The following is a 57,671-nucleotide window of genomic DNA, read 5'->3' as shown; positions in this document are numbered from 1 at the left end:
TATTCATCAGCCCAGTAGCAAACTGAATCCACAATATATTTGCGAACCATGGACCTCTCAGAAGCAGTATCATTGCCACAGCCTGAGCCATTAGAGTATGTTCCGTCCGCATTTATCCTTGAAAAATACCCCGGAACTAACTTGTTAATGCAGAAATCTTTTCCATCATAAACATGGTTGTAGACCACATCCATTATCACTGAAAGTCCATTATCATGAAAAGCCTTTACCATTTGTTTTGCTTCTTTTACTCTGACCTGTCCGTCATAGGGATCTGTCGCATATGAGCCTTCAGGAACATTGTAATTAACAGGATCATAGCCCCAGTTAAATCGCTCTGATGTCGAAGAATTTTCATCCACAGATCCGAAATCATAAAACGGAAGAAGGTGTACGTGAGTTACGCCCAGCTCCCTGATATAGTCAATTCCTGTAGCATTTCCACCGGCAGTATGTGTTCCTGTCTGTGCAAAAGCAATATATTTTCCCGGGTTATCTATTCCGCCTGCCTCATTTGATGAAAAGTCTCTGATATGAAGCTCATAAATAATAGCATCATTTATCTTCTCTTCTGCATGAGGATTAACATCCCTTTCCCATCCCTCGGGATTAGTGGATTCAAGATCTATAACCATAGCTCTTTGTCCGTTAACTCCGGTAGTTCTGGCATATGGATCACAGGCTTCCACACTAAGTCCATCAATAACCGCCGTGAATGTATAATATGTCCCCACAATGTCACCCGGAACCTTCACTACAAAAGTACCCTTAACATCCTTTGTCATCTGAAGCTTCCTGCAAAGATCATCCTCCCAGGGATTCCCTGATTTGTACAGATTAAGATAAACCTCCTCAGCAGTAGGTGCCCATACACGAAACGTGGTGCCTTCCTTGCTGTAAACAAATCCCAGATCATCACCTTCATAGGTGTATTTATCCTCGAACTCTTTTGTTGAATATATTATTGAATTACTCGTTGGATTCTTGATGTTAATAATGTCTTCTACATTTTCTGTGTTAAATGCTTCATTTTTCAACTGATTCTCTGCCACTATATCTACTCCCTATTTTCCATTATTGTATTTGTCATTCGCCTGCCGTTTAGTCTATCCGCGTACTTGTGTCTTTTTTGGAAAACGTTTTCTCAAGAGATTGTACTACGTTTCACATTATTTCGTCAATGCAATAGTTTGAGCCCGTAAACATTTTACCGTTTACGGGCTCAGAACTAATCTTGGTGTAAGAAAATTATCGTAGCTAATTAATACATCTTAATTCACAAAATCACTTTTTCACATTAAAAGCCTTCATTCCAGGATCTCTTCCAGCCTTCCCAGTCTTCTTCATCAAGTCCGTCCTCGATAGAAATGATGGATACACATCTGCTTATTACAATAATTCTCGCACTCTGTAATTGATAAGTTTTGTCATCAAACATCCTGCATTCTGCCGGACACGCCCCTTGCTTTGCAAGGACCTGATCCAATATGATTCCCGTTTTTTCTAAAGAAAACCAGGAATCTATGCACGCCTGTATGGTTTGTGATTATCAAGCTTGTCAAAATATGTTGAAATCTTGGTCAATGCATCTTCCACGCTGCAGGAAACATCAAAGCTTGCGATCTGCTTTTTCTCAAGCTGCTTTTGTGCCTGAAATCCAATCTTCTTACAAACAAGGCTTCTGCAGTCACTTATGAGTTCAACTTTTGGCTGTGCTCCTCCATGACCACATCCGCCTCCGGCGCCGCAACCACCTCCAGTGCCACAACCTGCTTCATTTCCGCCTCCGCAGCCATAACCATTCCCACCAACGTCAGCACTATTACTTTCATTAGGAACCTGTCTGTATTCCTTTTTTCTGTAGCTTGTCCCCTCTACTTCATAAATTGTAAAGCCCTCTGCTGCCCCAAATGTAAGATCAACATTGACCTCATCTGATGACGCAACAGCAATTAAATATGCCATAATACTACCTCGCCTTTTCTATTTTCCAAAAACACCGCGCACCCGCATAGCGGGTGGTTTCTATTTCGCACGCTTCGCGAGCTCAACCGGGTCACGCCCCATAATGATAATAGGGGCAAAACACTTTTGCCCCTTTCATCGTTATATGCCGTAATCAGTTAAATCTCTGAACTGCTACAGTGTAAATATCTTCAATAAGTCTGATTCCTCCGGTGTAGCCGACGATGAAGTCATCGAATACTACCTTGTCGTTAACAGGCCAGGAGATATTTAAGAAGTTACCACTTAAGTCTTCAGTTACTTCCTTATCGTAGTATCCGCCAAGGATAAGTGGATATCCATGATAATCATGTTCCTTTATTGCCTCATGAATCTTATAACCGTCTGTTTCAAACACTGCCTCAGCCTGAAGTCCGTAATTCAGTTCTTTGAATTCTTCAGCAATTGCTTCTCTGTATTCCTTTGGAGTGTCATCTGTGATGAACTGCTTTGCAGGAATCAGCCCAAGATCATTTGTCAAAAACTTTGTAATTCCCAGAGCGTAGTGAGCATCAGCTACCACAGAGAACTGCTTGTTGATTACTCTGTTTTCAAGAAAAAGATCAGCATAACGCTCAATGAGATAATAGTAATATTTCTCATGCTCTGCGATTACTTCCTCAACCTTGTTCTCATCAAGATTTGCATATTTGCCGACTTCTCTTAAAAATTTGCTTGTCTCAAAAGCTCCAATAGGAAGTGTCTTATAATGCAGATAAGGAATTCCAAGTTTTCTCTCCATCTTCTTTGCATTCTTAAGTGATACCCAGGGAGAAATTACAAGGTTGAACTCTGCGTAAGGAATCTTGTTAATATTGTCGATTCCTCTGTTGTACCCAAAAATCGTATTGGGTGTAAGCCCAATCTCCTTAAGCAGATTTTCAAGCTCTCTTAAGTTCCCGAGCCAGTAAAGATCCTGATAGGGAACATCTGCCCATATATTCACAAGACCTTTCTGTCTTGCCTCTGCTTTTTCAAGATACTGATCGATGATGGCAACAACAACCTGCTCATGTCCTTTGTAGTTGTTGCCCTTAAAGCCTGCGGTAGGAGCATAAATTACAGGTTTATCGGAGTCAGCAAACTCTGAAACCACTTCACCTGTATCATCACCCACGATCTCAGGTATGCAGCCTGTCAGTACCACATACATATCCGCATCGATGACCTTAAGTGCATTGTCTATGGTTGAATGAAGCTTTTTCACGCCACCAAATACAACGTCCTTTTCGTTAATACTTGTGCAGGGAAAAATGTTTGGTGAAAAGTATCCGCTGCTGCCAGTTCCGTCTGAAAGCTTTTGAGCGCAACCGGGACCGGAATGCAGAACCGGTATCGCTCTGTCTATTGCCTGAACTGTCTGCATTGCTGCAAGTGCACATTTATATCTTTGTTTGTCCAATAATTTTGCCATTGTAATCTTGCCTCCTACCCTTATGCCTTATCCTGAACCATAAACTCACCAACATTCTGCTTATACCACCAGTCTGTGTAGGGAAGCTTTGTCCTCTTGGCAAGATTTTTCTCAAAACTTCTGTTGTTAATGCTATCCAGAATTGAATAAGCAAAATCCAAAGTGTGCTTATATCCAAAGATCATATATTCATCAGCAACGTAAACTGCAGGTGTTCCGTTCTTTATCGCCCATACAGTTGAACCGGGATGTCTTGAAAGATAAAGGTCAGGCTGATACTTGTGAAGCACATTCATAACCTCATAATTCTGCTGATCGGATACGCTGGCCTCAAAATCAATATCATTATCAAGAAGATATTTCATTGACGGAGGAACGTCACCATTCTCATACTTCTTGTCATAATGCCATGCAAGTGCCCATACAACCTCAATTCCAAGCTCATTAAGCACGCGGGATACCTCGAAGGTGTAGCCGGGGCCCATTCCCAGGACTGCTCTAAGGCCCTTAAGCTGCTTCTTTACTTCCTCGATCTTGGGAATGTAAATCGCCCTCTGCTCTTCAATGTATTTCTCGATTTTCTCACTTCTTCCGGTAACCTTACCTATCTCTCTGAGCCAGGTCTCGAAGCCTGTGATCCCACACTGATTAATGGATCTTACATAGGGAACACCATACTTTTCTTCAAGCGCGTTGCCGATATAGTTGCCGAGTGTACCACAGATACAGGTTGTTGCTAATGCTTCTGAAAGGTGTGATAATTCCTCAACTGTGGAATTGCAATATAAAAACTGCGGCTCAAGATCGAAGTTTTTAAACATCTCTATGATCTCAGGTCTTGCACTCTCAAAGAAATTTTTAAAGTTAATCTTGTTGGTTTTAACGCCTTCTCTAGGGGGCTGCACGATTGACTGGAGCACCGCATGATCAGCTATATCAAAACCGGTTGCCCATATTCTTGACTTAAAGCCCTCGCAGTGAACTGCAACCACGGGAACATCTATCTCTTCCTTGACTTCATCAACTATGCTGTCAATGTCCTCGCCGATGATTCCTGTTGCACATGAGCTTGATACAAAAATCGCCTTGGGACTGTAACGTTTATTTACCTCAAGAATTATCTGTCTAAGCTTTTCAGTTGAACCGAAAATAGTATCATTTTCATTCATATCGGTTCCGATATAGACAGTTTTGTTTGTCACTCCGCGCTTTTTAGCCATAACCTTATCGATGTAGTATGTACCGGCTGCAGCAACCGAGCATCCCGCAGGGCCGTGATGAATTATTGCAATATCCCTGATTGCCCCAAGCTGCCCTAATGCACAGCCTGATAAGCAGGAGCTTGACTGGGAAAAGCATCTTGAGCATCCCTTAAGTGTTCCGCACTCACTCTGAGTTGCAAGGTCTTTCAGAGAACCAATGTAGCCTGTGATCGAACCGATACGGTTTTCTCTTGTAGCCACGTTAGAGTTATTCAAATTTATAGCCATTTTTTCTCATCTCCTCCGTAAAAAATCATTTATTTATTCACTAAATAAACTGGTTGAAAGATACCTAAGGCCTGTGTCAGGGAAAATCACAACTATTTTCTTTCCTTTATTTTCAGGTCTTTTAGCAATCTGAGTTGCTGCAAAAAGTGCTGCTCCTGAAGATTCTCCAATAAGCACTCCGTCCTTTAAAGCAACTTCTCTTGCTGCTGCGTAGGCATCAAGTGCTTCAACTGCAATCCACTCATCATATATCTTTCTGTTTAACGTCGAAGGTATGAGATTTTCCGGTACTCCTTCAAAAGGATGTACTCCTGTTATTTCATTGTCAGGAACTGGTTTCTCGTCACTTGGAAGAGAATCCGGTCCCGGCTGTACTGCAACTACTTTAATATTGGGATTTTTTGATTTAAGATATTCACCGGTTCCCGATATTGTTCCACCGGTTCCGACACATGCCACAAGAATGTCAACTTCACCGTCAGTATCCTCCCAGATCTCGGGTCCTGTCGTCCTTTTATGGACATCAGGATTTGCCGGGTTTGAACACTGATCAACGAAGCACACATGGTCTTCCTTTGATAATACGTCTTCCTTAAGAGCCTGTATTGCTGCGATGAAATCCCCCTTTGTATCCTCAAGAGTCTTTGCAATAACAGGTTCCTCTGTAAGCTTTATGGTCTTTCCACCAAAGGCATGGATAACCTGGAATCTTTCCTTACTTACCTGATCCTGAACATATACTCTGAAAGGATAGCCCTTAGATGCGGCAATAGCTGCAAGACCGATTCCGGTATTTCCACTGGTGGTCTCTACAACTGTGTCTCCTTCCTTGAGTTTTCCGCTTTTTTCTGCTTCCTCGATCATTGCAAGGGCTATGCGGTCCTTAACGCTCTGATTCGGATTAAAATACTCCAGTTTTCCGATAACTGTTGCCTCTAATCCATTTGCCTTTTCATACCCTGAAAGCTCTAAAAGCGGTGTTCTGCCTACAAGTTCAGTAATCGATTTGTGTATATTAGCCATTTTCTTCCCCTCCTGCCAAAAACTTCGCAAGTTACGTTTTCATTTTTTGTAATGGATTATCCCCATTATTCATTGCAAAAAATTCCTGAAAATCAGATCTTGTAGTCGTCTGAAAGCTCCATCATACCGTACTCAAGAAGGATTTCCTCAAGTCTCTCCTGTGTCATGGGAGTAGGAATTACAAAATCAGTATTCTCTATAACTGCCTGAGCCAGATTTCTGTACTCCTGAGCCTGGTTTGAATCAGGCTTGTATTCGATAACTGTCTTCTTATTTATCTCAGCATGCTGAACCACATTGTCGCGGGGTACGAAATATAAAAGCTTTGTACCAAGCTCTTTAGAAAAAGCTCGAAGAAGGTCAAGTTCTCTGTCAACATTTCTTGAGTTACAAATAATTCCTCCAAGTCTGACACCTCCTGTTCTTGCATATCTCTGGATACCCTTTGAGATATTGTTAGCTGCATAAAGAGCCATCATCTCGCCTGAAGCTACGATATAGATTTCCTTTGCCTTGCCTTCTCTTATGGGCATTGCAAATCCGCCGCACACAACGTCTCCAAGTACGTCATAGAACACATAATCAAGGTCATCTGTGTAAGCGCCAAGGTTCTCAAGCATATTGATTGATGTGATGATTCCTCGACCTGCGCATCCTACACCGGGCTCCGGTCCGCCGGACTCAACGCACTTGGTTCCACCGAATCCCTCTTTCATGATTCTGTTAAGCTCGATATCCTCACCCTCTTCTCTTATAGTGTCCAGAACTGTTTTCTGAGCAAGGCCTCCAAGAAGAAGTCTTGTTGAATCCGCCTTGGGGTCACATCCAACCACCATTACCTTCTTCCCGTGTTCAACAAGTCCTGCTGTCAGGTTCTGTGTTGTTGTGGATTTTCCGATTCCACCCTTACCATAGATTGCAATCTGTCTTAGTTCTGCCATTTTTTCATCTCCTCATTTCTTTTTTTTATATAAATATTTACTTCTTCTCTTTTTCAGCAATTGCAAATACCCTGTTAAATTCACAGATAAGATCTGCAATTCCTTCAATTCCCACTGATAACCTGAGGGTTCTGTCGTTAATTCCGTTTTTTGCAAGTACATCCTTGGGAACATCAGCATGTGTCTGTGTCACCGGATAGGTTATAAGTGTCTCTGTGCCTCCAAGACTCTCTGCGAAATATATAAGCTGCACATTGTTAAGAATTGAATGTGCGAACTCCACCGAATCTACTTCAAAGGTAACCATTGCTCCAAAGCCTCTTGCCTGCTTTTTCATGATTTCGTAGCCTGGATGCTCCTTAAGTCCCGGGTAGATTACTTTTGTCACATGCTCGTTTGTCTGCAGAAATTTCGCGATTGCCATTGCATTTTGCTGGGCTCTTTCAAGTCTTACTGCAAGTGTTCTGATGCCCCTCAAGATAAGCCATGAATCAAAGGGGCTTAGTCCTGCTCCCGTTGTCTTATATATAAATCTCAGTTTTTCATCAAGCTCTTCATCCTTTACAACCAGGAATCCTCCGATTGTGTCGTGATGTCCTCCAAGGAATTTCGTTCCTGAGTGAACAACTATGTCTGCCCCGAAATCCAGTGGATTCTGAAAATATGGTGACAGGAAAGTATTATCAACCACAAGAAGAAGTCCGTTTTCTTTTGCTACCTTCGATATTTTCTCAAGGTCTGTGACATTCATCATTGGATTGGTGGGTGTCTCAAGATATATCGCTCTTGTCTTTTCATTTATTAAAGGTGTAATATCATCGCTGCTTAAATTTGCTGAAGAATAGGTAAGTCCGTTTTTCTTACTTATCTCATTAAAAAGTCGTATGCTTCCTCCATAAAGATCCGAATCGACTATGAAATGATCTCCTGGCCTAAATAGCTCCATTACTGCAGCTATGGCCGCCATTCCGCTTGAAAACGCCATTGCATCTTTTCCGTTCTCAAGATATGCAACAATTGACTCAAGCTGCTGCCTTGTGGGATTCTGCATTCTTGTGTAGTCATATCCGGTGCTCTCTCCCAGCCCAGGATGTGCAAAAGTAGCAGTCTGATAAATCGGAAAGCTTATGGCTCCCCACTGATCCATAAGGCTTCTGTCCAGCTGCTGACACTTCGTATCTATACTGCAATTAACATCTGTACATTTATTACAACCACTACAATCCATAATGTGCTCCTCGTTAATATATTTACTTATTTGCTTTTCTGTCCTTAACAGCTTTGCTAAGGTTATCCAGCGCTGTTTTTATCACGACTCTTGGACTCGCAATATTTATTCTTTCAAACAGTGCCGTTTCTTTTCCAAATATTATTCCGGCGTCAAGCCACAATTTTGCTTCATCAACGATCAGATGTTTTAAATCCTTGTAGTCATCCGTCACCTCTGAGAAGTCCAGCCATATAAGATATGTTCCTTCAGGCTCTATAAGCTTAACCTCCGGTATATTTTCCCTAAGATAATCCCTCAGGAAATCCAGATTCCCTTTAAGGTACTCTTTTAACTCATCGACCCAGTCGCTTCCTTTGTTGTAACAGGAAATGGTTGTGGTAAGTCCTATAGCATTGGGCTGACTATATCCTGCTGCATCGTTCTGCCATCTGAACTCATCTCTTGTCTTTTTATCCGGAATTAAAATATTGGCTACCTGAACTCCTGCTATATTGAAGGTCTTACTGGGAGAAGTCCCTATAACCAGCTTCTCCTGGTACTTATCTCCAAGTTCCAGGAATGAAATATGTTTATAGCCCGGATAAATAAAGTCGCTATGAATTTCATCTGAAAAAATGACCACATCATTTTCAAGACATATATCGCCAAGTCTTTTCAGCTCTTCCTCTGTCCAGACCCTTCCGACCGGATTATGCGGACTGCAAAGCAAAAACAGTTTTACATTGTTTTCTTTTATCTTCTTTTCAAAGTCCTCGAAATCAATTTCATACCGGCCATCTTTGTAAACCAGCTGATTATTTATGCAATTCCTTCCGTTCAAAAGGATTGTTTCCTTAAAAGGATAGTAGACAGGCTCCTGAATGATCACGCTGTCGCCCTCATAGGTAAACGCCTTTATGGCAAGGGCTATTGAATATACAACTCCCGGAACAACAGTGTTCCATTCCTCTTTGATATCAAGGCCATGTCTGTCCTTGAACCATTTTTTTACAGCATCGTTGTACTCGTCATCAGGATCTGTGTAGCCGAAAATCCCATGGTCCACTCGCTTTTTAATATCACAGAGAATTTCATCCGGAAGAGCGAAATCCATATCAGCTACCCAAAGAGGAAGAAGATCTGTCCTTCCCATCCGTTGCTGGCCGAAATCGAATTTAAGACTGCTTGTTCCCCGTCTTTCTATTACTTTGTCAAAATCATATTTTCCCATATCCTTCTTCCCTCTATTTGTATCTGCAAAGCCGGTAATTTCAGTGCTGCCTATTTGCCTGCTAAAATCAGAGTAAGGAACATCTTCTGCTTTTTTATGCCGCAGTTTATGCAAACACCCCATTCATTTCGTTGAGTAGTTTAATGTAACCATCCAGTCTGAAGATTGAGTTTTCTACTTCTCCGGGCATTTCAAAGGATGCTATGCCATGCTCCTTTAACTCGTAGGCTGCTCCTGCACCAATCTTTGCTGCCAGAACAAAATTGCAATCCAGCAGGGCTTCTACCCCTCTCTTTAGTTTTTGGCTGTCATGACTTCCGCCGTTGCAAACAGGACTGACAAATCTCTGCTCGATTTCTTCAAAGTTTCCGTCCTCATCGACATCAACGATTAGAAAGCTCTCTGCTCTTCCAAAGTGCTGATCAACATATCTGTTGTCTGTAGATGCAAGCGCCACCCTGTATGATGCATTTTTCATAATTTCAGCTCCTTCACTTTTTGTACCGGCACATTTTTTCGTAATCCTGCCTATCGGAATAAACCATTAAAGTCTCATTAGCCATGTGAAAAAGTACTTCTGACGTTAAGTCTGTTCTGATAAACCAGTTTGCTGTACTCTGAGATTCCCGGAACTCCCACCGCATCTGCACGGCAATGTGCGCAGTGTCTGAAAACTTTTATATACTTCTCCGCGTCTTCCCTTGCCTTCTCTAAGAGTTCACAGGTAGGTCTTTCAATGTCCTTAAGCTTATGCTGCGGAATTAGTGGAATAATGTTGTAGATAATTGCTCCTGCTTCTCTGACAGTTCTTGCAATCTCACTAATGTGATGGTCGTTAATTCCCGGAACAAGAACGGTATTGATTTTGATTGTCACTCCTGCTGCAGCTACTTTCTTAATTCCTTCTATCTGATTTTTTATAAGGATTTTAGCTGCTTCAACTCCCTCAATTTTCTCTCCATGATAAATTATGTAATCATTGAGCTTTGCCTCAATCTCGGGATCCACTGCATTGACGGTAACTGTCAGGGTATCAACTCCTGCATCTATGACTTCCTGTGCTCTCTCATTAAGAAGAAGTCCATTGGTGCTCATGCACTTAAGAAGTTCGGGATGAGCTACTCCGATTTTTTCAAAAGTCTGAAGTGCATAGTCAGTTGCAAGTGTATCTCCGGGTCCTGCGATTCCTGCCACCTTAATTGATGGAACCAGCTCTATGGCTCTTCCGATAAAAGTATTCGCTTCATCCGGTGTGATTACCTTCGATGTTACTCCCGGACGCTGCTCAACATCATTTATGCTTCTGTCACAAAATCTGCAGGCTATGTTGCATCCCGGACTAACCGGAAGATGAATTCGTCCTGCATTAAATTTGCATCCCCCAAAGCAGGGATGATTTTTCTCAAGCTCCTCAATTGATCTAGCCATATTCATAATCTCCTCAAATAACAACAGTTTATTGTCTGCATAAATCCGGCCGGATACCGGTAACGTTACCCACTCATTTCATTCATGGATGGTACCTGGCTCCTCACAGCATTTCTTTTAAAATCTGACCTTCTTACTTGTTTCAAGCTGTACGATCTTGCCATCGTGAATCGTGATCAGAACTGTTCCGTACTTTACATCAAGAACCTGTCTTTTAATCTGCTCCCAAATCTTATCTTCTACTACTTCTACCTTGCCATTATCTCCTGCCATGTCCTAACCTCCGCTGCATCTATTACATAAACTTTTTCAAACCTCTTTACCCTGTCCCTCTATTCATATGCAAAGGTCTTCAAAAATCTCTTTGCCCTTTCTGTCTCAGGTTCTTCAAAAAACTTCTTAACATCTCTTGCTTCCTCAACTATTTCTCCCTGGTCGAAGAAAACTATCCTGTCGGCAACAGCCTTGGCAAATGCCATCTCATGGGTTACGATGATCATCGTTGAACCTGTTTTGGCAAGCTCCTGCATTGTCTGAAGTACTTCATGTACCATTTCAGGATCTAGAGCCGCTGTCACTTCATCAAACAAAAGAACATCCGGATGCATCAAAAGTGCCCTTACGATTGCTACTCTCTGCTTTTGTCCGCCGGAGAGCTGTCTTGGATAATAGTCCTTTTTATCTGCAAGCCCCACCTTATCCAAAAGCTCAAGTGCTTCTCTTACGACATCATCCCTGATTCTCTTCTGAACAAGTATTGGAGCCAGAATTGCATTTTCTATTACTGTCTTATGAGGAAAAAGATCATATGACTGGAAAACCATTCCTATCTTTTGCCTGATATTACTTATGTCCTTTTTCTCCGGTTCAACAGGCAGGCCATCAACCGTTATAACTCCTCCCTGAATCTCCTCAAGTCCGTTTAAACATCTTAGAAATGTACTCTTTCCGCAGCCGGAAGGTCCTATAATAACCACAACCTCACCTTTTTTCACGGAAAGATTTATATCCTTAAGCACTACATTCCTTCCATATTCTTTATGTAAATGCTTTACTTTTACGAGCTCACTCATTCTTACGTCCACCTTTTCTCAAGCTTTACTGCAAATCTGCTTATTGGCCAGCACACCAGGAAATATAAAAGAAAAACAACTACAAATACTCCGAAGGCTGCATTTGGAGATGCTTTTCTGTTGGCCTCTATGATTTGCTGAGCCACTTTTAATACCTCAACTATTCCTATCATCATCACAAGTGATGTGGTTTTTATCATTCTTGTGACCAGGTTTATCGACAGTGGAATGAGTCTCCTTATCGTCTGTGGAAATATTATGAAAAAATGCACCTGGAATTTATTAAGCCCAAGTGCATATGCAGAATCGTACTGAATTCTCGGTATACTTTTTATGGATCCTCTTACGAGATCCCCCATTTCAGCAGTTCCCCAAAACACAAACACTATTATTGCGGATAGCTCCGCAGAAATATTTATTCCAAAAACTCTTGTTGTTCCAAAATAAACAATAAACAAAAGTACCATTTGAGGCATTATCCTGACTACTTCAAGATATGCTCTAAGTACGAATCTCATGATCCTGTTTTTAGAAGTCATCAGTACTCCGATTACAAGTCCAAGTACAATGCTTATGGCTACTGATATAATGCTTATTTCCACCGATACCCAGAGTCCTTTTAAGAGCCTTATAGCGTTTGTGCCTTTAAACAGCACATCAATCCCCAAACTCTGCATAACGCACTCTCCTCTCTATGATCGATCCCAGAATTGAAACCGGAAGTAACATGATCAGGTAATAAATTACAAGCAGGAACAGGCATTCAATTGTCTTTGCATACATTCCTATAAGATCTTTTGCTGTAAACATGAGATCCATAAGGCTTATGGTTGAAAAGACTGATGTTTCCTTAAGAAGGAATATCACGTTTGCCATTATTCCCGGCATACTCACTGAAAATGCCTGCGGAAGTATTATATGGAAAAACACCTGTCTGTCCGTCATTCCCAGAGAAAGTGCACTCTCACTTTGAACCCTGTCTATTGAAAAGAGACCGCTTCTCATGGTCTCTATCATGTATGCTCCACCTATCAAACCAAGTCCTAAAATCCCACAGGTTTCAGCTGATATTCTCAGTCCCAGCTTAGGTAATGCGAAATAAATGAAAAACAGCTGCACCAGAAGCGGTGTATTTCTAAAAAGTTCTATGTAAATTCCAAGAACTTTTTTCACAACAGGAACATTGAAGTATATGGCTGCTGCCCCTGACAGTCCTATGGCGAAGGCTGTCAGGATTCCAAGCAAGCCGGTTTTTAAGGTAAGAAGGAGTGCTTCGTTATATAGTGGTATATATGATCTAAGCACATTTAAATCCATAATTACTGAACCTTACCGCCCTCAACTACAAGGGTGTTCTCATAATCTGCACCATATGTATCAAGAAGTGTTGCTTCATAGTCCTGATGGAAGAAGTTGTCTTCACCGATTGTCTCAATCTCATCGTTAAGCCATGTAAGCAGTGATTCATTTCCTTTAGTTACTGCAGGAGCAATTGTGTCTGCATCTCCAAGTGACGGAATACCTACAGTAAAGCCTTCATTCTCAAGTGAGAATGCAATAACCTCTGTGTTATCATTTGCCCATGCAACACCGTTTCCGTTCTCAAATGCTGTCTTTGCCTCTGCATAAGCATCGTATTTCTGAAGTTTTATATCGGGATAATTTTTCTCAAGATATGTTTCAGCTGTTGTTCCTGAGATAACGATGATCTGGTCATCTGCACCAACTGAATCAAGACTTTCAACAACGTTGTCTGAAGGTGATACAACACCAAGTGCAACGTTCATATAAGGAAGTGCGAAATCAACCTCCTGAGCTCTTTCTTCTGTAACAGTGAAGTTTGCAAGGATAATGTCAACCTTACCTGTCTGAAGATACTCAATTCTGTTTGCTGCCTCTGTTGAGACATAGTTGATATCGACTCCAAGGTCTTCACCGATCTTCTCAGCAAAATAAACATCATAGCCGGCATATTCACCATTCTCATCTACATAACCAAAGGGGCTCTTGTCTGAGAAAACACCGATGTTTATTGTTCCACTCTCTTTGATCTCATCAAGAGTTCTGTAAACTGCATCAGTATCCTGTGCTTCTTCGCCATCGCCTGCTTCCTCTGCAGATTCCTGTGCCTCTTCTGCATCACCTGCTTCCTGCTCTTTTGCTGCATCAGCAGTTGCTGTATCCTCCTCGCTGATAGCTGTCTCAGCATTATCAGCCTTTGCACTTCCGCATCCTGCAAGTGAAGCTCCAATAATTGTTGTAGATACCAAAATTGTTCCAAGTTTTGTTAACAGATTCTTTTTCATAATTTGCTCCTCCTATCACGGTTTTTGGATCTTATCCACATCTGGATATGTTGTCCTTTTCCGTTTCCTCCTATCAGCGCCAATCCTCAGACTATCCTTTAATGGCTTGTTCAAGTACTTGACTGCTGTTTTTGTTGTGTTTGATAATACTATCTATTTACCTACTGTGTCAATATGTTTATCTATAAGCTTTTGCTTTCACCTGCTATAAGAAAAACTTGGTAGCTGTCTCTCTCACAATAAACCAATTGTTTCCAACTGGTTTTATGATGATATCTCTAATCAAAAAGAGAGTCCTGCAAAGCTGTTGTTTATCAGATAAACGCTACAGATGAATATGTTGTTGTATTTATCCGCGGTGACTATGAGGTCAATGAGACCAAGCTTGTGAACTATCTCCACGAGGATGTTCACCCTGCTGAGATTACTGAAGATTCAGGACTTGTTGCAGGCTTCTGCGGACCTTATTACCAAAATGCAAAGTGCAGGATTGTCTATGATATGTCACTTGAGGGAATCGAGAATCTGTGCTGTGGCGGTAACGAGACAGACTACCACTATACAGGCCTTAATATTAAGAGAGATATCGGAGATGTTGAATACGTTGATGTCAGCAAAATCCGCGATGGTGACAACTGCCCCTGCTGTGGTAAGAAAACCATCAGAATCAGCAGAGGTATCGAGGTTGGTAATATTTTCCAGCTTGGCACAAAATATACAGACAGCATGAAGATGACTTATACCGATGAAGATGGCACTTCCAAGACACCTATAATGGGATGCTACGGAATAGGCGTTGGCCGTCTTGCAGCTAGTATCATGGAAGCAAAGCACGATGACAAGGGTCCCATCTGGCCAATCACAGTTGCTCCCTGGAAAGTCCATGTATGCTGCATGAGAAGAGATGATGATGCCTGCAGAGAAGCAGCTGATAACATCTATGAAGAGCTGACAAATAAGGGCATTGAAGTTATCTACGATGACAGAGATGTACGCGCAGGTGTAATGTTTGCCGATGCAGACCTCCTTGGAGTTCCTGTTCGCGTAATAGTTGGTCCCAAGGCTCTTGCAAATGGCGAAATTGAACTTTGTACAAGAGATAAGAGCGTTCAGCTTTCTGTGAAAAAGGAGAACATAATTCCTGAAATCTGTAAACTCATGGATTCTCTATATGAAAAAATTAACTCAAAGGTGAAGGCTCGCATTTAATTAGTGATCAGGACCACAATCAGGGTTAGCCAGGTCCATCCATCCAAGTGAAAAGCATTTGGCATTAACGGTACTTTGCACAAACTCTTTCATTTCTAAAGGTGGAAGATCGCCGCCCTGATCAATTTCTTCGATGTTTTTCAAGAAACGCAGGGCTGGCATCAAACTCATAATCATTTACTACTCCCGCGCTATATGGTGTGGGAGTATTCTCCTTATAGTCTTTCTCTCGCGAATCTCCTTTACAAGGTCAAGGCCATTTCCATCGGGGAGATTGATGTCCAACAAGATCAATGCCGGATTTGTTAAAAATATCTGTTCTCGAGCACCCTTTAGGTTGTCACAAGAAACAATGCATCTTGATTCATCTTTCAATGCCTTACATAATCCGGCACATAAATCTTTGTCATCCTCGACGATAACTATTTGTGCATTTTTTTGCATAAATCATCCCTACATTCATTTTTATAAACTATCATTCTAATCGTATTATTTTAGGATTTTCCAGCTTCCGGTTTTGTCACTTCCGATTCTCTCTATATATCCTTTATCACGCAAAGAATTCAATGTTCTTTGAACCGTTCTTACTGTTTTTGATGTTTTATCCGCGAGTTCATCTCTAGTAAATCCGGGATTGATTGATAATAACTGGTAAACTAGCTTTTCCATTTTATTTAGAGTGACATTTTCTGTGACATTTACAGTGACAATATCCGCTTTAGATGCTGGTCCTGTTGTCTTTTTTCGATGAATAATAAACGTGAACCCTGATTCATCAATTTCATAACTGAATTTGATTTTTGCATCTTTGCAAAGGCTGTTTATTCTCTTAAATCCACTTCCAAACTGTTCAATAGATTTGCTCAAAAACAAAAGCTTGGCTATTTTTTCGTTTCGGATTGAGGATTGCAAATTTTTCTTAATGTACTCTTCAGGTTTATGGGAGCTTGCGTATGTTCCAGGACTATATATGGTTACCTTACTAGGGTAGATGCAAATCTCATGGTATGTAGAGCCATTATAAATCGAATGTGCAAAGCTGTTAGCCAGAGCTTCTCGAATAACAGCTACCGGGATTTCAGGTATATCATCTCGATTGAAATTCGTTATTTCACCTGCCCAATGTATGTTTTTCAGAATATATTGTTCGCCTACATCCAACAAGTTAATGATATTATCTTCAAACATTTGCATATCTATGAAAGTAAGTTTTTCATCAGTTGCAAATATAGCGGCTTTCAAAGTTACAGGATTCTTTTTTCCAAACAATACATTTCCAGCATTTGTTAAATAATCTCCGGACGCCAGTCCAAATCTATCAAGAATCATCGCAGCTGTATATTTGCCGTCAGCTAATCGACCTGCAGCGATAGCCTTCTCACAGAACTTTTTCAAAGTCGATTTATCCACATCTTTTTTCAAAACTTCAGATTTGGTTTTTTCCCATTTCTCCTTGTATTCATTAGCAACAAAGAATCTTTTTAATTCAGCCGGAGAGACTTCTCTATCTTCATCAGCAGTTCTGAGATAATATCGCCCATATGCCGAATATGGTACGTCACCACCTTCAAACTCAACTTTGATAACATGCCTGTCATCCAGTACCTCTTCAGTTATTACCGGGTAAATCTGAGGACGAATTGACTCATAAACAACTCTTGAAATATCACGCAAGGATGATTCCGAAACATCCTGCCCGATAGCATCACCGTTTGGTTTTACTCCAAAGTATAAAGTTCCAACTTTATGTTTGTTTAAGATAGATGATATTGAAACCATCCCTTCCTTGATTTCGCCTGTTGTCTTTTTAAATTCCAATGTTTCTGTTTCTTTCCCGAGATTCTGCATATCTGCCTCCGTTTCTGGAAATGATTATATCCTATGTCACTCTAAATGTCACTGTAAATGTCACTGTAAATGTCACTGTAAATGTCACTCTAAATATCTAACCATTGCAATTTTGATAAACAAAAATGTTCTGCTGATTAGTGAAAGAAATAGTAGTAAAACGATTGTATATATTGTAAAAATGTTTAACGAAAAAAATAAGATTTATTGGAATACATGGAACATTTGACCCTCTTTCATGCATATATAAGTAGAGGGATAGATTTTCAGCCGGAAAGGAGTTGCGAAGGATTATACCGAGGAAGTATTAGGCCGTATGGCATACCTTGCATGAACTGGTAAAAGCGATATATGTGGATGCACCGGACAAATCCTCCGGCAAACGCACACAGCATATCCACATCCAGTATGATGGATTGGGATTCATTCCTCTGAATGAACTCTTAGTAAGTGAAAAGGCGTGACCGAAGCCACGCCTTCACATTCTTTTAATTCTAACAGTATTATTTCTTGTTGTTCTTAGCTGCAAAGCCTGCTCTCTTTCTGAGAGTAGGATCAAGTATCTTCTTACGGATACGAAGAGTTGTAGGTGTTACCTCAAGGAGCTCATCTGTATCAATGAAGTCGATGCACTGCTCAAGTGACATGATGCGCGGAGGTACAAGTCTAAGAGCTTCATCTGATGAAGAAGTTCTGGTATTGGTAAGATGCTTTGTCTTACATACGTTAACCTCGATATCCTCGCTCTTTCCACTGGAGCCGATGACCATTCCTGAATAAACCTTATCACCGGGGCTGATGAAGAGCTGTCCTCTCTCCTGTGCGTTGAACAGACCATAGGTTACAGCTTCACCTGTTTCGAATGCGATAAGTGATCCCTGCTTACGATAAGAGATATCTCCCTTGTAAGGTGCATAGCCATCGAAAATCGTATTCATGATACCGTTACCCTTGGTATCAGTCATGAACTCACCTCTGTAACCTATAAGTCCTCTTGAAGGAATAAGGAACTCAAGACGTGTATATCCGCCATTGGCAAGTCCCATGTTTATCATCTCACCTTTACGCTCCCCAAGCTTCTGGATAACGCTTCCTGCAAATTCTTCAGGAACATCGATGTAACATTTTTCCATAGGCTCAAGCTTCTTGCCATTCTCATCGGTCTTGTAGATAACCTCAGCCTTACTTACTGCAAATTCATAACCTTCACGACGCATGGTCTCGATAAGAACTGAAAGATGAAGCTCACCACGACCGGATACCTTAAAGGTCTCTGTTGTATCTGTATCTTCAACTCTCAGGGAAACGTCTGTATTAAGCTCCTTGTAGAGACGGTCACGGATGTGACGTGAAGTTACATATTTACCTTCCTGACCTGCAAGAGGTGAATCATTAACAATAAAGTTCATTGAAATTGTAGGCTCAGAAATCTTCTGGAAAGGAATTGCATTAGGTGCATCAGGAGCACAAAGTGTATCACCGATCTTAAGATCTTCAATACCTGAAATCGCAACGATTGAACCGATTCCTGCTTCTGTTACTTCCTTTTTGCCAAGTCCTTCGAATTCGTAAAGCTTACTGATCTTAGTCTTGAATGAACGATCAGGCTCATGATGGTTAATTACAAGAACTTCCTGATTAACCTTAACTGTTCCGTTATCAATCTTACCAACACCGATACGTCCAACATATTCATTGTAATCAATTGTGCTTATAAGCATCTGAGTACCTGCATCAGGATCTCCGACAGGTGCAGGGATGTAATTGATGATAGTATCAAGAAGAGGTTTTAAGTCGCTTCCGGGCTCATCAAGTGACATTGAAGATACTCCTGCTTTTGCTGATGCAAATACGAACGGGCAGTCAAGCTGCTTATCATCAGCACCAAGGTCAAGAAGAAGCTCAAGAACTTCATCAATGACCTCATTGGGACGAGCCTCAGGTCTGTCAATTTTATTAATACATACAATTACAGGAAGCTTAAGCTCCATTGCTTTTCCGAGAACGAACTTAGTCTGAGGCATTGCTCCCTCGAAGGCATCAACGACAAGGATAACACCATTAACCATCTTAAGGACACGCTCTACCTCACCACCAAAATCAGCATGACCTGGTGTATCGATAATATTGATCTTAATATCCTTATAAGTGATAGCTGTGTTCTTGGACATGATAGTGATTCCACGCTCACGCTCGATATCGCCTGAGTCCATAACACGCTCTACGACGTCCTGACCCTCACGAAAAACACCACTCTGTCTGAGCAGTCCATCAACCAATGTTGTTTTACCGTGATCGACATGGGCTATAATTGCTACGTTTCTGACATCGTTTCTTGTCTGTTTCATGGTTTTCCTCCGTTAAATATTTAATACTGATTTTTTACTATATTAATGTAAGAATTTTTTCAAATTGTTTCAAAACTCAGATAGTATATCACGTGGTATAGGCAGATGCAATAGTCAAATCCCACTACAACACATCTCAAGACGAATGAATCGCCACTATTTAAGTTAACTAAAATACAGACCAATAGTGACTTTTTAAATTCCCCTCTTTACAAGAATTAAGTAAATGTACTAATATCATTAAATATATATAAACTGAAATTTGCGTATTTAAATTTGATTGTAATAGTTTTAAAATATAATTATGGATGATTATGAAAAGAACCTGAAGAGATTTGAAGCTCTTCACGGAGACCGATTTAAATTTAATAATGATGAGAAAGTGCAGACAAGGATTTGCCTTAATTGCGGAAGAAGGCTCCTTTACAGCATCAAGGGGAATCTATGCCCTCAGTGCGCTGAGCAGGAATTGTTCTGTGAAGTACGTGATTATATACGTGCTAATGATGTTAAGGATTATGAGGTTGCAGAACATTTCAATCTTCCTTTGGCTAAGGTCAAGGAATGGATAAAGCAAGGTCGCATTCAATACAAGGATGACCCTACAATGAAGCAGGTTCTGATGGGCAATTACTGTCAGGTCTGCGGCAAGCCCACAAGCTTTGGAACCATTTGTCCCAAGTGCATGAAGGCTAAGAAGAAGGCCGAGCAGGTTGGTATTGCCATTGGGCAGCCTAAGACTCAGGGAAGTAATAAGATGCGTTTTATGGAGGAGGATAAATAACCCTCCTCCTTTAATTTTTACATGCTGCAGACAAATTTATCTGACGCCTACTACAGAACACTCGCCGGCCTTTAGAGTCAAATGCTTAGCATCATCTCCGATGCGGACATCACATTCCCCATCGCAATCGGCAATGATTTCTGCAGAAGAGATTTTTCCGTTCTTCCAGCTCATATTTATGGTATATCCGCCCTTTGCACGCAGTCCCTTTACGCTGCCCTCACTCCATTCCTTTGGAAGTGCCGGCAATAGGATTATTTCGCCATTTGTGCATTGCAAAAGTGCTTCGGCAATAGCTGCCTCACCGCCAAAGTTACCATCAATCTGAAAAGGCGGATGATTATCGAACATATTTGGATTGGTTGAATTTCCAAGGAGTTTTACAAGATTTTCGTAAACCTTCTCACTGTCATACAGCCTTGCCCACATGTTTGCGATCCAGGCTCTGCTCCAACCGGTATGCCCGCCGCCATTGGATAATCTCCTCTCCAGAGTAGCTCTTGCTCCCTTTGCAAGCTCAGGAGTCTTTTTCGGAGTTATCAGATCTGCAGGGTACAATGCAAAAAGCTGTGAAATATGTCTGTGTCCTATTTCAACCTCATCATAATCGACAGCCCATTCCTTTATCTGTCCGTATTTTCCGATTTCAGGCTTGGGCAGTCTCTTTAGCATTTCTTTAAGTTTATCAGCAAGGTCTTTATCAACCCCAAGTATCTCTGAAGCTTTTATCACATCCTCAAAAAGGACGGTTATTATCTGTGAGTCCATGGAAGGTCCGATGCACAGGCATCCCTTTATACCCTTATCAGTCATATAGGTATTTTCAGGGGATACAGAAGGCGCTGTGACAAGCCTTCCTTCAGAATCTTCAATTAAAAATTCCGTGAAAAATTCTGCAGCTTCCTTAATTAGGTGATACTTTTTCTCTAGAAATTTAATATCCCCGGTATATTCATAGTGCTCAAAAACATGCGTCGCCAGCCATGCTCCGCTCATAGGCCATATGGTCGCGGGAATCCACTCATCCTGCGGAGCAGTGTCACCCCATATATCAGTGTTATGGTGGCAAACAAAGCCTTTTTCTATGCCGTACATTTCCTTTGCTGTCTTTCTTCCGTTTTCGCAAACTCTCTCCATAAGGTCAAATAATGGCTCATGAAATTCGGAAAGATTGCAGCTCTCTGCAGGCCAATAGTTCATCTCTGTATTTATGTTAACTGTATATTTGCTTCCCCAGGCAGGCCACATATCCTTATTCCAGATTCCCTGAAGATTAAGGGGCTGTGTTCCGGGGCGGCTTCCTGATATCATCAGATATCTGCCGAAATTAAAGTAGAGTTCCATCAGCTTATTATCTGCAGGGGCCTTTTTTATAATGCTTCCGTTTCCGGAAAGTCTTGAAATTCGCTCATCAGTCGGAAGCTTTCTTGCTCCATCACTGTTATCATTAAGAAGAAGCTCTACTCTGTCGAAATACTTTTTATAATCCTCTATGTGTGCCTTCTTTATTTCATCAAAGGTTTTTGCAAGAGCCTTCTTTGCATCATCAATAGCTCTTCCTTCATATTTATTACCCGAAAGTTCAGGGTCAGCATTTAATTTATCACCTTCAGCGCATAGACTGTACTCATAGAAGCTTGTGCGAACTGTCAGGGCAAAAGTTACCTCATCTGCGTCTTCGATGCTTATCTTATTTCCAAGTGTCCTTAACCGGCCTCCCTTACATGAAGCCCCAAGTACTGCAGCAAAAAAGATACCGTCCCTTGATCCGCATCCACCGGTATACATTATCATGTTCTCACCGCAGGGACGATTGTTATCATAGTAATCATCACGACCATCGATGCCGGCAATACATGTAATTTTTCCGGCTTCTGATGCAGTTAAATGTATGATCAGGGCATTGTCAGGGGCAGAAGCCAGATACTGTCTTGTAACCTCTGTCTTTCCATTATTATATTTTACAGTCGCTATCGCATTCTCTATATCAAGTGTGCGGCTATAATTTGTCTTATGGCCATTCTCATTTGTAAAGTCAATAGTCAGATCCCCGAGGGGCATATAGTGTCTGCTGTTAGGATTAATTCCCTGCATTTTGGAAAATGCTATTTTTTCAGCAGCCGGAATATCACCCTTAAAAAGAAGCTCTCTTACCTCTTTTAAGCCTTCCAGGGAATCCGGATTCACTCTGTGTCTAAGCCCACCGGACCAGATAGAATCCTCATTTAGTCCGATAAGATCCTTTTCAATCCCGCCGTATACCATTCCACCAATTCTGCCGTTACCGATTGGCATTGCCTCGTTGAAATCTTTGGCAGGGTTCGTGTACTTAAGCAATACTTCCTTATCTTGTGCCATATTTAGTCTTTCCTTCCAATACGATTTTTTCTTACTCCCCATAATGCAGAATTGCCTTGGAGCAGCATTTACTCACGCAATTAAAAATTATATCATTGTAATGATTTTTTTCTACATGACGTATTAAACATGAACCCATTTTTCTGCATGACATTTTAAACATTATCAATTTTTTCTGAACAACGTTTTAAACATAATCCGGTTTTCTAACCTACGTAATAAACAGAATTGACACCAAAAACATGCAGAGTAAAATTAAATTGTTACTACTAACAAACTATAGTGAGGTTAATTATGGACAATTTTAAATATTATGCTCCAACTGAAGTTATTTTTGGAAAAGACGTTGAAACACAGATTGGAGAAACTGCCAGGAAGGTCGGAAAAAAGGCCCTGCTCGTTTATGGAAAAGGAAGTGTCATAAAGAGCGGACTTATGGACCGTGTTAAGAAGTCCCTCTCTGAATCAGGCGTTGAATTCCTTGAATTTGGCGGAGCAAAACCCAATCCCACACTTGCTCATGCTGAAGAAGGTGTTAAAACTGCGCTTTCTTTCGGTGCTGACATGATAATCGGAATAGGCGGTGGAAGTGCAATTGATACTGCTAAGGCAATTGCTCACGGCTCTGCAAATCCGGATGAAAAGCTTTGGGATCTTTGGACCAGAAAGGTTCCGCTTACAAAGTCTCTTCCTGTGGGAGCTGTTCTTACAATTGCAGCTGCCGGAAGTGAAATGAGTGATTCTGCTGTTCTTACAAATGAAGAATTAGGTAAAAAGGCAGGTATAAATACAGATTTTAACAGATGCAGATTCGCAATAGTTAACCCTGCGCTTGGCATGACGCTTCCCAAAAATCAGATTTCAGCAGGTGTTACCGATATCATGATGCACACCATGGAAAGATATTTCATTCCGGAAAGCCATTGCGATATGACAGATGAAATAGCTGAAGGACTTCTTAGAGTAGTTATCAAAAATGGCAAGATCATAGTTGATAATCCTTCCGATTACGATGCAATGTGTGAAGTATTCTGGGCTTCAAGCCTTTCACACAATAACCTTACAGAGTGCGGCAGAGGAAAAGATTTCTCCGTTCACAAATTCGGACATGCTCTCTCTGCAAAATATGATGTAACTCATGGTGACTCCCTCTCTGCAGTATGGGGTTCATGGGCTAAAACCCTCTACAAGGATGCACTCCCAAGATTCGCCAGATTTGCACGCAAGGTATGGGAAATCGATGAAGCTGACGATGAAAAAGCTGCTGTCGCAGGTATCGACAAAACAATTAAATTCTTTAAGAGTATTGGCATGCCGGTAAGTCTTAGCGATCTTAAGATCACTCCATCTGATGATGATCTGAAAGCTCTTGCAATGGATGCAACCATGCAGGATTCCGTAAAGCTTTCAAGAATAAGACCTATTGATGCAGCCGCTGCATTTGAAATTTACAAAGCTGCTCTTTAAGAACAAAGAGTCGCTCGCGACTCTTTGCGCGCTGGTGCGCGCAAGCTTTAGCTTGCAAAATTCATCTGCGCACCAGTCGCATCCATAGCGGAGCGCTTTTTATTCAATAGGAAATCCGAAGGAATTTCTATTGAACAAAATAATGCCAGGGGTAAGTGTAACTTTTGCCCCTGGCATTGTCATATCAAAGTATTTCTGCAACCGCTTCCCCCATCTTCACAGGGAACTCAATTCCTCTTCTGGATCGCTGTTCTATTCCACTATTCAGCTTTATCTTGTCCTTGGGAATAAGAACAATTATTGTAGATCCTCCGTACTCAAAATGTCCCTTCTCTTCACCCCGCTTCACCACTGCTGCAGCAGGATTATCATTTGCTATCCTTCCAACCAGCATGGCGCCTACCTCCATCTGAATGCAGCGGCCAAGCTTATCATTATCTATCACTGAGTACTGTCTGGAATTTTCTGTAAATACCGGCAATTCAGAAAGAGCAACCGGTCTTACAGTATGATAAAAGCCTTTGATTTTTCTGTCTTTGTACTTTTGACCATCAGTAAAGTAAACATATCTGTGATAGTGATCCACACAAAGCCTGTAAACCAGGCAATATCCACCATCAAAGCTCTCTGCCAGTTTCCTGTCTCTAAGTAGACTCCTCACTGTAAATTTACTCTGCTTCACATTAAGGACAGTTCCCCCGGATATCCTGCATACTTTAAGATAACCGTCACAGGGAGCTATCACCTTGTCAGCGTCCTCACATACAGGTCTGAGTCCATCCTTAATTCTTCTGCAAAAGAAATCATTAAATGAATGAATATCATCAAGAACATAGTCTTCCATTTTTATGTTATTCCTTTTTGCAAAAGGTCCTATAAGCATTTTTGAAATTTTAAGATCAAGTATTCTGCCCGCCAGATCGGATACAGGTTTCATCGTAAGTGGCTTTAGTATTATTCTTCCAACAGTTGTCTTATAAAGTAATTCAAGTGTATTCATATATTAGTTACCAAAATATAAATATTTATCACAAATTCAACGGCGCCTATAGCTGATAAAAAGATGATTACCTTAAGTCCGGGCTTAGGTATTTTGAAATTCCCTATGAAAAGAACTCCGACAATAAGCAGCATCCAGAAGTAGAAAAATGTCAGATCTGCTCTGGTAAAATAATGCACTATCAACGTCAGCGGAAAAATAAGAGCTGCAGCCGTAACAGGAAGTCCTGTGAAATATTCCTTACCGATCGTAGCCTTTTGTTCTGCTCTTTCAGATGCTGTTGCATTGAAATATGCAAGTCTCACAAGAGCTGTCAGAATATAAAAAGCGGCGATAGAAAGAAGCAGCACTACCATCCAGATTTTTGCAGTGTTTCCGCTTCCTCTTACAACATCACGAAATGCCCCATTTATTCTGAGCTGGGCAATTCCTATAGATACGGGAAGTACCCCAAAACATATCAGATCAGAGAGTGAATCGATCTGAGCACCGAATTCCTTTTCAAAATCAGATCTGTTTTTCTTTGTTCTGGCAACAGTTCCATCGAAAGCATCAAGGATTCCTGACAACATCAAAAATACTGCTCCCCCGTATGGATGTCCAATTCCGGTCATAGTGATAATAATACCTATCGCACCGGAAATTGTAGATAAATAAGTCAGAATAACCGTATAATCATATACGCCTATCATCTTTTTTTCATTTTCCATAAATATCCTCCAAGCGTTATCAGCCCGCTTATAATAACACAAAAATAAAATGATATGCCACGGCTCACCATATCGAGCTGAAGTGCGGCTTCATGTGTCATTATTTTTGAAAAGCCGTCTATCATCAGATAATCCGATATTCCCATGGCACCCGGAATCGGGACAAAATTGTACCCGATAGTAATAAGGCACTGTTTTGAAAAAAGTGTCACACAGTCTCTGGCTTTCCCTCCAAGACACAGATGCATAAACATCGGAACTGCTATCTGAGATGCACGCTGCAATACATTATATATAAAAGCCTTTACAAGTATCCGGTTCTTCCCGGCAAACATTTCAGCACAGTTTTTATAATCCTCGTGTACCTTATCCAGTTTTGACACCCTCTTATCACTTATCCTGATGAGCTTTTTACTATTAATGAAATTCACAACCCGTTTAATAAAACCAAATAAACTGTCGCTCCTTTTCAGTAAAAAGAAAAACAAGAGTATAAGGGCTGTTAGTGCAACAAAACCCGCCATTATAAATATTCTCGGAACCAATCCGAACTCTCTGAAAAAATCCGGATTCATAATGATGGAAATTATTCCAAGAAATCCAATCGCCCCGGTGTACATCATCAGATTCAGGATAAGCGTTGCTGAAATCACTCCCGTGGGAATCCCATCCTCATGCATAAAATATGCACTTGCCGGCTGTCCTCCTGTAGCGGATGGGGTTATTGCTGAAAAGTACACATCAGATGTACTGTATATCAACCCTTTAAAGACACTTCGCTTGTAATTAATTCCTTTAAGAATACTGCAAATCGCCACGCCTTCGAAGAAAACATAGGCCGCGGAACATATAATCGCAATTATGAGGTACGTTTTTTTACCTGTTGATATAACCTCATACAAATGAGCAAACGAAAGAGTCTTACTCTCTCTAAATATTGCCCAGACGGTAACTGCAGCAAGTAAGGCCGAAAAGAACATCCAGAAAACCTTTTTCGTGCCGCTGCGTTTAGTTTTTGACATTTAAACAAAAGCCTTTCTTAACAAATGGTATATAGCCAAGCTATATCTGTATTATTATACTAGAAAAGAGAAGCCACGCACAATCGACTTATTTGATGACAGTAGGTTACTGTTCAGACAGCTCTGCGCACTTGCTGCGCTGAGCGTGAGAATGTTCTACGTCTTGAATATAGGATTTGCCCCTTTGCCGAAGGCAACTGGAATGGGCAAATCCAGTTGCTGTGAGCACCGTAAGGTGTGAACAGTAACGACAGTAGCACTAGAAACAGAAATACCCTTCTTCGATTTCTTCGATTCCGATCCTGCCTTCAGTTTTTTGTGTCAGTCCCTGAGTTACTCTCTTAGCATCTTCCATTTTTACGGTGATATCATATTCAACCTTATCGGTATACACCTCATTTTCAAGTGGAATTCCCTCCTGTCTGAGATAATACTGAATATTGTTGACCAAAGTATAATCAGCTGTCAGATGATATCTTTTACCAAGAATCATCTCTCCTACCATGGCTGCATTAAGTCCTGCCTGAGCCGCCTTTGTATAAGCTCTCACAAGTCCGCCAGTGCCAAGCAGCACTCCGCCAAAATATCTCGTTACTATAATAAGTACATTTGTAACTCCTGCTCCTTTTATGACCTCAAGGATAGGTTTACCTGCGGTGCCGGAGGGTTCTCCGTTATCGCTGCACCTTGTGGTTCCAAAATCAGAGCCTATCACGAAGGCATAGCAATTATGCCTTGCATCCCAGTACTTCTTCTGAAAAGTAGCTATCTGCTCCTCTGCCTCCTGAACACTGGACACGGATAATACATTTGCTATGAATCTTGATTTTTTCTCTACTATCTCATCGCTTCCCGGCTGAAGGACCACTTTATAATTATCTGTTTTTCCCATAAACGCTATTCCATTCGATATATCTTAGTCTATTTTTTACTTTTTATATGTTATAATATCATGTTATAGATAGACTTGCTATCCGGTGTATCTCACTTTTAGACGGACGCACCGGCTACCAATTCAGGTCTTACATGGAGGATGTTATGAATTATGGAAGAAAAGGTATCAGAGATCAGCAACATAAACTGACCTCATCTACCACAAAGTGGGGAAAGAAATTTTCCCTCATATCCTTTGAGCTGATAATCATGCTGATCATCGGTATCGTTGTTATCGGCGTGTGCGCAGGAATCGGTGTTTTCAGAGGAATAATCGATTCTGCTCCAGACATAGGTAACATAAGCGTCACACCCAGAGGTTATTCAACCTTCGTCTATGACACAGAGGGTAATCAGACTGCCAAGCTGGTATCAACCGATTCAAACCGAATCCCTGTCAGCTGGGACATGATTCCTGAAAATCTGGCTCATGCTTTCGTAGCTATCGAGGATAGACGTTTTTACACTCACAATGGTATCGATATTGAAGGTATCATCAGAGCTGCAGTAATAGGTATAACAAGCAAGGACCTGACACAGGGTGCCAGTACCATAACCCAGCAGCTTCTTAAGAACAACGTCTTTACAGGTTGGACAAGTGAAAACTCTGATATTGCCAAGATAAAGCGTAAGATTCAGGAGCAGTACCTTGCTCTTCAGCTTGAGAAGACTATGACCAAGGAGGATATCCTTCTTAATTACTTAAATACCATCAACCTGGGAAGCAACACCCTTGGAGTTCAGGCTGCTTCACTCCGCTACTTTAATAAGCCGGTAACCAACCTGACACTTTCAGAATGTGCTGTTATCGCAGGCATCACCCAGAACCCCAGCAGATATAATCCTATCACTCACCCGGACAATAATGCCAAGAGACGTGAAAAGGTTCTTAATGACATGCTGGAGCAGGGATACATCACTCAGCTTGAATATGATGAAGCCATAAATGATGATGTTTATGCCAGAATCCAGGTAGTTGACCAGGAGACAACCGACAACAACATCAACTCATATTTTGTGGATGCACTTACAAATCAGCTGATCGACGATCTCATTGATGCAGGTTATAACGAAACACAGGCCTACACACTGCTCTACAGCGGCGGTCTTAAAATCTACTCAACTCAGGATCCTCACATCCAGTCAATCTGTGATGAAATATATTCAGATGAGTCCAATTATCCTGAAGGCACCAAGTACCTTCTTGATTACGCACTTACAACTGTGGATTCTGAAGGAAATAAGAATAACTACAGCTCTGAGATGATGAAGAGCTATTTCCAGCAGGAGACAAAGAGCTTCAACATGCTGTTTAACTCCAGGGAGGACGCAGAGGCAGCCATTGAAGAATATAAGGCTGCAGTTGTTGGCTCCGACACTGTGGAAGGTGAATCTGTCAACCTGACTCCTCAGCCTCAGGTATCACTCACAGTAGAGGATCACAAGCAGGGTTATGTTGTAGCCATGGTAGGCGGAAGAGGAAGCAAGACAGCTTCAAGAACCTTAAACCGCGCAACGGATACCGTTCGTCAGCCCGGTTCTACCTTCAAGGTTCTTTCAACCTATGCTCCCGCCCTCGACAGTGCAGGACTTACACTTGCTACCGTATTTAACGACGCACCTTTCAATTATCCGGATGGTCGTCCTGTTAACAACTGGTACGGAGAATCCTACAGAGGTCTTACTACAATAAGAACTGCTATTAAGGATTCCATGAACATCATAGCTGTTAAGACTATGACACTCATAACTCCGCAGCTGGCATTCGATTACCTGAAGAATTTCGGTTTCACAACCCTTGCTGAAAATGAAGAGATAAACGGCAAGATTTTTACAGATGTACAGCTTCCTACTGCTCTTGGCGGTCTTACACACGGTGTTACAAACATGGAGCTTAACGCAGCTTACGCTGCCATCGCAAACGGCGGGCTTTACATTAAGCCCAAGCTTTACACAAAAGTCGTAGATCATGAAGGTAATACAATTCTTGATAACACTAAGATGGAATCCACAAGAATCCTTAAGGAATCAACAGCCTACCTTCTTACAAGTGCCATGACCGATGTAGTAACAAGCGGAACAGGTACTGCTGTTAATTTCGGAACAACTGCCATTGCAGGAAAAACAGGAACCACATCTGATGAAAACGATGTATGGTTTGCAGGATATTCCACATACTACACTGCAACAACCTGGGCAGGCTATGACAACAACGTTGACCTTACAACCAAGGATGAACAGAGACTTGCAAAAACCATGTGGCGTGCAGTCATGTCAAAGATACATGAGAATCTGCCATCCACAACCTTTGAAAAACCGGCTTCCGTAATATCAGCCACTGTCTGCTCAAGGTCAGGAAAACTGCCAATCGGCGGACTTTGTGATGGAACACACCTCACAGAATATTTCGAGGAAGGTACAGTTCCGACAGACAGCTGTAACGTACACTACGCAGGAACAATATGTCAGTCAGACAGATATCCTGCATCAGAGCAGTGTCCGTTCAAGATTACCGGTGTATTTGAGCTGGTACCGCCTGAACCAGCAGCACTTCAGGCTCAGTCAAAACAGTCAACTACAGCGAATGGATTCACCACTACTGTTGACGAAGCAGGTAATACGATTGTTACTCCTGCCGCTACCTGTCATCACACTCCTGAGTTTATGGCTCAGCCCAATATCCAGGAGATACTTGCTCAGGAGACATCACTTATCCAGCAGGGTATTGTAAATACTCAGTATCAACCGACACCAAATACTACTCCTGCACTTGATGTCACACCGGCACCTGCTACAGAACAGGCTCCCGCTGCAGAGCAGAATGCTGCACCAGCTGCTGATACTAATCCGGCTCCTGCTGAACAGCAGAACGCTGCAGATGCTAATCCGGCTCCTGCTGTGGAACAGACTCCGGCTCAGGAAGTCCAGCCTGCACAGGAAGCTGCTCCTGCTGAACAACCGGCAGCTGAGGCTCCTCCGGCAGAGGAAGATGACGAAGAAGAGGACGACGAGTAGTAATAACGTCCATATAAAATTTATGGTATAATCCCCTTGAGTACCTGGCAGGATTCTGCCTGGTACAGCATCTTGAAATCAGTCAGGTTATTTCAGCGATGCTGTACCGGTTCTCAGGGGATTTTTTTATACAAGTCCGCTGAGAAACTTCACTGGTGCTCTACTCAATTAAAAGGGGCAATTTCTCAATGGACAAGACATCAAAAAAAAGAATAAATACTAACTCTATTTCCGGATACATAATCTTCTATTTAATTTACACTCTGCTATTTTTAGCATTATCATTTATCATCTATGGTCTGTTTTTCAGAAATGGTAAAATCCTTATCTCTCAGGGTGACACCTGGAGACAGCATCTAAAAGCTGCTGCTTACTATTCCAAATGGCTGCGCGGCGTCTTTTATCAGCTTTTTCATGAACACAGTTTATCTCTCCAGACCTTTGCATTTGGCATAGGCTATGGAAGTGACATGTACTCAACTCTTCAGTACTACGCGCTGGGCGATATTCTCAATCTTTTTTCAGCATTTGTAAAAACTGAATATATCCATATTTATTTTCAGGTAGTGATGATACTTCGAGCATACCTTGCCGGAATCACGTTTTCTTTGTATGCACGCTACCTCAATAGGGACCTCACATCTTCCGCACTTTTGACAGGTATGTTCACCTATAGTTTCGGTTCCTATTTTATGTACCTTGGACTGTGGCATCCATTCTTTGCCAATCCGCTTATTTACCTTCCACTGGTTCTTCTTGGTGCAGAGAAAATCCTTAAGGAAAACAAGCCTGTGTTTTTTGCTGTTTCAGTATTTCTCGCAGGCACTAACAACTTTTACTTTTTCTACATAATCGTACTTCTGACTATTATTTATGTCGCTGTAAGACTCCTGTTTATTCATTTTGGAACTCATAAAAAGGGAGCTCTTAAAACCATACTCACTTTTTTTGCCTATGGAATAATCGGTACACTGATGAGCATGTTCATTCTTCTCCCCGTACTTTTGGCTTTCCCGAACAATCCGAGAGCTGCATCAGGAATCACTATTCCGCTTCTCTATTCCGCTGATTATTACAAGGAGCTTATCAAAAACGTGTACTCCTTTGTGTATCATGGTCAGAACGATACACAGCTGGGCTTTACTCCCATGTTTGTTATAGCTGCAATATTCCTTGTGATCAGAAGCATCTATCACCTGGTAAAATCAGCAATTGATATAAACAGGAAAAAGAAAGAATTACTTAAGGACGCAAAAAATGACGGTCCAACCGGCATTTTCATCGCCTGGAAGGATTCTCCCGAGTACAGACATAAACTGTCACTTTACCAGGAGTGCGTGTTTCTTATCCTAATGTCCCTGTTCCTGTGCCTTCCTTATGTAGGCTACACCTTTGCTGCTTTTTCCTATGCTGTGAACAGATGGGCTTTTGCCTGCGCATTATTTGCAGGAGTGGTAACTGCTGAATTTGTAGATTTCATCTCAAGAAGAATCGCGAACTACATATGTGGCAAGAATATCAATCTGACAGCCTATATCGCCAATATCTTTGGTGTACTTATATTCATAGTCACTGCCGGCATGATTATTAAAAACGGTCGCTTTGCATACTCACCTGATCAGGGAAATATGATCAGAGATTACATGGATAGTACTGAAGATATATCTACCCAGTTGCAGAGTACCGAGGTACAGGTTGTAGAAGAAAACGCTGCACAGTCCGGTCTTGATCCAATAAGTGATTTCTATCGTTATTCTGGCCGTGACCTTGTATGGAATGCCGCCATGCTGGATGGTATTTCTTCTACCCAGTTTTTCTTCAGTCTTGCTGACAAAAGTGTATCCGAATACTTTAAACTCATGGCAAACAACGACCAGCAGAGCTTTGCTTATTATGCCCTGGATGACCGCGCAATACTGAATTCCATAGCCGGTGTACGCTTCTATTCACTTCGTTATAACACTCCGGACCAGCAGGCATTTGTGCCCTATGGCTATGTGCCTTCCTACGAGAAATACAATTTCGGAATTTATGAGAATCCTGAAGCCCTGCCTCTTGGTTTTACTTATAACAATGCCATATCCGAAACTGAATTTAATGATATGACTCCAATCCAAAGAGAAGAAGCACTGTTATATGGAGCAGTTCTGTCTGATAAAGAGGCTGCAAAATATCCTGAGGCTGAGACAGTATTTACTTCAAACAGCATTCCTTATGAAATTTCCTTTGATGGAGATATTAAGGAAAAGAATGGCGGTTATAAAGCCGATGCCGGCTCATCCGTAATTCTGAGCTTTAACGGCAGCAAAGAAGCTGAAACTCTTCTTTACTTAAAAAATCTGAACATAAAGAGCAAAAATGATGTACCAAGAATTACCGTAAGCTCACAGCTTTCAGATGGTACTCAGGTTGTTAAGAACATTGACTACAAGACAGAAAACTCCTGGTATTATTCAGGTTGGCATGATTATATAGTTAATCTTGGTTACTCTGCAGATGCCAAAAATCAGATAACCATAACCTTCAATGACAAGGGCACCTATAAATTCGATGAAATGACGGTTTACAACAGATCTCTTTCAACAATGCATGAAAGGCTTGCATCATTAAAAGAGCATACTCTCACAAATGTAGACCTGCATAAGAACCCTATATCTTTTGCCACCAATAGAATAACAGGCAGCATAGATACAAAAGACTCAGAGATTCTTTTCCTCTCTATCCCTTACACAAGCGGATGGAGCGCATATGTTGATGGCAAGAAAGCAGATCTCCTTAGGGCAGACACAATGTTCAGCGCTATTTCCCTGGAGGCCGGACATCACGATATTACGCTTAAATATCACACTCCCGGACTGCTGGCAGGTTTTATACTGAGCATTTTAGGGATAATTCTTCTTGTAATGTCCAGAAAGTTTTATTCTGAAAGGAATACAGATGTTAACACTAACTGAACTATGTACAGCGCTGTCGATTTCGACCGCGACCGGCAGAAACTGGATAAAGCTTGGAAAGCTGAAGCCTGAAGGCAAAAAAGGCCGCTCCTATGTTTTTTCAGAGAGCTACCTGAAAGCCTTGAAGGATGACCTTAACAGTGGAAAGATCAAATCCTTAAAAAGCAGACGAAACAAAAGCTTTGTTTCTGGAAATCTTTTATACAGTGATTACATTACAGAAGGTTCACCAAACCTTCCTCTTATAGAGACGATCATAAATGCTGTTTCAGCTACGGAGGACGAAGCTGATGCAGCTTTCGTTTTACCGCTCATATTGGATGATAATCTCATTCGCTGTATTTTGGAAAGAAGTGCAGCAGGAATCCTCAAAAAGCGTGTTCCTGCGGACGAAATATATAAATATGATCCGCTTTTATCTGATCTTAGTGGAGCATCCTGTGATGAATTATCACCGGAAGCAAGTGGCAAACTGTCAGAGCTTTCTGATACCTTCTTAAGTTTTTCATATGTATCCGGAGAGGATACCCTTGGCCTTATCTATATATCCTTAAGACACCTTCAATCCAGAAAGAGCACCGGAGCCTACTACACTCCCGGCGCCATAGTCCAGAGGCTCTTAGGTCATCTTTTTGAGGCATCCTTTCTTACAGATGGTCAGAATAAAAAAATACTTGATCCCGGATGTGGAAGCGGGAACTTTCTCCTCTGTCTTCCACCCGGAGTTCCAGCTGAAAACCTTTACGGCTACGATATAGATGAAATAAGCGTACAGATTGCCAGACTGACACTGGCATTTAAATACAGACTTCCTGATATTACCTTTTGGAAAAAGCATATCGTCAAGTCTGATTTTTTGCATGCTGACAGATCCACCCAAAGCTTTGACGTAATCCTTGGCAATCCTCCCTGGGGAGCTTCATTTTCTTTAGAAGAAAAAAACTTCATAAGCGAAAAGTTCATATGTGGCAGAGAAAAATCCGTTGACTCCTTTGACCTTTTTATAGAGCAGGGACTTAATCTGCTGGAAGAAGGCGGGATGCTCTCCTATGTTCTTCCGGAGTCAGTCCTTCTTGTAAAATCTCATACCCCGGCAAGAAAAGAATTAGTAGAAAGATCCAGCCTTTCGCATCTTGAATACCTTGGGGATGTGTTCAATCATGTGCAGTGCCCTTCAATCATCCTGCAGGTAGAGAAAAAGTCTAATGCAGAAGTCGGATTTTTAAGCTCTAATCCCACCATTTACGATAATGAGATTACCTATAACATCATGACTGAAAGGGAGATATCCACCTACAGTTTCAATTTCCTCATGCCTGATGAAGAGTACGCTCTGCTTCAGTCGATTTCCACTTTACCCGGAGCCAGAACACTGCAGGGTAACGCTGAATTCGCTCTCGGAATTGTAACAGGTGCCAACAAGGAAATGCTTCAATCACGAAAGAGCCCAAAGAACGAAATAATACTTAAGGGAACCGATATCTTTAAATATGCTTTTCACGTTCCAAAGTGCTACATAAATTTTGTCCCTGAAAAATGTCAGCAGGTGGCACCGATTGAGTTGTATCGTGCTCCCCAAAAACTGCTTTACCGTTTTATCGGAGGTCGTCTTGTCTTCGCCTATGATGATAATAAAACGTTGTCTCTCAACAGTTGTAATATCGTAATTCCGAACATTGATGGCCTGGACATAAAATACATTTTGGCTGTCCTGAACAGCAGCGTTGCCGACTACTTTTTCAGGAAAAAATTCCGCTCAGTAAAAGTATTGAGATCTCATATAGAACAGATTCCGATTCCTTATGCTGATGATAATATACAGCGCGATATAGTTTCTAAAATAGATAGAATAATTAGACTTAACAATCAGTATTCAGAAGTAAAAGTTTCCGAGCGCATCAGCTGCTCCAATGAGATAAAAAAACTTCACTCCGACATCGATAATATATGCTTTAAACTGTATAACCTTTCAAATAAAAACATACATCTTATAAAACAAACGATAAGTGATGAAAACTTGTTTCTTCCCATATAGCATTTACGAAATTTCGTGTTATAATTGAAGCAATCTTCTCTTAATGCAAATCACGATTTTACTTTTTTATGAGGTTATGTATGGGTGACAGAATTGAGAAATTAAAAACCATATCCCTTGAGGAACATGCGGATCAGTTGTTTGATAAGATCATCAACACAACTCAGGACTGCATTTTCTGGAAGGATACTCAGCGAAGATTTGTCGGGGTAAATCAGGCATTCCTTGATTATTACGGCTTTGATTCAGTTGACTGTGTACTGGGAAAAACTGATGAAGATATGGGATGGCATCCTGATCCGGTGCCATTTATGAATGATGAGTTAAGAGTACTTCAGGGTATAAGCACACACAATGTCCATGGTCAGTGCATAGTAAAGGGCGAAGTCCGTGAAATAATCGCCTCCAAAACTCCCATATATGATGACGGTGCAATAATCGGCTTTGTCGGTTCATTCATGGATGTAACCGAGGAACAGGAACGTATCGCCAAAATTGAACGCCTCAACAAGTTGAATGATAAGCTTCTTGAAAACGAAAAAAAAGCAAACAGAAGAATGTCGGAGTTTTTATCCCGCATGAGTAATGAGATAAAAAATCCCATGAAATCAATCTCAGCTCTTTCTTACCTTGGCATGACCCAGGAAAACATTGATGTACTAAGAAGTGATATGCGTAAAATATACACTTCCAGTCACTATTTATCCAGGCTTATGAGTGACATCCTGGACATAAACAGTATCGATGGAGGGAATCTCAGTCTTGATCCCCAGCGAACCTCTCTCGATGACGTGGTTGATGGAATAGAGAATATTACCATGGCTCTTGCCGGTGATAAAAATATCGATGTGATAATAAATAGAAACTACAGAGCCAATCCCCAGATTGTCTGCGATATTGGAAGAACACAGCAGATGGTCAACAACCTCACATCAAATGCAGTAAAATTCAGTGAGCGTGACAGCACGATTGAGATCACGGTCAATTCCAAGCGTATAGATGACACTTATAAAATAAGTTTTACCGTTAAGGATGAAGGTTGCGGAATCAGTGCGTCCTTCATGCCGAGCCTTTTCAGGACCTTTTCACAGGAGAAAAGAAATCCCAGTAAGTACGGTACAGGAACCGGACTTGGCTTGTCAGTATCAAAGCGACTTGCCGGCATGATGAGGGGTGATATCACGGCAGAGAGCGAGGAAGGACTAGGTAGTGTATTCACGGCAACTATTATACTTGATGCTGCACCACTGGACTATCAGATTTGATACCTCTACACTAATGCTCTGCTCAAACAAAAAAAGTGCCATAGGCACTTTTTTTAGTTATTTAAGTTTGATAAGAACTGCTTTGTTCTTTCTTCTTTAGGATTATTTATCACCTGCTCTGCAGGTCCCTTTTCCAGGATAATTCCTTTATCCATGAAGATTACCTCATCTGCAACATCTCTTGCAAATGCCATTTCATGAGTAACAATTATCATGGTCGTCTTTTTCTCTGCAAGATTCCTGATTACTCTAAGAACCTCCCCTGTGAGCTCAGGATCCAGTGCAGAAGTCGGTTCGTCAAAGCAAAGGATATCAGGTTTTAAAGCCAGTGCTCTTGCAATTGCAACTCTCTGCTGCTGACCACCTGATAATTGGTGCGGATATTGATTCACTCTGTCTGCAAGTCCCATCTGATCAAGAAGATCCATGCCCATATCCGTAAGCTCCTGTTCGCTTCTTCCATCCTTCAGAAGCCTTGGTGCAAGTATTACATTTTCCAAAGCAGTGTACTGAGGGAATAAATTGAACTGTTGAAAAACCAGACCAAAATGGAGTCTTCTCTCACGAAGCTGCTTAGGATTTTCAGGAGGCATTGACGCATCAAATATTTTTTCACCCTTTACAACTATTGTACCTTCATCCGGTCTTTCGAGAAAATTAAGGCACCTTAGAAATGTAGTCTTTCCACTTCCCGATGAACCGATTATGGAAATCGCCTGTCCTTCCTCCATGCTGAAGGATATTCCATTTAGAATATTATAATGATCGAATTTCTTTTTTATATTATTAACTTCAAGTATCGGCATAATTCCTACCTTTATTCAAATAAATCAGCGCTTGCTCAGCTATCACCGGTCTCCATCAGCTATTGATGACAATACTGTAAATATCAAACATCTACATCAGGTAAATATTATCTGAAATAGCTGAGCTTTTTCTCAATGTATCCAAACAGAAGTGTCAGCAATCCGCTAAACAGCAGGTAAAATAAACCTGTGTAAAAGAGCGGCCATATAATACCACTGCTCTTGATAAATGCCTGACCATTCCATATGATCTCATAAACGGCTATTACTCTGGCAAGTGATGTATCCTTTACAAGCGTGATAACTTCATTTGAAATGGGAGGTACAATGCGCTTTATAACCTGGAGTAAAACAACCTTAAAGAAAATCTGCTGTCTGGTCAGTCCGAGTACTTTACCTGCCTCATATTGTCCTACAGGAATTGATTGTATTCCACCTCTGAATATCTCAGAAAAATAGCAGGCATAGTTAAATACAAACGCAAAAAGCGCCGCTAAAAATCTTCCGTTTCCTCCTGATCCCCATATATTATTTCCAAGGAATATACCCGGTCCATAATAGATGATCAGAAGCTGCAACATAAGCGGCGTTCCTCTAACTACCCATATAATGAATCTTATTGGAATATGTACTATAGGTGTTTTATTCATTGAGCCGAGACTGATGACCAGTCCCAGCGGCAATGAAAATAAAAGTGTAAGTGTAAAAAGCTTAAGTGTTCCAAGAAATCCCTCAAGAAGGGAGATGGTAACAGTCCAAAACATAAGTATGCGTACCTCAAATTTATCAATTATACTCTCTATTAAACGTCAGATATATCTGACGCTTAAGATAATTATCTATTTATAACCGCATCCTGTACGCCATAGGTCTTGGCTATTTCAAGGATACTTCCGTCAGCGCTCATAGCGTTTAACTGATCGTCTATGTAAGCAGCAAGATCTGAGCCTTTTCTGCATCCAATACCATATTCTTCGGTAGTAAGTTCAACAGTGTGTGTAAGATCAGGATAGCTTGTACCCTCTCCGATCATTGCACCTGCCATAAGAAGATCGATAATGCATGCGCCTGATGTTCCTGCCTGAACCTCCATAAGAGCATCTGCCTGAGAAGTTACTGATATGAAATCATAACCATTATCTGTTGCTGCCTGCTCTCCTGCAGATCCGGCCTCTACAGCATAGCTTAAAGCAGCTGCATCATCAGTAGATTTGATGGTATCTGCAATATCGGAAGGAACAACTACAACCTGTGCATTATTGAGATATGGCTGTGTGCACTCCATGGAATTAGTAACTTCGTTTGTAAGTGTCATACCGTTCCATACTACGTCGATTGACTTGTTCTCAAGCTCAAGAATCTTGTTGTCCCAGTCTATCTCAACAAACTCAACATCTACACCAAGTGACTCAGCAACTTTCTTTGCAAGGTCAGCATCATATCCGATCCATTCACCATTGTCATCCTTGTAGTCCATAGGAGCAAAATCTGTGATTCCTACGATAAGCTTACCTTTGCCTTTGATATACTCGATATCGGAATCTGCTGCAGCTTCTTCACTTGTTTCGGCACTATCTTCTGAGCTTTCCTCTGCATCATTTGCAGAAGCTTCTTCAGTTGAAGTCTCTGCTGTAGCTGTGTCAGCATTTGCTTTTTCTTCTGTCTGTCCGCATGCTGTCATTGATACTGTCATAGCAGCTGCAAGAATACCTGCCATAATCTTTCTTTTCATAATAAATTATCCTCCTCGTCTTTACTCTCTTAATTAAATTAAAAAAGTAGCATTCATATGTCACAATATTAATGTGTTCGTGAATTTACAGTTTCATTCTTTACCACTTTATCACACTAAAATCTTTTGTGCAACAAATCTCTTGTCTCTTCACCATTTTTACTTCAAACAATCTGACTGTTCACACCTTACGGTGCTCACAGCAACTGGATTTGCCCATTCCAGTTGCCTTCGGCAAAGGGGCAAATCCTATATTCAAGACGTAGAACATTCTCACGCTCAGCGCAGCAAGTGCGCAGAGCTGTCTGAACAGTAACCAAATAATCTAATCACACTTCACGGACCGGTTTAGTTATGTTTTTCCTTATTAAAACAGTGCACTACAAACATTGCTCATATATCTTAGCGCCTGTATAATATTTTCAGCCTACAACAATTATCTAACGAGGAATTAATATATGAATAAAAAGAAAATATTAAAGCTACTTATAATTCACTCTCTTCTTATAATTATTATCCTTTCCTATTGTAGAGTTGATTCATATGCAGCAGCAAAAAAATTCAAGTACAGCTACGGAGTTTTTCTTTCATGTAATTCCGGCAAAAGCACCTTCAAAAAATTCAAGAACTACAAAACAATTATTCTTGATGTCCAGAATGATTTTTCTGAAAATGATATAAAAAAACTTAAAAAAGAAGGCCACATCGTGTACAGTTACCTCAATATCGGGTCTGTCGAAAAATACAGGGATTATTACAATTCCTACAAAGATATCACTCTCGATGTCTATGAAAACTGGCCCGATGAGAGGTGGGTGGATGTATCTTCTGAGAAATGGCAGAAATTTATTTTAGAAGATCTCTCCTCTCAAATTGCAAATACCGGAGTTGACGGATTTTTCATTGATAACGTTGATGTATATTATCAGTATCATAATGAGAATATTTATTCAGGTGTTGAAACCATTCTCAAAGGTCTGAAGAAAAAGGGAAAAGTAATCATAAACGGAGGCGACACCTTTGTTACCGAGTATTATGACAGAAACAAAAGCCTTGATGCTATTCTGGATGGCATTAATCAGGAATCGGTTTTTTCAAAAATCATAGATTATGACAAAAATGAGTTTGGACAAAACAATTCATCTGACATCAAGTATTTCAAAAAATACTTAAAGCTCCTAAAAAAAGAGAAAAAGAATTGTTACCTTCTTGAATACACAAAGGACAAAAAGCTTAAAACCAAAATCAAAAAATACTGTAAAAAGCATGGATACAAGTACTACATTTCAGAAAATCTCAATCTGTCATAAGTAAAAACAAAAGCAATAATTCAAAGGAGATATCATTTGAGCACACAGGATTTTATTATAAAAAAATACGAATCGATCACAAAAACATTAATTAGTAAGCACCTCACCATAACCACCATGGAGAGCTGCACTGCTGGAATGATTGCTAATCTTTTGACCGACACTGAAGGATCCTCCGCCATACTTAAGGGGGCATATATCACATATAGTAATGAAGCAAAAATTCTTCAGGGAGTACCTGAAAATATAATAAATGAATATGGCGTCTATTCGATTGAAACCGCAACTCACATGGCAAATGCCTGCAAGAAAAGCCTCGGCGCAGATATAGGAATAGGTGTAACAGGGACCATGGGAAATATCGACCCTAATAACGCAGACAGCGTCCCAGGTGAAATATATGCATCTATCAATATTGCAGATAAGGTTCATGCTTTCAGTTTTCAAATAACCGAAGCACTTCCCACAAGACATGACTACAAATTATATGTAGCAGATAAAATTGCAGATAAACTCCTCACGTTAATATGATACAATATTGTTGAAACTATTTATAATTTTTCAAGAAAGGAGCATTCGGTTTTTCGAATAAAATATTATGGATACAAAGATAATTTTTGAGATAATTGGTTATATCGGTTCCGCTCTTGTTCTTATTTCTTTCATGATGGTGTCTGTTTACAAGCTTAGAATTGTAAACACCCTGGGCAGCCTTTTCTGTGTGATTTATGGATTTCTTATAGGCGCATTCCCCACTGTTGTCATGAACCTGGCTCTTGTGGCTATAAATGTCTATTACCTTATCAAGATGATGAATACTGAGAAGAACTACGATATGATAAGAGTTTCCGAAGACGATGGCCTGACTAAATATACTATAGATTTATATAAGGATGATATTTCAAAATGTTTCCCGGGAATATCAATGGACTTTTCCGGAGCAAATGCCGCTTTTGTTGTATGTCATAACGGCAAACCGGTTGGAATCACACTTGGCATTCTTAAGGATCACATACTTGATATCAAACTTGACTACTCTATTCCTGAATACAGAGATTTTTCAATCGGTAATTTCCTGATGGATAATCTTATACATGAAAATATTGATAAGCTGATCTACAGAGGTTCAGATGAATATCACAAGGCTTATCTGAAAAAGACCGGATTTGTAAAAACCGGCGATCACTATGAACGAACTCTGTAATTATCCATAAAAATAATAAAAGTATTGTAAAGCGACCTCCAAAACTCTTTGGAGGTCGCTTCTAATATAGGATTCTTCATCTGACTCCCTTTAGTATAGCTTCAAAGCTCTCAGCGTTCATAGGCCTTCCATAAAAATAACCCTGATGCTGATAAATCCCCAGCTCCTTCATGCTTTCTGACTGTTCCTTATTCTCTATTCCGACAGCAGTTATCACGATTCCCATTTGTTCTGCAAAGGCCATAATCGCATTTATAAGCACCTTTGCCTTTGTATCATTCTCAGCCTCCTTAACCAATGATCTGGAAAGCTTAAGTCCGTAAAAATCACAGTCATGTATATATGAAAGGTTGATATCTCCGCCTCCAAAATCATTAAGAGACAGCATATATCCCTCTTCATGCAGTTCCTTCATGGCATGCTTTGCAGAGCTGGCAGCCCCCATAATAACAGCATTCGAGACATCAAGTGTCACCATGGAAGGCGAAAACTCAAGCAGCTCTGTTGCTCTTTTCAAAGCAGAAGCATATTCTTCATCTATTAGCTGCAGCGGCGAAAGATTTATGGTCAATGAAATCGCCTTATTGTAGTTTTTATTCCATTTTGAAATCTGATTCAGCGCTGTATATATGATCCAAATTCCAAGCTTACTCATAAATCCGCATTCTTCTGCCACGGGAATTATCTCTGATGGTGATATATCCTCCATCACACCCTTTAAATGAGGAAATACTTCTGCACCGATGATTTCTCCCGTTTTTATATTCACCTGAGGCTGATAGTACAGAATAAAATCTCCCTCAGGAGTTGCAGTTCTTAGCCGCTCTTCAATAGCAGCCTTAGCTGAAATAAGCGTTATAAGGCCGCTGTTAAAATATTTATAACCATCCTTATGTCCGCTCTGCTTTACAGAATACATGGCAGTATCTGCATACTGAAGAAGATCTTCTATAACTACTGAATCCTGCGGGTATATTGAAATTCCAATGCTGGCTGACAAATTGAAAACATAAGTATCCTGTCTTACCGGTGTATTGAAAAGTGTTTGTAGCTTTTCCGCAATAGAATTCAGATTTTCAACCTTCTCTCCAATCCTGTAGAAGATCAAAAACTCATCTCCGCCCATCCTGAAGGACGTATATTCATCCGGCAGCTCTCTCATACGGTTCCCGAATTCTTCCAGGACCTTATCTCCCATCTCATGACCGTATGTATCATTTATAGGTTTAAAGAGATTTAAATCAATTACAAAAAGAGCAAACTTCTTACCTGTATTCTTATATTTAATAACGATATCATCCAGGAAAATTCCCGCATACCACCTGTTGTAAAGACCTGTGAGCATATCTGTGGAAGAGAGCAGTTCAAGCTTTTTATTTACCTCAATAAGATTTTTAGTCTGCTCCTCAACCTTTTCCTCAAGAATAATATTCTGCTTTTTTTCTTTATCCAAAAGCTCATCAGTAAGGCTGTCTGTCCTTAAAATATATGTCATTATCATATATGCCATCAGCACTATTACTATATAGTTGGCTTCCGTATAAGAAAGATATTCATAATATGCTGCAAATCCTGTAATAATCAAAACCACAGCCGAAATAAGGACCCTTAACCTCGTAGATTTCTCAGTATAGTCCCAGTGTTGAAATTCAAAATAGTATTTCTTGTGAACCTGTATTGCTATTCCCATCGTCATTACGATAAGTGTCAGCATATAAACCAGGTCTTCAAAATAGTTTTCCGGATCTTTTCCTATGGCTACCAGATAGATATATTGAATATCCATCAGCTCATAGATCAGCATGGCAATTGTGGTAAGAAGCGTGCCTCTTTTTATATTCTCCTCTCCCACCAGGTAGAAAGTCTGTACTCCCATCATCACAACAAAGAAAGCAAGGAAAATAAATAGCAGATAATGAACCTGGGCAGAAGTCTCAATACTCCCAACTGCTGCAGAGAAAAATTTGTATATGAGCACATAACCAACTATAGATACGGCAAAACAATTAGAAAACAGATGTGAAATATCACGTTTTCTGCCTTTTAATTTATAGAGCATAAACGTGGTTTCATTAAGTGCAAAAAACACGCTTGGCATCAGGTATATTATTCCCCATATAAAATAAAAAGCTTCAATATTTGCAACAAAATGATTAACGAATCGATAGATATATCCTAATGCAATGCACAAAAAACCCAGCCCCATGCAAGTTGTAGAAAACTTATGCGGCCCAAGATATTTAATATAGGACATCAGACCAGTGAATATCAAAAGCACCGTTACTATTGCCATCAGCTCTGTTACGAATTGACTGCCTATAAACGTTGCTATAATTGTAATCAAATAAGATAATGCACATATGCCAATTAAGACTTTCCGTTTATTACTCATAAGCACATCCCTCTACTTATCATATTATCATAATATATTTCACGTAATAATAATCTTTTTATAAACATAGATAGTAAAAATTATTAATTCCCCTTTCGCTTGCGATAACTTTTTCTTATGCGAAAAAACGTCATTTTTGTTTGCGCAATAAAAAAAAGTGGTATATTATATCACCTATAAATAAAGTCGCTCTTAACAAGAGAGGCTAAGAGGAGGAAAATATTATGAAAAAGAAGTTACTTAGTATTGTTTTATCAAGCACTCTGACATTAGGCGTTCTTGCAGGTTGCGGTGGTTCTACAAGCAGCGCAGATTCAGCTGCTGAAGCATCTACAGAAACTGCGGCTGCTGAAGAATCTACAGAAGATACTGCTGCAGAAGCTGAGTCCACAGAAGCTGAAGCTGAAGAAGCTGAGGAATCAGAAGCAGCTGCTGAAGAGACAACAGAAGAAGCTGAAGAATCAAACGATGCAGAAGCTGTTACTCCTGAAGATGGAGATAACAAGATCACTGTTGGTGCAACACCCGTTCCTCACGCAGAGATCCTTGATAACATCCTGAAGGACGTTCTTGCAAAGGACGGCTGGGAACTTGAAACTGTAGTATTCAACGACTACGTACTTCCCAACACATCACTTGAAGAAGGCGAACTTGATGCCAACTATTTCCAGACACTTGGTTATATGAATCAGCAGAATGAAGATGCAGGCCTTCACCTCACAGCTGTAGCAGGCGTTCACATTGAACCCATGGGCATCTACTCAGAAAAATATGAGTCAATCGCTGATATCCCGGACGGTGCTTCAATCGGTATCCCGAACGATCCCGATAACGCAGAGCGCGGAATTGATCTTCTTGTTCAGAAGGGACTGCTTACATCAAAGGGCGACTATGGCACTGATGAAAACTATACAGAGGATTCACTTACAAATGATGCAGAAGCTAACCCTCACGGTTATGTAATCACACCTCTTGAGGCTGCTTCACTTCCTCTCTCACTGCCTGATCTTGATGCAGCTACAATCAATGGTAACTATGCTCTTGAAGCAGGTCTTCCGGATTCACATCCTGCACTTGATATCGAGGAATTCGATGATGAGACAACACTTAAGAGAACAAACTTCCTTGTTGTTAAGCAGGGCAATGAAGATTCAGCAAAGATCAAGGCTCTTGTAAATGCTCTTCAGTCAGATGAAGTTAAGGCTTACATCGAGGATACTTACAAAGGAGCTGTTATTCCTTCATTCACAGATGCTCAGTAATCTGTACGGAATATCTAAGCTGTCATATATGTGAGTATATCTGAATGCTTTAGACTTTTATGACTTCCTGAACGCAATGAGGAGAAAGCGTTCAAGAATCTATATCAGAATCCATACTCGCCGTAGTTTCGATTAATCCTTATCCGGCAGAATGATTTCGTTTCGCAGGATAAGAAAAGACCGTAATTATGGCGAGTTCTTTTTTTATAAGGTACTTAACAAAAGCAATTTATGATACAATGTCTTAGTGTGACTGTTAAATGCTTACACAATAAATCATATTAGTATTTTTAGGGATGATGAATAATGATTAAAATAGAGAACGTTACAAAATCCTTCGAAAACACAGATGTTTTAAAAGGAATTTCAATAGATATCGAAGATCATGAGATTTTTGGTATCATTGGTCAAAGTGGAGCCGGAAAATCTACCCTTCTTCGTTGTATAAACGGTCTTGAATCCTATGATTCCGGTTTTATCACAGTGGATGGTAAGGAAGTAAATTTACGTGATAAAAAGGCACTCCGCCAGCTTCAAAAAAGAATGGGCATGATTTTCCAGGGCTTTAATCTTCTTGAAAGACTAGATGTTTATCAGAACGTTGCTCTTCCGATGAAATTCTGGGGCATGAAAACCAATACCCCTGAAGCAAAAGAGAAAATCCTCAGACTGATAAAGCTTGTTGGTCTTGAGGAAAAGGTTCATGCTAAGCCAAGAGAATTGTCAGGCGGACAAAAACAGCGAGTAGCCATAGCAAGAGCTTTGGTTCTTGATCCGGAATTTCTTCTTTGTGATGAAGCCACAAGTGCACTTGATCCTGAAATCACGAAAGGCATTCTTGCCCTTCTTCAGAAAATAAATAAAGAAATGGGAATCACTATCATTGTTGTTACTCACCAGATGGAAGTTGTTAAACAAATCTGTAAAAAAGTAGCATTCCTTAGTAATGGTAAGGTTCTCTCAGTTGGTCAGCCTGAGAAGCTTTTCGTATGGCCCAAGGAAAGAGAAATAAGAGATTTCCTTAGAGAAGAGAGCGATAAGCTCCCTGAAACCGGACTTAATATCAAGCTCTTTTTCTATGGAGAGGGCAATCAGCGTCCTATCGTTACCATGATGAGCCGGGAGCTGAACAGAGATTTCAATATCTGCTGGGCAAAGCTTGAAGATTTCAGAGAGGATGTGTACGGTAGTCTCGTTCTCAACATTGATCCGGATGATCTTGACAGTGTATGCGGTTTTCTGGATAAGCATGATGTCACATGGGAGGTTATTAAGAAATGACAGATATTATATTAAAAGCTTTTAACCAGACGCTGTATATGGTTTTCTGGTCAACGCTTTTTTCAGTAATACTGGGATTTATTCCTGCAATTATATTGACGCTTACAGCGCCTGACGGACTAAAGCCCAACAAGATAGTTTATGAAATATTGAGTTTTATCGTAAATGTATTCAGAAGCTTTCCTTTTATTATTTTGCTGGTAATACTAATTCCGTTTACCAGAATGGTTGTTGGTAAGTCAATAGGAACCACTGCTTCAATTGTACCACTTACTATTTCAGCTATACCTTTTATAGCAAGAGTATTTGAGGGTGCGCTTCGTGAAACCAATCCCGGAGTTATAGAGGCGGCAAGATCCTTTGGAGCTTCCAATTTCCAGATACTCATGAGAGTTTATGTAAAAGAATCTATTCCGAGAATGCTAAATGGTATCATACTTCTCATAATATCTCTCATCGGATATTCCGCTATGGCAGGAACTGTAGGCGGCGGTGGTATCGGAGATATTGCCATCAGATACGGCTACCAGCAGTACAAGACCGATTACCTGATTGTATGCTCAATAATTTTGATTGCCTTTGTTCAGGCTATTCAGATGCTTGGTAACTTCATGTATAAAAAGATGTCGTAAAAACACTATAAAGGTATAAAAAAAATTCCCAAAAAAACAACCTCCAGAGTTTGCGCTAAACAGCTAACTCTGGAGGTTTGTTTTAGTTTTAAGTATCTTTATAAATCAATAATACATTTTTATACTAAGGACCACTTAACACCTTCGCGTGTATCCTTAATCTCAACACCTTTGGCAAGGAGCTCATCACGGATGGCATCAGCTGTTGCGAAGTCCTTCGCCTTCTTGGCTGCAGCTCTTCTCTCGATTGCATCCTTGATGAATGCTTCAAGCTCAGGATCGATATCAGCTGAATCATCAGCGAGCGCATGTCCGATAAGATCAAGTGAAAGAACCTTGTCAAAGCTGTCAACTACAGCGAGCTTAGTAGCTGCATTTGTATCTGCCTTGAGGATATCGTACAGAAGTGTGATAGCCATTGATGTATTAAGGTCATTGGATATTGCTTCTGCAAATTTATCTTCAAAGTCCTTCTTAACATCAGCGTCAATTGCATTGCTGCTTCTTACTGCTTCAAGGAATGCTGCCATACTCTCATTGTTTTCAGCATTATCCTTAGCGGACTTTTCGGCAGCTGCCTTGTAAGCATTGGCTGCAGCCTTGAGCTCATCATCAGAGTTAATGAGTGCTTCAACCTTTTTAACAAGGTTGTTGTAAGCAGTCACAGTGTTATCAAGCACATCAAAGGAGAATTCCAAAGGCTTTCTGTAATGTGACTGGAGGCAGAAGAATCTGTAAACCAGAGGATCATAGCCTTTTTCCTTGAGAACTGAAACTGTAAGTACAGCTCCCTTGGATTTACTCATTTTTCCTGCTCTGTCATTTAAGTGATTGGAGTGGAACCAGTATTTGCACCATCTGTGACCAAGATAACTCTCGGACTGTGCAATCTCATTGGTGTGGTGAGGGAAAATGTTATCAACACCGCCGCAGTGGATGTCGATGTACTCACCAAGGTGCTTCATGGAGATGCATGAGCACTCTATGTGCCAGCCGGGATAACCAACACCCCAGGGGCTGTCCCATTTAAGCGCCTGATCTTCAAACTTTGATTTTGTAAACCATAATACAAAGTCTGTCTTATTTCTCTTGGCAGTGTCCTCTTCTACATCGTCGCGGACACCTACTGCCAGCTGTTCCTTCTCTACAGCAGATGAGAACACATAGTAATCCTCAAGCTTACTGGTATCAAAATACACATTTCCACCGGCTACATATGCAAAGCCCTTCTCAAGAAGAACCTCAATCATATGGATGAATTCAGGGATGCAGTTTGTTGCAGGCTCTATTGTATCAGGTCTCTTATTGCCTACAGCGTCAAAATCCTTGAAGAAAGCCTTCGTATAAAAATCAGCGATCTCCATTACTGTCTTGTGCTCACGCTTAGCACCTGCAAGCATCTTATCTTCACCTGTGTCAGCATCTGATGAAAGATGTCCTACGTCGGTTATGTTCATAACACGATTAACTTCGTAACCGCAATATTCAAGAGCCTTGATCAGCGCATCCTGCATGATATATGTACGGATATTACCGATGTGAGCAAAGTGATAAACTGTAGGGCCACAGGTGTACATGGACACCTTGCCTTCTTCATTGGGAACAAACTCTTCAATTGTTCTTGAAAGAGTATTATAAAAGCTAAATTTACGGGCCATTTTTCTACTCCTTGAAAATAAGTATTTATAAATAATCTCATGGTGCTCGCAAGAAATAACTACTCTTGCATAGCTAAATAGATTTTGATTTATATGACTTTCCGAACGATAACAAGGAAAATCGTTCGGAAATCTGGCTTCGCCAGACACGCCCCTTGCTTCGCAAGGAACTGGTCCAATACGATTATCGAATTTCTGAAGAAATTCAATAATCTATGACTTCCTGAACGCAATAAGAAAAAGCGTTCAAGAATCTTATACGATAAACATCATTTGAAATTATATCAGAAAAGCTGCTATTTTTACAGTTTCCATGAAATTTTAACGTTATGAAATCAAAGCCTGTCACACTCTCTTCGCACATAAAGAAGCTTTCTATAACCTTCCTGGGATTCTCACAATGCCTTAATGACAACGTTTTTTCCAGAGAAGGCCATTCCAAGCTTCAATATATCACTAACACCTTCATCTTTCATCTCAGTAACATATTCTTTATCATCTATCTGCCTAAGCGCTTCATCTGCCAGTTTATTAAGTCCCTTTTCATCAAGACCCTTTTCATACTTTAGTTCCATTATGATCCCTGTCATTTTTTTATTTCTAGGTATAAGATTGACATCGTACCTTCCATAGCCTGATTCACGATTTGACTTTACCATATACTGATTGTCCATCATTGCAATAAGCCCAAGCATAAGTCCATGATAAAATCCCTCTGTTCCGGCATCAAAAAAACTTACTGACTTTAATACATATTCGCCTATAGACTTTTGAAGCTTATCTATATCATTTGAATAAAGACTCTCAGCAAACATATTTGAAGTAGCTTTACTAATAGCTCCTACATTCTGCAAATATGTAAGTATCTCACTTTTATATACTGCAGCTATTTCTCTGTTCGGGATAGCTACCTCGCAAAGGTAACTTCCATCTGCCTGCAATTCTTTCCCTTGCGTTTTCAGGTACCCAGCCACCAAAAGTATGCTATAAATATTTGCAGGATCATCCGACAAGGACCTGTAAACTGTAGTCTGATCTATCCTTGCGATAACTCTGTTGCCCTGCAGCAAAGAAAAGAGCTTCTCATTTATATCTTCAGAGGCCGTTTTCATCACGTCTTCAAGTATTTCATTTTTACCAGTGTTAACCCAATATGCCTGTGGTACACATTTCTTAGAAATATAACTGATTACAGACCATGGATTATATATTTCCTCATCGCCAAACTTATAGCCATCATACCATTCTTTTAACTCGCCTTCTTTATCTAATATTCCGTAATAATCCATCATTTTATGAATTTCTGGATAAGTAAATCCAAAAAATTCGTCATACTCAGCATCCAAAACAGAATTAACAGAAAGGTTATTCATTCCACTAAATATGCTTTCCTGTGCAATCCTCAATATGCCTGTGAGGAAACCATAAGAAAGATACTTATTGTCTTTAAAAGCTCCTGAGAAAAAAATACGCATAAAGCCGATAATTTCATCATAGAAGTTTTTGGAATATCCTTCCTGAATAGGTGTATCATACTCGTCTATTATTATTACAGGATTTATTTCATAATGTTTATAGAGCATTCTTGAAAGGTTTTCCAGTGCAGAAGAAAGCTCAACTTCATTTGCTTTGCCATTCATGACCTTATCAAAGTAAGCTATCTCAAAAGCAGCAAGCTTATCACTGCCTGCCAGTTCTGAATGTCTCGCAAATTCTGTCTGAAGAAGAGCGGATATCTTATTTATAGTTGCTTTCCAGGTATCGAACTTAACATCTTTGAACGTAAGAAAGATAACCGGATACTTACCCTGATGTTTAGTATAAGCTTCCCCACATTTCCAGATTGCCTTGTCTTTAAAATACACACTGGTATCATCTTGACTCATCTCAAAAAATACCCTTAGCATATCCATATTAAGTGTCTTACCAAATCTCCTTGGTCTGGTAAACAATGACACCAAAGGCTTATCATCCAAAAACTCTTTGATCATCAATGTTTTATCAACATAGTAGTACTCCGATTGAGCACGAATATAATCTGATATTCCGACAGGAAGGGGTTTTGGCTTTTTATTATGACTTTTTACATAATTACCGGAAGTAACCCTTCCATCTAGCGGTCTGACTGCATCATCCGGTATCTGCCATCTCTTTCCTTCCTTATAAGCACCTTCAATTTTCCCGTTCCTGCAGAAATTCAAAACAGTTCGTTCTGATATTCCCCAATCAGCTGCAATTTCTTTACTTGTTTTCATCATATATCCTCATAAAGTTTCGTTGCCTACACCATAAGTATAAAAATTATTCCGCAAGATATCAACCTTGTTTTGATATCTTGCGGAATATTGTCGTTACTGTTCACACCTTACGGTGCTCACAGCAACAGGATTTGCCCATTCCAGTTGCCTTCGGCAAAGGGGCAAATCCTATATTCAAGACGTAGAACATTCTCACGCTCAGCGCAGCAAGTGCGCAGAGCTGTCTGAACAGTAACATATTGTCATCTATCTTAAAAAATTGGTACCTGACATCATAATTAGAAAGTCATACATGAATCCAAGAAAAAGTAATAATACTATGTCTTCATTTAGTCTGTCTCAGTTATCATAACAGGATCCCAGCCAAAATCCTGATACTGTTTTATTGGAAGATTATTAGCCTCAACATACTGCGCAATCGTTTCTATTCTTACTTTTTGCCTGTTTTCATCATCAGGTTGTATTTCCATGAATTTATCGAAATATTCACCAAATATTTTTTTCGCACTGGCATTCCAGGCAGAGCCATCCTCGCATACATCAAAGGATGTAACCTCATAGCCATCATCTGTCTTTTTAAGATGCATGGCCCCGGGATAATTGCCACCTGATGCTGTCATCAAGGTATCCCCATCAAGATCATAGTTATAGATATCAAAATCTCCATACACTATGACATCTTCAGGATTTGATTCGTCTATAGCCACTTCACGTACTACCGGAATTGAAACATCAGATTTCTCATATTCAGCAGCTACTACCTCAACCAGATGCTTACTAACTGCATAAAAAACTGAGTCCTTATCAGGATACTCATACTGTGGAAGACTAGTCAGCGCTTCTCCTGCTTCTGCCTCGTTCTCAGATTTTGCTTCAGATTGTTCCTTATCCGATGACTCTGCTTCTGTATCTGATGCCTCCTCTGCCTCTGTTTCTGGCTGAACTTCTTCCTTTGCAGGTGCTTCTTCCTGCTCTACAGACCCTGCTGTAGCACTAATGTCTGCTTCAATAGTCTCTGTAGCGCTTTCAAGTTCCGCATCACTTCCGACCAGTTCTTCGTTTTTGCCACCACATCCACTTATAATGAGCATCGCTCCGCACATAAGTGCCAGGAACTTCTTACAATTTCTGTTCATTAACTTCCCCTCCTCATAAATAAAACTATATGGTAATTATACTTTATGCTACTCCCAAACTAAAGTTACACAATTATGCATTTGATAAAGATTTTATAAACTTTGTTGCTTACCACGACTCTGCATAGTAAATCCAACGGAATTTCCTATATGATAAGAAAGGCTCTCCACACTATTTCATACATGCAGTCATGATGAAACTACAGTATATGTATCTGTGTGGAAAGCCAGGCATTAGATAGACATTACTATATTCATAAATTCCCTATATTTTCGGGAAAGGTTTGGCATTGGAATTATCAGTTCCGGCAGATAACGCATCTCTCCGTCATCCTTTATCACGGTACGTTTATCCTGATTTACAATAAAAATCTCGGACTCAAAATCCCATGTATAAGAATTATAATCAGTCATGAATTTCTTCTCAGGAAAAAATGGAGCAAATGTCTCTTTTTTCACATCTTCCATCTTTTTACTATCCTGATACTTCTTTGCTCTGATATGTATGATATGGTTTGTAAAGTCCACAGTCACATTTTTCACTATTTCACTTCTCCCACTTCATTTTTATAAAATAAATTCCCGAATCATATTATACCTTTTCAGCTAATTCCACAACAATTAGTTGAATAAGGTTTTTTTGATTGGTTTATTATTTTCACTTTCTAAAAACAACCCAGTTATGTGACCACGGAACAGGTAATCCAAAAAGCGTTCTTACTTTTCCTGTTGCCTTCCTGTACCAGGAATAATTCCAGCCTGCACCCATATCCATGTATACGGCATTAGTAACACCGATTCGTTTAAGCTCCTCCATGAACTCGCCAAAATGCATCATCTTCACAGAATCGATTACACAAAGATGTCCATTGAGCTCTGCCAGGGTTCTGTAACATCTGGCTCTGGGTCTGTCGAAATTCATCACTGCCTTTTTATCATTTATCATCGCAAGCTGCATAAATCCGCTGCCGCCTGCCTCTGCAGCCTTTTTGACAGCTTTCTCTTTATCACCAAATTCAAAACCGAATTTTCCATCAGCAAACACGAAGGCTCCGTCCGCATCCCTGTCATAGGGACTGTCATAGAACTCGCCATGGGATGCATGATCCCCCTCAATATTGTCCTGTGAGAATCCCAGCTCGACTGCATGCTGAAAAGCTGCCCCGCAGCACCAGGTTATTGACTCATCGGACTGTGAAGGACGATTGCCGCATTCCATATCCACTGTCTTATACTCAGGGAAAAATATATACACCTTATCTGTCCTGTAAATGGTGGTTTCATCTCCCGGAAGTATCTCTTCTACCGACATACGAGTCGCATCAATGCTCTCAGGAATATTAATGTGATACTGAGATATAAGCCCCATAAAAATAAATATAAAAGCGGGAAGTACCAAAAACGAAGTCATGTAGCAAAGATGATACATGATCCTCAAGGGCTTGAATTTAATCTTCTCAGGTCCCCATAAATAAATGACCAGTGCCACACTTTGAAAAACAGGCAATGTCCAATAGACAATATAAGGAGCTGACATCTGTGCTACAAAGAAAGTAGTGTAAGCACCATATGAAAGGAGCGCCATGGACATAAGCCACATTCCTGATAAACGTTTTCTCATATTCATTGGCTTTTCTTCCTTTCTTTCTTTTGTTTAAGCAGCTCATCCCTAAGCACCTTAAAGGAATCAATCTGTGATTCGATACTTACAATCAATAGGAAAATGGCAATGTCTGTCAAATATTGAAGCCCGTTCTCCCACAAGATATCTTTGGCAAAATCCAGGTTACTGTTAGCCACAATCAGGATGATATAAACCACAACCTTATAGATAATGGCTATTCTGTTCAATATAACATTCCCCGGATTGCCTTTTTTTGCATAATTGATTATGAAATGATTTATCGTAATAATTATCGTCATCAGAAACGACATGCCTGCTGCCGCAAGGTATATACTTCCCTGCACACCGATCACAAGATAGGTATCAAAATCCTCCTCTCCCCACAGCTGTCCAAGCACAAGATGCGCTTCCTGATACATGAGACAGAACAGTACTCCGCCCATCATTCCCTTGGCAACATCCCAGCTGTATCTCTTGTAGGCAAAATACATGCATACTACAGTCACAAGCTTTACCAATACTTCAAACATGGCAAATTTATCGCCATAAGGCCGTATAAGAACTGCAGAGATGACACTGGTAATAACAGCAAAAAGGCAGGCTGTCGTCATCATGTATTCATTTAAGAATATTGATTGCTTCTCACTTTCCATAATACTTACTCCAAATCCTCATATTCTTCATTTTCAGAAGGACTCTCCTTAACCACAAATTTCATCAGTCTGCTGTGATGGATTATAAAAACTGCCAGCAGCAGGAAAAGGTGCGTATAAAATATACCGACTATGTAATAATTCCTCTCCAGTAAAAATCCCATTCTGAATCCGAAAAAGCACATTCCACCACACAAAATTATGCACAGTATAAGCATCGGAATTCTTAAGAATGCATTTTTTATAGCTTCCACAAAATCCCAGAAGGATGCATCAAAGTAAACAAATCTACCAACCATTAATCCCAGATAATACATCATTACCGGACTGTACTCACTTTCATCACCGATAAAGTTCAGATAAATAAGAATTATTATCGCGTAAAACATAGCCAACATTCTGATGGAAGCCTTTTCTTCCTTAGAAAGACGTGCCAGCGGAATAATGAGTTTATCCAGAAATGAGTTGAATACACAGGATAAACAGATGAGAAGCAGAAGTGCAAAGTCCTTACCATCACTCCATCCTCTGTAGAACAGTCCCGTAAAACGTCCCGAATGTCCTGCACCATTTTGCATCAGTGTGTAAACATGATTAAAAACAACATAAGCACAGGCGAACGACATAACAGATGTACCTGCAATTATCATCTCATAAAAAAGCTGAACATATTTGTGAAAGTTCACGGGCACAGCACCTTTACGCTCCCTTCTTGGCAAAAAGGTCGCTGTAAATTCCGCCCCTCCCAAAAGTACAAAGTTACAAACCAAAACCCCCAGTAATCCCACGGCAAAGAAAAGAAGTTTCTTAAGCCATGTAAACTCCGGGTTTAAATAAGCATCTAATGTCATTTGTAGTTTTCCTCCCCTAGATGTATATTGGCACGATTACTACGTAATCCTGCACACAAAACTTTTTATCAATCTATCCTGAATCTGTACACCCTGGTCTCGTAAGGTCTGTACATTCCATGTCTCACAGCATAAGTACACATTTCACTTCTCACAAGATCCTGAAACATGTTATCCCCATATCTTATGTACTGCTTTCTGTCAGGATAATTGCACAGCATAAGCTGTCCCCTTTTTCCTATATACTTTTCCGGAATCGTAACCTTTACCGGAATCTTTGCAAAGGAACATATTATCAGATAGCTCACAGTTCCATAGCTTCTCTCATACATATAAACATTCGGATCATTCGGATAGTATTCCTTATAATTACCATACAAAAGAGCCTTGGAATTTCTTCTGAGAGAAAGACATTTTCTGTAGAAATTCAATATACTGAATTCGTCCTTCTCCTCGGCTGCCACATTGATCTTTTTATAATTAGGATTAACATAAAACCACGGCTTTACAGTGGAAAAACCCGCATATTTTGAGTCATTCCACTGAATGGGAGTGCGCGCAGAATCCCTGCTTGACAAATGTATTCTCCTAAGTCTTTTTTCCTCACTGTCCTTTAAATGATAGGTATTGTAATTTGCAATACTGGAAACATCCACATACTTGTCTATAGAGTTAAGACGTATGTTGGTCATTCCAATCTCCTGCCCCTGATATATAAACGGAGTGCCCTGTAAAAACAGATAGCATACCGCCAGCATAGTTCCGCTTTCCCTGTGATAATACTCACTTCCGTAGCGGCTTATGATACGCGGATGATCATGATTTTCAAGATAAAGAGAATTCCATGCTCTTCCTGCAAGTGCCAGCTGCCACTTGGTAAACGCCTTCTTCAGTTTTATAAGTGAAAATGGTCTGTGAATGTACTGCGTGAAAAGACAATCTGCCAGCATATGATCAAAAGAAATCATCATATCCAGAGACTTGTTTTCCCCTGTCACATATTTAAGTGCAGAGTTAACCGTAGTCATAGGCCCCTCACCTATCTGAAAACAATCATATTCGTTGCATACCTGTCTGAATTCGCCAAGATATTCGTGAATGTGCGGTCCGTCTTTATAGTATGGCATACCGTTAACCGCAGGAATAAAAGGAAGCCCGTTAGGAAGCCCCTCTTTTTTGGATATAAAGTTTATTACATCCTCTCTGAAACCGTCCACCCCCATATCAAGCCAGAAACGCATTATGGACTTTACTTCTTCCCTGACTTTCTCATTGTCCATATTGAGGTCAGGCTGCTTTTTGGCAAACAGATGGAGATAGTACTGGCCTCGCTGCTCGTCATATTCCCATGCTTTTCCATCGAAAATGCTGTCCCAGTTATTGGGCTTATCACGCCATATATAATAATCACTGTAAGGGTTGTCCTTCCCCTTACGGCTCTCGATAAACCAGGGATGCTCATCAGAAGTATGGTTTATAACAAGGTCCATGATAACCTTAAGCCCAAGTTCATGGGCCTTATGCAGTACCTTTTTAAACTGATCAAGTGTACCGTAATCAGGATGAATGTCCTTATAATCAGATATGTCATATCCAAAGTCCGCATTAGGCGAAGGATAAAGCGGTGAAAACCAGATTCCGTCCACCCCAAGGGACTTAACATATTCCAGCTTGTCATAGACACCATATAAATCACCGATACCATCGCCATTACCATCAGCAAAGCTTCTGACCCAAATCTGATAAAAAGCCATCCGCTTGTACCAGTCTTTTTCTTTTTCCGCAGACTTTTCCTGTCTACCAT

The 57,671-nt window shown here is 40.5% G+C and carries 51 protein-coding genes and 1 pseudogene (2 of these 52 cut by a window edge); 15 read left to right on the top strand and 37 right to left on the bottom strand.

The window, feature by feature from the left end; translation table 11 throughout:
• The 16 genes from pulA to G622_RS0111780 form a co-directional block, all read right to left on the bottom strand.
• Positions 1-1,052: the 5' portion of a type I pullulanase gene (gene pulA / locus G622_RS22710; RefSeq protein WP_242832995.1), read on the bottom strand. The gene continues 1,051 nt to the left of window position 1, outside the view; only the first 1,052 of its 2,103 coding nucleotides appear in the window; the start codon lies at positions 1,050-1,052; its stop codon lies beyond the left edge, outside the window.
• Between the two features lie 245 nt (positions 1,053-1,297).
• Positions 1,298-1,438 carry a hypothetical protein gene (locus G622_RS0111850; protein WP_155831474.1) on the bottom strand — a complete coding sequence of 47 codons (141 nt, stop codon included), beginning with the start codon at positions 1,436-1,438 and terminating at the stop codon, positions 1,298-1,300.
• 83 nt (positions 1,439-1,521) lie between these two features.
• Entirely contained in the window at positions 1,522-1,965 is a 444-nt protein-coding gene (locus G622_RS22705) for a NifB/NifX family molybdenum-iron cluster-binding protein (RefSeq protein ID WP_044957554.1), read from the bottom strand.
• 154 nt (positions 1,966-2,119) lie between these two features.
• Positions 2,120-3,418, bottom strand: coding sequence for a nitrogenase component 1 (locus G622_RS0111840; protein ID WP_026510902.1), 1,299 nt, complete (start codon positions 3,416-3,418; stop codon positions 2,120-2,122).
• A 20-nt stretch (positions 3,419-3,438) separates the two neighbouring features.
• Positions 3,439-4,908, bottom strand: coding sequence for a nitrogenase component 1 (locus tag G622_RS0111835; protein ID WP_026510901.1), 1,470 nt, complete (start codon positions 4,906-4,908; stop codon positions 3,439-3,441).
• 33 nt (positions 4,909-4,941) lie between these two features.
• A complete protein-coding gene (locus G622_RS0111830; RefSeq protein ID WP_026510900.1) occupies positions 4,942-5,931 on the bottom strand; it encodes a PLP-dependent cysteine synthase family protein in 990 nt (329 codons plus the stop codon).
• Between the two features lie 92 nt (positions 5,932-6,023).
• Complete coding sequence (gene nifH / locus G622_RS0111825; protein WP_026510899.1) at positions 6,024-6,872, bottom strand: nitrogenase iron protein; 849 nt, start codon at positions 6,870-6,872, stop codon at positions 6,024-6,026.
• Positions 6,873-6,909: 37 nt separating this feature from the next.
• A complete protein-coding gene (locus tag G622_RS0111820; RefSeq protein ID WP_081675292.1) occupies positions 6,910-8,100 on the bottom strand; it encodes a trans-sulfuration enzyme family protein in 1,191 nt (396 codons plus the stop codon).
• A gap of 22 nt (positions 8,101-8,122) precedes the next feature.
• On the bottom strand, positions 8,123-9,313 hold the full coding sequence (locus G622_RS0111815) for a MalY/PatB family protein (RefSeq protein ID WP_026510897.1): 1,191 nt from the start codon (positions 9,311-9,313) through the stop codon (positions 8,123-8,125).
• A 106-nt stretch (positions 9,314-9,419) separates the two neighbouring features.
• Positions 9,420-9,791 (bottom strand): NifB/NifX family molybdenum-iron cluster-binding protein, encoded by a 372-nt coding sequence (locus G622_RS0111810; protein WP_044916594.1) that lies wholly within the window; start codon positions 9,789-9,791, stop codon positions 9,420-9,422.
• 77 nt (positions 9,792-9,868) lie between these two features.
• Entirely contained in the window at positions 9,869-10,741 is an 873-nt protein-coding gene (locus G622_RS0111805) for a radical SAM protein (protein WP_026510895.1), read from the bottom strand.
• 117 nt (positions 10,742-10,858) lie between these two features.
• Positions 10,859-11,014, bottom strand: a complete 156-nt coding sequence (locus G622_RS25275) for a YezD family protein (RefSeq protein ID WP_081675291.1) — start codon at positions 11,012-11,014, stop codon at positions 10,859-10,861.
• Positions 11,015-11,073: 59 nt separating this feature from the next.
• Positions 11,074-11,814, bottom strand: coding sequence for an amino acid ABC transporter ATP-binding protein (locus G622_RS0111795; protein ID WP_026510894.1), 741 nt, complete (start codon positions 11,812-11,814; stop codon positions 11,074-11,076).
• Between the two features lie 2 nt (positions 11,815-11,816).
• The gene (locus G622_RS0111790) at positions 11,817-12,491 is read right to left on the bottom strand and encodes an amino acid ABC transporter permease (RefSeq protein ID WP_026510893.1); all 675 of its coding nucleotides are present in this window, start codon (positions 12,489-12,491) and stop codon (positions 11,817-11,819) included.
• Complete coding sequence (locus G622_RS0111785; protein WP_026510892.1) at positions 12,472-13,131, bottom strand: amino acid ABC transporter permease; 660 nt, start codon at positions 13,129-13,131, stop codon at positions 12,472-12,474. Before G622_RS0111785 ends, G622_RS0111790 begins: the two co-directional genes overlap by 20 nt.
• A 2-nt stretch (positions 13,132-13,133) precedes the next feature.
• Complete coding sequence (locus G622_RS0111780; protein ID WP_026510891.1) at positions 13,134-14,120, bottom strand: transporter substrate-binding domain-containing protein; 987 nt, start codon at positions 14,118-14,120, stop codon at positions 13,134-13,136.
• A 303-nt stretch (positions 14,121-14,423) separates the two neighbouring features.
• Here G622_RS0111780 and G622_RS26885 point away from each other — a divergent pair.
• Positions 14,424-14,933: pseudogene (locus G622_RS26885) on the top strand (YbaK/EbsC family protein); the annotation flags it as partial.
• Between the two features lie 6 nt (positions 14,934-14,939).
• Positions 14,940-15,329 carry a His/Gly/Thr/Pro-type tRNA ligase C-terminal domain-containing protein gene (locus G622_RS26880; protein ID WP_330363604.1) on the top strand — a complete coding sequence of 130 codons (390 nt, stop codon included), beginning with the start codon at positions 14,940-14,942 and terminating at the stop codon, positions 15,327-15,329.
• Here the strand turns inward: G622_RS26880 and G622_RS25755 are convergent, their stop codons facing one another.
• From G622_RS25755 to G622_RS22695, 3 genes are read right to left on the bottom strand one after another with little or no spacing between them, the layout of a single operon-like run.
• Positions 15,330-15,500: a hypothetical protein gene (locus tag G622_RS25755; RefSeq protein WP_155831472.1), complete on the bottom strand. Its 171-nt coding sequence runs from the start codon at positions 15,498-15,500 to the stop codon at positions 15,330-15,332.
• Between the two features lie 9 nt (positions 15,501-15,509).
• Complete coding sequence (locus G622_RS0111765; protein WP_026510890.1) at positions 15,510-15,773, bottom strand: response regulator; 264 nt, start codon at positions 15,771-15,773, stop codon at positions 15,510-15,512.
• Positions 15,774-15,818: 45 nt separating this feature from the next.
• Complete coding sequence (locus G622_RS22695) at positions 15,819-17,177, bottom strand: RNA-binding domain-containing protein (RefSeq protein ID WP_049945820.1); 1,359 nt, start codon at positions 17,175-17,177, stop codon at positions 15,819-15,821.
• A gap of 326 nt (positions 17,178-17,503) precedes the next feature.
• Here G622_RS22695 and G622_RS27030 point away from each other — a divergent pair, with 326 nt between their 5' ends.
• A complete protein-coding gene (locus G622_RS27030; protein WP_081675290.1) occupies positions 17,504-17,641 on the top strand; it encodes a DUF4368 domain-containing protein in 138 nt (45 codons plus the stop codon).
• A 39-nt stretch (positions 17,642-17,680) separates the two neighbouring features.
• Here the strand turns inward: G622_RS27030 and typA are convergent, their stop codons facing one another.
• Positions 17,681-19,525, bottom strand: coding sequence for a translational GTPase TypA (typA, locus tag G622_RS0111755; protein WP_026510889.1), 1,845 nt, complete (start codon positions 19,523-19,525; stop codon positions 17,681-17,683).
• A 304-nt stretch (positions 19,526-19,829) separates the two neighbouring features.
• Here typA and G622_RS22690 point away from each other — a divergent pair, with 304 nt between their 5' ends.
• On the top strand, positions 19,830-20,309 hold the full coding sequence (locus tag G622_RS22690; protein WP_049945819.1) for a hypothetical protein: 480 nt from the start codon (positions 19,830-19,832) through the stop codon (positions 20,307-20,309).
• Between the two features lie 36 nt (positions 20,310-20,345).
• Here G622_RS22690 and G622_RS22685 read toward each other — a convergent pair whose 3' ends face one another.
• Positions 20,346-22,667 (bottom strand): glycoside hydrolase family 95 protein, encoded by a 2,322-nt coding sequence (locus G622_RS22685; RefSeq protein WP_044957551.1) that lies wholly within the window; start codon positions 22,665-22,667, stop codon positions 20,346-20,348.
• Positions 22,668-22,961: 294 nt separating this feature from the next.
• On the opposite strand from G622_RS22685, the gene G622_RS0111740 reads away from it, so the two are divergent.
• The gene (locus G622_RS0111740; protein WP_026510888.1) at positions 22,962-24,134 is read left to right on the top strand and encodes an iron-containing alcohol dehydrogenase; all 1,173 of its coding nucleotides are present in this window, start codon (positions 22,962-22,964) and stop codon (positions 24,132-24,134) included.
• 184 nt (positions 24,135-24,318) lie between these two features.
• Here the strand turns inward: G622_RS0111740 and G622_RS0111735 are convergent, their stop codons facing one another.
• The 4 genes from G622_RS0111735 to G622_RS0111720 form a co-directional block, all read right to left on the bottom strand.
• On the bottom strand, positions 24,319-25,134 hold the full coding sequence (locus tag G622_RS0111735; protein ID WP_026510887.1) for a phosphatidylserine decarboxylase: 816 nt from the start codon (positions 25,132-25,134) through the stop codon (positions 24,319-24,321).
• The gene (locus G622_RS0111730) at positions 25,131-25,844 is read right to left on the bottom strand and encodes a CDP-alcohol phosphatidyltransferase family protein (protein WP_242832994.1); all 714 of its coding nucleotides are present in this window, start codon (positions 25,842-25,844) and stop codon (positions 25,131-25,133) included. Before G622_RS0111730 ends, G622_RS0111735 begins: the two co-directional genes overlap by 4 nt.
• A complete protein-coding gene (locus G622_RS0111725; protein ID WP_081675289.1) occupies positions 25,823-26,866 on the bottom strand; it encodes a lysylphosphatidylglycerol synthase transmembrane domain-containing protein in 1,044 nt (347 codons plus the stop codon). Before G622_RS0111725 ends, G622_RS0111730 begins: the two co-directional genes overlap by 22 nt.
• A gap of 259 nt (positions 26,867-27,125) precedes the next feature.
• Positions 27,126-27,758: a YigZ family protein gene (locus G622_RS0111720; RefSeq protein ID WP_026510884.1), complete on the bottom strand. Its 633-nt coding sequence runs from the start codon at positions 27,756-27,758 to the stop codon at positions 27,126-27,128.
• Between the two features lie 146 nt (positions 27,759-27,904).
• On the opposite strand from G622_RS0111720, the gene G622_RS22680 reads away from it, so the two are divergent.
• The 4 genes from G622_RS22680 (at position 27,905) to G622_RS0111700 (ending at position 37,068) form a co-directional block, all read left to right on the top strand.
• Positions 27,905-30,814 (top strand): transglycosylase domain-containing protein, encoded by a 2,910-nt coding sequence (locus G622_RS22680; protein WP_081675288.1) that lies wholly within the window; start codon positions 27,905-27,907, stop codon positions 30,812-30,814.
• Between the two features lie 188 nt (positions 30,815-31,002).
• Complete coding sequence (locus G622_RS0111710; protein WP_026510883.1) at positions 31,003-33,768, top strand: YfhO family protein; 2,766 nt, start codon at positions 31,003-31,005, stop codon at positions 33,766-33,768.
• Positions 33,752-35,803 carry a TaqI-like C-terminal specificity domain-containing protein gene (locus tag G622_RS22675; RefSeq protein WP_049945818.1) on the top strand — a complete coding sequence of 684 codons (2,052 nt, stop codon included), beginning with the start codon at positions 33,752-33,754 and terminating at the stop codon, positions 35,801-35,803. The genes G622_RS0111710 and G622_RS22675 overlap by 17 nt, the downstream gene beginning before the upstream one ends.
• A gap of 80 nt (positions 35,804-35,883) precedes the next feature.
• On the top strand, positions 35,884-37,068 hold the full coding sequence (locus G622_RS0111700) for a PAS domain-containing sensor histidine kinase (protein ID WP_026510882.1): 1,185 nt from the start codon (positions 35,884-35,886) through the stop codon (positions 37,066-37,068).
• Positions 37,069-37,121: 53 nt separating this feature from the next.
• On the opposite strand, the gene G622_RS0111695 is transcribed toward G622_RS0111700, so the two are convergent.
• From G622_RS0111695 to G622_RS0111685, 3 genes are all read right to left on the bottom strand, one after another.
• Positions 37,122-37,874: an amino acid ABC transporter ATP-binding protein gene (locus G622_RS0111695; RefSeq protein ID WP_026510881.1), complete on the bottom strand. Its 753-nt coding sequence runs from the start codon at positions 37,872-37,874 to the stop codon at positions 37,122-37,124.
• 107 nt (positions 37,875-37,981) lie between these two features.
• The gene (locus tag G622_RS0111690; RefSeq protein ID WP_155831471.1) at positions 37,982-38,638 is read right to left on the bottom strand and encodes an amino acid ABC transporter permease; all 657 of its coding nucleotides are present in this window, start codon (positions 38,636-38,638) and stop codon (positions 37,982-37,984) included.
• Positions 38,639-38,709: 71 nt separating this feature from the next.
• Entirely contained in the window at positions 38,710-39,606 is an 897-nt protein-coding gene (locus G622_RS0111685; protein WP_026510879.1) for a transporter substrate-binding domain-containing protein, read from the bottom strand.
• A 458-nt stretch (positions 39,607-40,064) separates the two neighbouring features.
• Between G622_RS0111685 and G622_RS0111680 the strand changes: the two genes are divergently transcribed.
• The 3 genes from G622_RS0111680 to G622_RS0111670 all read left to right on the top strand — a co-directional run bounded on the left by G622_RS0111680 (position 40,065) and on the right by G622_RS0111670 (position 42,120).
• Positions 40,065-40,916 carry an endo alpha-1,4 polygalactosaminidase gene (locus G622_RS0111680; RefSeq protein WP_026510878.1) on the top strand — a complete coding sequence of 284 codons (852 nt, stop codon included), beginning with the start codon at positions 40,065-40,067 and terminating at the stop codon, positions 40,914-40,916.
• A gap of 36 nt (positions 40,917-40,952) precedes the next feature.
• Positions 40,953-41,447 carry a CinA family protein gene (locus G622_RS0111675; protein WP_155831470.1) on the top strand — a complete coding sequence of 165 codons (495 nt, stop codon included), beginning with the start codon at positions 40,953-40,955 and terminating at the stop codon, positions 41,445-41,447.
• Between the two features lie 67 nt (positions 41,448-41,514).
• A complete protein-coding gene (locus tag G622_RS0111670) occupies positions 41,515-42,120 on the top strand; it encodes a hypothetical protein (protein ID WP_044957547.1) in 606 nt (201 codons plus the stop codon).
• Positions 42,121-42,196: 76 nt separating this feature from the next.
• On the opposite strand, the gene G622_RS0111665 is transcribed toward G622_RS0111670, so the two are convergent.
• Positions 42,197-44,311 carry a putative bifunctional diguanylate cyclase/phosphodiesterase gene (locus G622_RS0111665; RefSeq protein WP_196814211.1) on the bottom strand — a complete coding sequence of 705 codons (2,115 nt, stop codon included), beginning with the start codon at positions 44,309-44,311 and terminating at the stop codon, positions 42,197-42,199.
• Between the two features lie 425 nt (positions 44,312-44,736).
• Here G622_RS0111665 and G622_RS0111660 point away from each other — a divergent pair, with 425 nt between their 5' ends.
• From G622_RS0111660 to G622_RS0111650, 3 genes are all read left to right on the top strand, one after another.
• Positions 44,737-45,774: a MetQ/NlpA family ABC transporter substrate-binding protein gene (locus G622_RS0111660; RefSeq protein WP_026510874.1), complete on the top strand. Its 1,038-nt coding sequence runs from the start codon at positions 44,737-44,739 to the stop codon at positions 45,772-45,774.
• 306 nt (positions 45,775-46,080) lie between these two features.
• A complete protein-coding gene (locus tag G622_RS0111655; RefSeq protein ID WP_026510873.1) occupies positions 46,081-47,055 on the top strand; it encodes a methionine ABC transporter ATP-binding protein in 975 nt (324 codons plus the stop codon).
• The gene (locus G622_RS0111650; RefSeq protein ID WP_026510872.1) at positions 47,052-47,687 is read left to right on the top strand and encodes a methionine ABC transporter permease; all 636 of its coding nucleotides are present in this window, start codon (positions 47,052-47,054) and stop codon (positions 47,685-47,687) included. The genes G622_RS0111655 and G622_RS0111650 overlap by 4 nt, the downstream gene beginning before the upstream one ends.
• A 119-nt stretch (positions 47,688-47,806) precedes the next feature.
• Here G622_RS0111650 and cysS read toward each other — a convergent pair whose 3' ends face one another.
• The 8 genes from cysS to G622_RS22670 form a co-directional block, all read right to left on the bottom strand.
• Positions 47,807-49,345, bottom strand: a complete 1,539-nt coding sequence (gene cysS / locus G622_RS0111645; RefSeq protein WP_026510871.1) for a cysteine--tRNA ligase — start codon at positions 49,343-49,345, stop codon at positions 47,807-47,809.
• 395 nt (positions 49,346-49,740) lie between these two features.
• A complete protein-coding gene (locus tag G622_RS0111635; RefSeq protein ID WP_026510870.1) occupies positions 49,741-51,600 on the bottom strand; it encodes an AAA family ATPase in 1,860 nt (619 codons plus the stop codon).
• Between the two features lie 332 nt (positions 51,601-51,932).
• Positions 51,933-52,739 (bottom strand): hypothetical protein, encoded by an 807-nt coding sequence (locus G622_RS0111630; protein WP_026510869.1) that lies wholly within the window; start codon positions 52,737-52,739, stop codon positions 51,933-51,935.
• A gap of 234 nt (positions 52,740-52,973) precedes the next feature.
• On the bottom strand, positions 52,974-53,282 hold the full coding sequence (locus tag G622_RS0111625) for a hypothetical protein (RefSeq protein ID WP_026510868.1): 309 nt from the start codon (positions 53,280-53,282) through the stop codon (positions 52,974-52,976).
• A 115-nt stretch (positions 53,283-53,397) separates the two neighbouring features.
• On the bottom strand, positions 53,398-54,366 hold the full coding sequence (locus G622_RS0111620) for a hypothetical protein (protein WP_026510867.1): 969 nt from the start codon (positions 54,364-54,366) through the stop codon (positions 53,398-53,400).
• Positions 54,363-55,016, bottom strand: a complete 654-nt coding sequence (locus G622_RS0111615; RefSeq protein ID WP_026510866.1) for a hypothetical protein — start codon at positions 55,014-55,016, stop codon at positions 54,363-54,365. The genes G622_RS0111620 and G622_RS0111615 overlap by 4 nt, the downstream gene beginning before the upstream one ends.
• Before the next feature lie 5 nt (positions 55,017-55,021).
• The gene (locus G622_RS0111610) at positions 55,022-55,867 is read right to left on the bottom strand and encodes a hypothetical protein (RefSeq protein ID WP_026510865.1); all 846 of its coding nucleotides are present in this window, start codon (positions 55,865-55,867) and stop codon (positions 55,022-55,024) included.
• Positions 55,868-55,935: 68 nt separating this feature from the next.
• Positions 55,936-57,671, bottom strand: the 3' portion of a protein-coding gene (locus tag G622_RS22670) for an alpha-glucosidase (RefSeq protein ID WP_049945817.1). 67 nt of this gene lie beyond the right edge of the window; the window shows 1,736 of its 1,803 coding nt (coding positions 68-1,803); its start codon lies off the right edge, out of view — the gene reads right to left on this strand; it ends in the stop codon at positions 55,936-55,938.

Source organism: Butyrivibrio sp. LC3010 (genome assembly GCF_000424385.1).
Taxonomy (GTDB): domain Bacteria; phylum Bacillota; class Clostridia; order Lachnospirales; family Lachnospiraceae; genus Butyrivibrio.
The sequence above is the reverse complement of the archived record's forward strand: the minus strand, read 5'-3'. Positions and strand labels throughout refer to the sequence as shown.

Coding starts and splice junctions, on each gene's coding strand:
- G622_RS0111850 (WP_155831474.1), bottom strand. CDS start 1,438: ATGTTTGATGACAAAACTTATCAATTACAGAGTGCGAGAATTATTGTA.
- G622_RS22705 (WP_044957554.1), bottom strand. CDS start 1,965: ATGGCATATTTAATTGCTGTTGCGTCATCAGATGAGGTCAATGTTGAT.
- G622_RS0111840 (WP_026510902.1), bottom strand. CDS start 3,418: ATGGCAAAATTATTGGACAAACAAAGATATAAATGTGCACTTGCAGCA.
- G622_RS0111835 (WP_026510901.1), bottom strand. CDS start 4,908: ATGGCTATAAATTTGAATAACTCTAACGTGGCTACAAGAGAAAACCGT.
- G622_RS0111830 (WP_026510900.1), bottom strand. CDS start 5,931: ATGGCTAATATACACAAATCGATTACTGAACTTGTAGGCAGAACACCG.
- nifH (WP_026510899.1), bottom strand. CDS start 6,872: ATGGCAGAACTAAGACAGATTGCAATCTATGGTAAGGGTGGAATCGGA.
- G622_RS0111820 (WP_081675292.1), bottom strand. CDS start 8,100: ATGGATTGTAGTGGTTGTAATAAATGTACAGATGTTAATTGCAGTATA.
- G622_RS0111815 (WP_026510897.1), bottom strand. CDS start 9,313: ATGGGAAAATATGATTTTGACAAAGTAATAGAAAGACGGGGAACAAGC.
- G622_RS0111810 (WP_044916594.1), bottom strand. CDS start 9,791: ATGAAAAATGCATCATACAGGGTGGCGCTTGCATCTACAGACAACAGA.
- G622_RS0111805 (WP_026510895.1), bottom strand. CDS start 10,741: ATGGCTAGATCAATTGAGGAGCTTGAGAAAAATCATCCCTGCTTTGGG.
- G622_RS25275 (WP_081675291.1), bottom strand. CDS start 11,014: ATGGCAGGAGATAATGGCAAGGTAGAAGTAGTAGAAGATAAGATTTGG.
- G622_RS0111795 (WP_026510894.1), bottom strand. CDS start 11,814: ATGAGTGAGCTCGTAAAAGTAAAGCATTTACATAAAGAATATGGAAGG.
- G622_RS0111790 (WP_026510893.1), bottom strand. CDS start 12,491: ATGCAGAGTTTGGGGATTGATGTGCTGTTTAAAGGCACAAACGCTATA.
- G622_RS0111785 (WP_026510892.1), bottom strand. CDS start 13,131: ATGGATTTAAATGTGCTTAGATCATATATACCACTATATAACGAAGCA.
- G622_RS0111780 (WP_026510891.1), bottom strand. CDS start 14,120: ATGAAAAAGAATCTGTTAACAAAACTTGGAACAATTTTGGTATCTACA.
- G622_RS26880 (WP_330363604.1), top strand. CDS start 14,940: ATGGAAGCAAAGCACGATGACAAGGGTCCCATCTGGCCAATCACAGTT.
- G622_RS25755 (WP_155831472.1), bottom strand. CDS start 15,500: ATGAGTTTGATGCCAGCCCTGCGTTTCTTGAAAAACATCGAAGAAATT.
- G622_RS0111765 (WP_026510890.1), bottom strand. CDS start 15,773: ATGCAAAAAAATGCACAAATAGTTATCGTCGAGGATGACAAAGATTTA.
- G622_RS22695 (WP_049945820.1), bottom strand. CDS start 17,177: ATGCAGAATCTCGGGAAAGAAACAGAAACATTGGAATTTAAAAAGACA.
- typA (WP_026510889.1), bottom strand. CDS start 19,525: ATGAAACAGACAAGAAACGATGTCAGAAACGTAGCAATTATAGCCCAT.
- G622_RS22690 (WP_049945819.1), top strand. CDS start 19,830: ATGGATGATTATGAAAAGAACCTGAAGAGATTTGAAGCTCTTCACGGA.
- G622_RS22685 (WP_044957551.1), bottom strand. CDS start 22,667: ATGGCACAAGATAAGGAAGTATTGCTTAAGTACACGAACCCTGCCAAA.
- G622_RS0111740 (WP_026510888.1), top strand. CDS start 22,962: ATGGACAATTTTAAATATTATGCTCCAACTGAAGTTATTTTTGGAAAA.
- G622_RS0111735 (WP_026510887.1), bottom strand. CDS start 25,134: ATGAATACACTTGAATTACTTTATAAGACAACTGTTGGAAGAATAATA.
- G622_RS0111730 (WP_242832994.1), bottom strand. CDS start 25,844: ATGGAAAATGAAAAAAAGATGATAGGCGTATATGATTATACGGTTATT.
- G622_RS0111725 (WP_081675289.1), bottom strand. CDS start 26,866: ATGTCAAAAACTAAACGCAGCGGCACGAAAAAGGTTTTCTGGATGTTC.
- G622_RS0111720 (WP_026510884.1), bottom strand. CDS start 27,758: ATGGGAAAAACAGATAATTATAAAGTGGTCCTTCAGCCGGGAAGCGAT.
- G622_RS22680 (WP_081675288.1), top strand. CDS start 27,905: ATGAATTATGGAAGAAAAGGTATCAGAGATCAGCAACATAAACTGACC.
- G622_RS0111710 (WP_026510883.1), top strand. CDS start 31,003: ATGGACAAGACATCAAAAAAAAGAATAAATACTAACTCTATTTCCGGA.
- G622_RS22675 (WP_049945818.1), top strand. CDS start 33,752: ATGTTAACACTAACTGAACTATGTACAGCGCTGTCGATTTCGACCGCG.
- G622_RS0111700 (WP_026510882.1), top strand. CDS start 35,884: ATGGGTGACAGAATTGAGAAATTAAAAACCATATCCCTTGAGGAACAT.
- G622_RS0111695 (WP_026510881.1), bottom strand. CDS start 37,874: ATGCCGATACTTGAAGTTAATAATATAAAAAAGAAATTCGATCATTAT.
- G622_RS0111690 (WP_155831471.1), bottom strand. CDS start 38,638: ATGTTTTGGACTGTTACCATCTCCCTTCTTGAGGGATTTCTTGGAACA.
- G622_RS0111685 (WP_026510879.1), bottom strand. CDS start 39,606: ATGAAAAGAAAGATTATGGCAGGTATTCTTGCAGCTGCTATGACAGTA.
- G622_RS0111680 (WP_026510878.1), top strand. CDS start 40,065: ATGAATAAAAAGAAAATATTAAAGCTACTTATAATTCACTCTCTTCTT.
- G622_RS0111670 (WP_044957547.1), top strand. CDS start 41,515: ATGGATACAAAGATAATTTTTGAGATAATTGGTTATATCGGTTCCGCT.
- G622_RS0111660 (WP_026510874.1), top strand. CDS start 44,737: ATGAAAAAGAAGTTACTTAGTATTGTTTTATCAAGCACTCTGACATTA.
- G622_RS0111655 (WP_026510873.1), top strand. CDS start 46,081: ATGATTAAAATAGAGAACGTTACAAAATCCTTCGAAAACACAGATGTT.
- G622_RS0111650 (WP_026510872.1), top strand. CDS start 47,052: ATGACAGATATTATATTAAAAGCTTTTAACCAGACGCTGTATATGGTT.
- cysS (WP_026510871.1), bottom strand. CDS start 49,345: ATGGCCCGTAAATTTAGCTTTTATAATACTCTTTCAAGAACAATTGAA.
- G622_RS0111635 (WP_026510870.1), bottom strand. CDS start 51,600: ATGAAAACAAGTAAAGAAATTGCAGCTGATTGGGGAATATCAGAACGA.
- G622_RS0111630 (WP_026510869.1), bottom strand. CDS start 52,739: ATGAACAGAAATTGTAAGAAGTTCCTGGCACTTATGTGCGGAGCGATG.
- G622_RS0111620 (WP_026510867.1), bottom strand. CDS start 54,366: ATGAATATGAGAAAACGTTTATCAGGAATGTGGCTTATGTCCATGGCG.
- G622_RS0111615 (WP_026510866.1), bottom strand. CDS start 55,016: ATGGAAAGTGAGAAGCAATCAATATTCTTAAATGAATACATGATGACG.
- G622_RS0111610 (WP_026510865.1), bottom strand. CDS start 55,867: ATGACATTAGATGCTTATTTAAACCCGGAGTTTACATGGCTTAAGAAA.